Here is a 57,047-nt window from a genome sequence, read left to right as displayed (position 1 = left end):
CGCTGACCAGACGCAGATCGCAACAGACCTGACGCAACTTCAGCAGTGCCTCAAGAATAATGATCTGACTGCGCGCCACGCCTTTGCGCGTAATCTCGTCGCGGACCTTTTTGTCCATGGCCAGACGCATGGTTTCATAGACATCGCGCTGCGCTTCGTTGAGTTCGACCCAATGGATGATTTCGGTTTTCGGCGGCAGTTCGGTGGCGACCTGTTCTTTGGTGCGGCGCAGCAGAAACGGCTTTATCCGACCGTTGAGGTGCTGAAGTCTGACTTCACTGCCGCGCTTTTCGATCGGCACGCGGTAATCGGCATTGAAGCTTTTCACATCGCCGAGCCAGCCCGGCAGCAAAAAGTGAAACAGCGACCACAGCTCGCCCAAGTGGTTTTCCAGTGGGGTGCCGCTCAAGCACAAGCGCTGGCGCGCATTCAGCTCGCGCGCGGCCTGGGCCGCTTTGCTGTTGGGGTTCTTGATGTACTGCGCTTCGTCCAGCACCAGCACGTGCAGCGGCTGTTTCGCCAGGCGTTCGACGTCCTTGGGCAGCAGCGCATAGGTGGTAAGAATCAGGTCGAAGTCGGCGAGGTTGTCGAAGTGCTTTTTGCGCGTGGCCCCGTACAACGCCACCACCCTCAATTGCGGCGTGAAGTGCGCGGCTTCATCGAGCCAGTTGGGGATCAGGCTGGTCGGCATCACCACCATGCTCGGGCGATCCAGGCGTCCGGCGTTCTTCTCGCTGAGAATATGCGCCAGGGTCTGTAGGGTTTTACCCAGACCCATGTCGTCCGCGAGAATCCCGCCTACCTCCAGTTGCCGTAGCGACTGCATCCAGCTCAAGCCTTCGAGCTGATAGGGACGCAACGTCGCGTTCAGGCCTTGCGGCGCTTCGGCGCTGAAATCGCGGATGTCGCGCAGGCGTTGGGCGAGTGTGCGGATCTGTTCGCCGCCCTCCCACAACAGTGGAATGCCGTCCAGCGCATTGAGGCGCGTCGCATCGGCCTTGCTCAGGCGCAGGGTGGTTTCGCCGGGCTCGTGCAGGTAAAACTCGCCCAGGGTGGTCAGTACCGGTTTCAGGCGGCCGAGCGGCAGCGCGACCTGCAGCGGACCGTGTTCGCTGGTCCGTTGTGGAATATTGACCAGAATCAGCTCGTCATCGCGGCGGCGCGCCAGGCGTTCCGGGTTGAGGATCTCGGCGTGTGAGCGCATCAGGTTGAGCAAAATTGGCAGCAGGCTCAGGCGTTCGCCATTGACGATGATGCCCAGTTCCAGATCAAACCAGTCGCGTTCCGGGACCTGTTCAACCGTGGCGTACCAGTCGTCGACGGCAGTCAGGTCGAAGCCGAACTCCTCGTCGATCTGTAATTCCCAGCCCAGGCTGCGCAGCTTTGGCAGGTCGTTAAGGGTGAAGGTCAGCCAGGCGCTGTCGTTGACCATTTCGTACAGCTCGCCCGCGCTCTCCGGCAAGGCTTTGCTCTGCCGCGTGGCGATACGGAAGCCGAGTATGCGCAGCTGTTCCCGGTAGGACTGTTCGACGTCGGGGTGGCGCTTGACGCGCAGGGTCTGGGTCTCTTGGCGAATCAGGATATCGCTGTTCTTCTGCCCGCTGACGTACTCGTCCAGATAGCTGAACGAGAGTGCCGCGCGGTGCTGGATATAGCGCTGCATCTTGCCGTTACGCGGCTCGAACGCGCTGAACTCGGCGCTCGCCAGCCACAGGCGTGGCAGCGGTTGCACGTTGTCCACCAGCACCTGCGGCGGCGCTTTCGGGCTGCGGTTTTCCAGGACAGCCTGGAGCTTTTCCAGCAGCTCGGCATCTTTCGCGGCGGCGGGGTAATCGAGGGTTTCCTGGACTTTCAGCAGCACCGCTGCACAGTGCTTGCAGTTGCTGCGGACCGGGCAGGTGCAAGTGGCGTCGACCAGCAGCAGCGTACCTTTGGCCGACTCGCGCAAGTGAATCGTCTGGCGATAAACGCTGCCACCGGAGCCTTCGCAACTGGCCGTGATGGTCGCATCGCCGACCTGTGCGATGCGTACCCGGTTTTCCAGGGCGTAGCGACGGCCACGCTCCAGGCTCTGTTCCTTGAATCGGCTGACCCAGGAGGACGCCAACGGTTTGCTGAGGGGCGGGGGCATAAGGACTTCGATCAGTCCGGAATCGCTTCAGGTGCTTCCCGTGGCGCCGGCGCGGTCAGGGAAGTGATCTTGATCAGCAAAGCCAGGTGGCCGTTGTCGAGGTAGTTGAGTTGGCCGTTTTTGGTGTGGCTGTCCTGGCGCAGCCGTTCACTGGCGGTGACCAGGCCGTTGGCGTCGATCTGGTTGACCCAGAAGTCGGCCGTTACGTCGGTGAAGCGACCCAGTTTCATCTCCAGCGTGCCTTCGATCGGAAACTGCCCAAACTGCTCCTGGCCGTCACTGACTGCGACTTTCACCGGCGTTTCGCCGAGGCTTTGCTGCCAGGCTTTGTGCATCAGCACGGTGTACTCGCCGCTGGCGGTGAGTTTGCTCACGACATCGTTCAGCGCAGGCGTGCGCAGGCTGTCGTTGCCCAGGCGTTGGGCGCCGGCGGCCCAGTCTTCCGGCGCGGCGCGGCTGACGATGGCCGGCACGGCATTCTGGCGCACCAGAATCATTTCGACCTGATACGTGTCATCGGCAAACGCCATCGGTGCCAGCACTGTTATCGACAGCGAGGTGAGCAGCAAAGTCAGAGAGCGGAACAGGCGCATTGGGCGTCCTTCAAGCGGATTTCGGGATGAGACGCTCAAACAGCGCCTCTACAGTATTAAAACGTTCTTCCGGGCGCTCCATCGGCACCTGGAATTTAAACATCGTCGCGCCTTCGAATTTGTAGCGTTTGGGCTGGGTCTGGATCAGCTTGATCAGCGTCATCGGGTCGACTGGCGTCTGCGCTTCGAACTCGATACGCCCGCCCTGCGGCCCGCCATCGACTTTTTTGATGCCGAGCTTTTCCGCCTGCAGTTTCAACGCGGTGATCCGCACCAGGTTCTTGGTCGGCTCCGGCAGCAGGCCGAAACGGTCGATCATCTCGACCTGCAGATCTTTCAGACCTTCTTCGTCGGTCGCCGAGGCGATGCGTTTATACAGAATCAGGCGCGCATGCACATCCGGCAGATAGTCTTCCGGAATCAACGCCGGCACCCGCAGGTTGACTTCCGGACCACCGCCAAGCGGCTGATCGAGGTTCGGCTGCTCGCCTTTGCGAATCGACTTCACCGCGCGTTCGAGCATTTCCATGTACAGCGTGAAGCCCACCGCCTGGATCTGCCCGCTCTGACCGTCGCCGAGCAGTTCGCCAGCGCCGCGGATTTCCAGGTCGTTGGTCGCCAGCACGAAGCCGGCGCCGAGGTCCTGGGTGTTGGCGATCGCTTCCAGACGCTTTTCCGCGTCCGAAGTGATTTGCTGGCGCGGCGGTGTCAGCAGGTAGGCGTAAGCCTGGTGGTGACTGCGGCCGACGCGGCCACGCAACTGGTGCAGCTGTGCCAGACCGAACTTGTCGGCTCGTTCGATGATGATGGTGTTGGCGCTCGGCACGTCGATGCCGGTCTCGATGATGGTCGAGGCGATCAGCACGTTGAAACGCTTGTGATAGAAGTCGCTCATCACCTGTTCGAGTTCGCGCTCGCGCATCTGTCCGTGGCCAATACCAATGCGCGCTTCCGGCACCAGTTCGGCGAGATCGGCGGCGCATTTTTCGATGGTCTTCACATCGTTGTGCAAGTAGTAGACCTGGCCGCCACGCAGCAGCTCGCGCAGCAGGGCCTCTTTGACCGTGCTCTTGTTCTGCTCCATGACGAAGGTGCGCACCGACAGGCGTCGCGCTGGCGGCGTGGCGATGATCGACAGATCGCGCATGCCCGATACCGCCATGTTCAGCGTGCGCGGAATCGGTGTGGCGGTCAGGGTGAGAATGTCGACTTCGCTGCGCAGCGCCTTGAGCTGTTCTTTCTGACGCACGCCAAAGCGGTGTTCTTCGTCGATGATCACCAGGCCGAGGTTTTTGATTTTCACGTCGTCGGACAGCAGCTTGTGCGTGCCGATGACAATGTCAATCTTGCCTTCCGCCAGATCGGCAATCGCCGCGTTGACTTCCTTGGCGGACTTGAAGCGGCTCATCACCTCTACGGTCACCGGCCAGTCGGCGAAGCGGTCGCGGAAACTGTTGTAGTGCTGCTGGGCGAGCAGGGTGGTCGGTACCAGAATCGCCACCTGACGACCGCCGTGCACCGCGATGAACGCGGCGCGCATGGCCACTTCGGTCTTGCCGAAGCCGACGTCGCCGCAGACCAGGCGATCCATCGGTTTCGGCGCGAGCATGTCTTCGCGCACGGCTTCGATGGTCGCTTGCTGGTCCGGGGTTTCTTCGAACGGGAAACCGGCGCTGAACGTGGCGTAATCAGCTTTCGGGTCGGCGAACGCGTAACCTTCGCGGGCGGCGCGACGGGCATAGATGTCGAGCAGTTCGGCGGCGACGTCGCGCACCTGTTCGGCGGCTTTGCGCTTGGCTTTCTGCCAGGTTTCCGAGCCGAGACGATGCAGCGGCGCCAGCGAGTCGTCGCTGCCGGTGTAACGGGCGATCAGGTGCAGGTTGGCGACCGGCACGTAGAGCTTGGCGTTCTCGGCGTATTCGAGGGTGAGGAATTCAGCGGCCTGATTGTCGATTTCCAGAATCGTCAGGCCCAGATAGCGACCGACACCGTGGTCAATGTGCACCACCGGGGCGCCTTCGCGCAGCTCGGTGAGGTTCTTGATCACTGCATCGTTGCTGACGTCGCTGCGCTTCTCGCGGCGACGGCGTTGCATCACCCGTTGGCCGAACAGCGGACTTTCCGCGACCAGTGCCAGTGCCGGGTCGTCGAGCACCAGACCTTCGTCGAGCGGGGCGATGGTGATCGCCAGACGATCCTTGCCAGCGACGAAGTCCGGCCAGCTGTCGACGGTTTTCGGCCGCAGCTTCAGGCGTTCGAGCAGTTCCAGCAGAACTTCGCGACGGCCGGCCGATTCGGCGGTGAATAGCACGCGTCCGGGGAATTGTTCGAGGAAGCCGGCCAGCGCCGCCAGCGGTTGCGTGGCCTTGGCTTCGATCGCCAGATCGGGCAGCGCGTGCGCCGGGAAGCGTTCACGGCCGACGCCGCTCTCGACGTCCTGCTGGCTGGCGACGACTCGTGGCCAGTTCTTCAGGCGCGCGAAGCAGTCTTCCACCGGCAGGAACAGTTCGGCCGGGGGCAATAAAGGACGCGAAGGATCGACGCGGCGTTCTTCATAACGGTTGCGCACGTCGTTCCAGAAATTTTCCGCCGCCTGCTCGATACCCGGCAGCGAGAACACTTGAGTGTCTTGGGGCAGGTAGTCGAACAGCGTCGAAGTCTCGTCGAAGAACAACGGCAGGTAGTACTCGATACCGGCCGGTGTGATACCACTGCTCAGGTCCTGAAAGATCGGGCAACGGCGGAAGTCCACGTCGAAGCGCTCACGGAAGCGCGCCTTGAAGCGGGTGACTGCGTCTTTCTGCAACGGAAACTCGCGGGCCGGCAGCAGCTTGACCGACTCGACCTTGTCGATGGAGCGTTGGGTTTCCGGATCGAAGGTGCGCAGGGTTTCGATTTCGTCATCGAACAGGTCGATGCGATAGGGCAGTTTGCTGCCCATTGGGAACAGGTCGATCAGCGCGCCACGTACGGTAAATTCGCCGTGTTCATAAACTGTGTCGACATAGCGATAGCCGCTGGCCTCGAGCCGCGCGCGCATCTGCTCGACATCGAGCTTCTGGCCGATATCCAGCACCAGGCTGCTGCCGAGCAGGAATTTGGTCGGCGCCAGTCGGTGCAGGGCCGTGGTGATCGGCACCACCAGCACGCCATGCGCCAATTCCGGCAGCCTGTATAAGCTGGCGATGCGCTGGGAAATGATGTCCTGGTGCGGCGAGAACAGATCGTACGGCAGGGTTTCCCAATCAGGGAAATGCAGCACGGGCAAATCCGGGGCGAAGAAACTCAGCTCCTGTTCCAGCCGTTCGGCGCTTTGGCTGTCGGCGGTCAGCAGCAGGGTGAAGCGCTTGGCAGCGCTGGCAGCCTCGGCAATCGCCAGGCTGAGGGCAGCACCGGGCAAATTGCCCCAATGCTGTTTACCTGCCTCGGCAGGGAGTAGCGGTAGACGCAGAACAGGCACGGAAGGTTGAGCTCCAGGCGTTGCGACAAAGTCGGTAATTGTAGCGGTCTGCGGTGCCACCTGTCAGTTGCAGACTACGTCTATCTTCGCGGTTTGGACGAAATGTAGTGGTAACCATAAAAACGAGCACTTTTTCAGTGGTTATGTAGTGCCGAAACCGGGTGGTGTTTCGGAGGGTTACAGACATCGTCTAACAGTCGTCGAAAAATTGACTGCGCTGCAAGCCGCGGTTTTACTGGGCTGGAGAGCGGCGTAATTTTTTTGGAGAGGATTTTGTTAACGGATTGGCGACAAGCGCGCATTGCTGAAAGAGGTTGTCGGCGGCATAATGTAGCCCCTTTTTTCTGCCCCTACATGTGGAAGGTTACCGTGACTCAGAAGCCCGACCAGTGTCTTGGTGAATGGATCGACCGTGAAGCACTCGCAGAAGCGATGATCCCGCTTATCGGTCAGCTCTACCGCAATAACAACGTGGTGAGCTCGATCTATGGCCGCAGCCTGATCAACCAGTCTGTCATCGCGATTCTCAAAGCTCACCGCTTTGCGCGCCACCGTTCCTCCGACGACAGCGAACTCTCCGTCCACGAAACATTCCCACTGCTCAAGGCCATGAGCGAGCTCAAGCTCGGCGCGGCTTCGGTAGACCTGGGCAAGTTGGCGTTCAAATTCCGTAACGAAGGCAATGGCCGCAGCGCCGAGCAGTTCGTGCGTGAAGAAATGGCTGACGTGGTGGGGCAGCAAAACGCTTCGCCCCGCAAAGGCACCGACGTTGTGCTGTACGGCTTCGGTCGTATCGGCCGCCTGCTGGCGCGCATCCTGATCGAAAAAACCGGTGGTGGCGACGGCCTGCGTCTGCGCGCCATCGTCGTGCGCAAAGGCGCCGAGAACGACCTGACCAAACGCGCCAGCCTGCTGCGTCGCGATTCGGTGCACGGTTCGTTCAACGGTACCATTACCATCGACGAAGAAAACAACACCATCACCGCCAACGGTAACCTGATCCAGGTGATCTACGCGAAGAACCCGACCGAGGTGGATTACACCCAGTACGGCATCAAAGACGCGCTGCTGGTGGACAACACCGGTGTATGGCGTGACGCCGATGGCCTGGGTCAGCACCTGGCCTGCCCGGGTATCGACCGCGTTGTTCTGACCGCACCTGGCAAGGGCAAGCTGAAGAACATCGTTCACGGCATCAACCACGGTGAAATCACCGCTGACGACAAGATCGTGTCGGCTGCTTCCTGCACCACCAACGCCATCGTGCCGGTGCTCAAAGCGGTCAACGACAAGTTCGGCATCATCAACGGTCACGTCGAAACCGTTCACTCGTACACCAACGACCAGAACCTGATCGACAACTTCCACAAGGGCGATCGCCGTGGCCGTAGCGCCGCGCTGAACATGGTGATCACCGAGACCGGTGCCGCCACCGCTGCTGCCAAGGCCCTGCCTGAGCTGGCCGGCAAGCTGACCGGCAACGCGATTCGCGTGCCGACGCCGAACGTGTCGATGGCCATTCTCAATCTCAACCTTGAGAAAGCCGCCACCCGTGAGGAGATGAACGAGTACCTGCGCTACATGGCGCTGCACTCCGAACTGCACAAGCAGATCGATTTCGTCAATTCGCAGGAAGTGGTTTCGACTGACTTCGTTGGTTCGCGCCACGCCGGTGTGGTCGATGCTGAAGCGACCATCGTTCAGGACAACCGCGTTGTGCTGTACGTCTGGTACGACAACGAGTTCGGCTATAGCTGCCAGGTGGTTCGCGTGATGGAAGACATGGCTGATGTAAATCCGCCAGCGTTCCCGCGCTAAGCCTCAGGCTTGAATGAAAACGCCCCGACTTTTGTCGGGGCGTTTTTGTTTGTGTGCCTTTTGATCTTCGGTGTCCTTGCCGGCCTCTTCGCGAGCAGGCTCGCTCCCACACTGGATTACTGTCGTTCACAAATCTCCTGTGGGAGCGAGCCTGCTCGCGAAAGCATTCTGTCAGGCGCCGCTGGCAACCGACGCTTGCGCCGCGCGCAGTTCATGCCGGTTGCCACGGAACAGCACCAACGTCGCAATCAATCCCAGCACCGCCGCGCCACTGAGCCAGATTCCCGGCGCCGCCTTATTGTCCAGCACATGGATCAGATACGTGCACGCCGCCGGGGTAAATCCGCCAAACGTCGCCGTCGCCAAGCTGTACGCCAGCGAGAAACCGGTCGTGCGCACTTCCACCGGCATGATTTCAGTCAGCGCCACAACCATCGCGCCGTTGTACGAGCCGTACAGAAACGACAGCCACAACTCGACAATCAGCAAGTGGCTGAAGCTCGGATTGGCGACCAGCCACGACAGGGCAGGGTAGGCGGTAAGAATCGCCAGAATCGTCGCCGCCAGCAGTAAGGGTTTTCGCCCGATCTTATCGGACGCCGCCCCCATCACTGGCAACCAGAAGAAATTCGACAGGCCGATACACACCGTCACCAGCAACGCATCGAGATCCGACAGGTGCAACTCGGCCTTGCCGAATGTCGGGGTGTACGCGGTGATCAGGTAGAACGACACCGTGGTCATCACCACCAGCGCCATGCCAGCGATGACGATGGCAAAGTTCTGGCCGATCGAACGGACGACCTCGCCGAGGGTGGGGCGGTGGGTACGCGCCTGGAATTCCGGGGTTTCCTCCAGCGAGCGGCGGATGAAGAAAATTACTGGCACGATCAGGCAGCCAATCAGAAACGGCACGCGCCAGCCCCATTCGCCCATTTGCTCCGGGCTCAGCCAATGGTTGAGGCCGACCCCAAGCAGGCCGGCGAAGACCACCGCAGCCTGTTGGCTGGCAGACTGCCAACTGACGAAAAAGCCTTTGCGCCCCGGTGTGGAGATTTCTGCCAGATAGACCGAGACGCCGCCCAGCTCCACGCCGGCCGAGAAGCCTTGCAGCAGCCGTCCGAACAACACCAGCAGCGGTGCCGCGACCCCGAGCGTCGCATAGCCCGGCACGCAGGCAATCAGCACGGTGCCGGCCGCCATCATCGCGAGCGTAATGATCAGGCCTTTGCGCCGGCCATGGCGGTCAATGTAGGCGCCGAGGAAAATCGCCCCGAGCGGGCGCATCAGGAAACCGGCACCAAAGGTGGCCAGCGACAGCATCAGCGAAGCGAAGGCGCTGTCGGACGGGAAGAACGTCTTGGCGATGGCGGTGGCGTAGAAGCCATACACCATGAAATCGAACATTTCGAGGAAGTTGCCGCTGACAACGCGGAAAATCGCTTTGCCTTTGCCCGGGGTGGAGGACATGGTCGGTTACTCACTGTTTCAATTTTGTAGAAAGGCATTGCAGCCGTGCGGGAGCGAGCGGGCGCTGTAGTCCATAATGGCCGCCGCGGTTTTGCAGGGAGATGAAGAATTGTTAACTGGACGCTGGGTGGGGCTTGTGGTGCTGGCGATGCTGTGCGCCGGCTGTGGCAACGGTGATTCCATGGAGAGCATTGGCGGCCCGACGATGGGCAGTAGCTGGTCGGTCAAGTACGTGCGCCACGCCGGCCTCGCCGATCCTGCACAAGTACGCGGCGAAGTGGCGCGCATCCTCGCTGAAGTCGATCTACAGATGTCGACCTATCGGAGCGATTCGGCTATCGAGCGCTTCAACGCCTTGCCCGCCAATGACTGTCTGGCCATGCCCGCCTCGGTATTGCAATTGGTCCGTGTCGGCGAACAACTGTCGGCGCAAAGCGCGGGTGCTTACGACCTGACCGTCGAACCGCTGATCAACCTCTGGGGATTCGGTCCGCAAGGGCGCGCGGAAAAGATCCCCGACCCGGCGGCGGTAAGTGAGGTCATGCAGCGCGTCGGCTATCAGCACTTGCACATCGACGGCAACCGCTTGTGCAAGGACGCCGCTGTCGAAGTCGACCTGAACAGCATCGCAGCCGGTTACGCCGTGGACAGCATTGTCGCGAGGCTGGAGGCCATGGGCATCCACGCTTACCTCGTCGAAGCCACGGGCGAATTGAAGGCCAAGGGGAAAAAACTTGATGGCTCGCCCTGGCGCATCGCATTGGAAGAGCCCCGTGACGACCAGCAAGTGGCCGAGCGCATTATTAATGTCGACGGCTTTGGCGTGTCCACGTCCGGCGATTACCGTAACTATTTCCTGCAGGATGGCCGGCGCTATTCCCACACCGTCGATGCGCGCACCGGTGCCCCGGTCCTACACGACCTTGCGTCTGTCACGGTGATTCATCCTTCAGCGTTGATGGCCGATGGACTATCAACGCTGCTGCTGATTCTCGGTCCGGAAAGGGCGCGGGACTATGCCCAAAAACATGCCATTGCTGCATTCTTTGTCTTGCGTGCCGATACAGGTTTTATCATCCGCACCAGTGAGGCGTTCGATCAGCTCGCGGGTGCAAAAAATTGATTGAAGACAAGACGAAAGCTGGCGTTGTAGTGCAGGCAAAAGTAGCCTACGACGCGACCAAGGGTTAATGTGCGCGGCGTTGACGCTTCTATAGACTGTGTCCGGGTTCTCTACTGGCCCCCAATTGTTCCTTCGCGCCGTTGTTCGGCGTGATTTAGCCGCCGGTGCTGCTGGCACCGCGGCCTGTTCTGAGGAGTACGCATGGCTGTCTACAACTACGACGTGGTGGTGCTGGGTTCCGGCCCGGCGGGAGAAGGCGCGGCAATGAACGCCGCCAAAGCAGGGCGCAAGGTCGCGATGGTCGACAGCCGTCGTCAGGTCGGCGGCAACTGCACCCACCTCGGCACCATTCCGTCCAAGGCACTGCGTCACTCGGTGCGGCAGATCATGCAGTTCAACACCAACCCGATGTTCCGGGCGATCGGCGAGCCGCGCTGGTTCTCCTTCCCGGACGTGTTGAAAAGCGCCGAAAAAGTCATTTCCAAACAAGTCGCATCGCGCACCGGCTACTACGCCCGTAATCGCGTCGACGTATTCTTCGGCACCGGCAGCTTCGCCGACGAGCAAACCATCGAAGTGGTCTGCGGCAACGGTGTGGTCGAGAAACTGGTCGCCAAGCACATCATCATTGCCACCGGTTCGCGCCCGTATCGTCCGGCGGACATCGATTTCCATCACCCGCGTATCTACGATAGCGACACCATCCTCAGCCTCGGCCACACTCCGCGCAAACTGATCGTTTACGGCGCCGGTGTGATCGGCTGTGAATACGCCTCGATCTTCAGTGGCCTGGGTGTGCTGGTCGAGCTGGTCGACAACCGTGGCCAGTTGCTGAGCTTCCTCGACTCGGAAATCTCCCAGGCGTTGAGCTATCACTTCAGCAACAACAACATCACCGTGCGCCACAACGAAGACTACGACCGCGTCGAAGGCGTGGACAACGGCGTGATCCTGCACCTCAAGTCGGGCAAGAAGATCAAGGCCGACGCCTTGCTCTGGTGCAACGGCCGTACCGGCAACACCGATACGCTGGGTCTGGAAAACATTGGCGTCAAGGTCAACAGCCGTGGCCAGATCGAAGTCGACCAGAACTACCGCACCTGCGTGGAAAATATCTACGGTGCCGGTGACGTGATCGGCTGGCCGAGCCTGGCCAGTGCCGCTCACGACCAGGGCCGTTCGGCCGCTGGCAGCATCGTCGATAATGGCAGCTGGCGTTTCGTCAATGACGTGCCGACCGGCATCTACACGATTCCGGAGATCAGCTCGATCGGCAAGAACGAGCAGGAACTGACTCAGGCCAAAGTGCCTTACGAAGTCGGCAAGGCGTTCTTCAAGAGCATGGCGCGGGCGCAGATTGCCGGCGAGCCGCAAGGCATGCTGAAGATCCTGTTCCACCGTGAAACCCTGGAAGTGCTCGGTGTGCACTGCTTCGGTTATCAGGCGTCGGAGATCGTCCACATCGGTCAGGCGATCATGAACCAGCCGGGCGAACTGAATACGCTGAAGTATTTCGTCAACACCACGTTCAACTACCCGACCATGGCCGAAGCCTATCGGGTAGCTGCGTACGACGGCCTCAACCGGCTTTTTTGACGGGCTCCGGCCGGTGGCCTGAGCCGGCCGGGGAGACCGATTTCAGCAATTCTCAAGGGTGGCAGTGGCCAAACCGGGAAAGTCTGTAATCAGGCTGTCAACGCCGAAGTCGGCGAGTCTGCGCATCAGCGCGGGCTCGTTGACGGTCCACACCGACACATGCAGACCTTGGCGCTGCGCCTTTTGCAGGCGTTCCGGCGTACACAGCGTCCAGTTCAGCGCGAGAATCTCACAGCCATAGCTGGCCGCGACTTTCAGCGGATCGAGCCAGGCGTATTCGGCCACCAGGCCACGGGATACGTCCGGAACCAGGTCCACTGCCGCTTTCAACACTTCCCGCGAACTCGAGGTGATCGTGACCTTGTCGAGCAAGCCATGGCGCTGAGCCATTTCCCGAATCGCCAGCACGGTGGTTGCGGCGCGCGTGCGTGAAGCGCTTTTGACTTCCAGCTGCCAGTGCTCGAAATCACATTGTTCGAACAACTCTTCCAGCGTGGGAATCGGGCAGGGCTTGATCCAGCCCGGGCCGCCCTTGCGCGCGTCGTAGGTCACCAGCTCGGCGGCGGTGTGCTCGACAACTTTGCCGCGACGGTCGGTGGTGCGTTTGAGCGTAGGGTCATGGATGACCATCAGCTCGCCGTCCTTGGACAGGTGCAGATCCAGTTCGCAACGGCGCACGCCGTGCTTGAGACATTCCTGAAAACTGCTCAGGGTATTTTCCGGTGCTTCGCCCTTGGCGCCGCGGTGGCCGTAAATGAGGGTCACGGTGCTTCCTTAAGTTAGATGCCAGATTCGTTCTGTTCGCGAGCCAGACGTCGTTCCTGCGCCTGCTTCTGCAAGATGTAGCGGGCGAGCAACTGGCGCTGGGCGTCGGTCAGGTGCTCGAACTCCGTGCCGACGTCATAGCCATCGCCCTTGCGGTCGCAGTGGGTGACGCGGGCGCGCAGCAGCAGGCCCAGTGCCTGTGGCATCAACACCAGCTTGACCGACAGGTGTGCGCCGGTGGCAATCGCTGTCGGGTACTGGAAGTCGATCCCGCCTTCGGAGATGATCACCGGTTGTGGCTCGCCGATCTGGCCGAGCACGGTCAGGGCGACCACCTGGCTGAGCAGGTCGATGCGTTTGTTCTGGGATTTGAGGAACGCGGCGATTGCCCGGTCGCGCTCGCTGATCTGGCGCAACAGGTGCTGCGACTCGAATTCGCTCAGGTGCAGTTCACTGAGCAGGTTGAAGAGAGGGGAAGCATCCTGCAACACTTCCTCGCCTGCGGCTTCGGGAGCGGACAGGGGCCGAATTTCCAGTGCGATCGTGTCCTCGATACGGTAGTATTCGCGGCGATCTTCTTCATCTAATGTCGACATGGCGAACCCATGGTAGCGGCGGTGGTCTGAGTGTAAAGCTGGTTATCGACCCCCGCCACAAGGACGTTCCTTTTCCCTCCGAACAAGCCCCGACATGTTCAGACCTCTCTTCGTATTTATCGGCACGCGTTATACCCGTGCAAAGCGTCGCAATCATTTTGTGTCATTCATTTCCCTGACTTCGATGATCGGGCTCGCCCTTGGCGTGGTCGTGATGATTGTCGTGCTGTCGGTGATGAACGGCTTCGATCATGAGATGCGCACCCGCGTGCTGGGCATGGTGCCCCACGCGACCCTTGAGACTGGCGAACCGATCAATGATTGGCAGAGCCTCGCCGCCAAGGTCAAACAAAACCGGCAAGTGACGGCGGTGGCGCCGTTCACCCAGATGCAGGGCCTGCTGACCAACAACGGTCAGGTCTCCAAGGTGTTGCTCAATGCCATCGACCCTGCGCTGGAGCGCAATGTGTCGATCATCGACAACTTCATGAAGCAGGGCAAACTCGACGACCTGACGCCGGGCAGCTTCGGCATCGTCATCGGCGACAAGGCTGCGACCAAGCTGGGCGTCGGCATCGGTGACAAGGTCACTTTCGTCGCGCCGGAGGTCAGCGTGACCCCGGCCGGGATGTTCCCGCGCATGAAGCGCTTTACCGTGGTCGGCATTTTCCATGTCGGCGCCGGTGAACTCGACGGCTATCTCGGTGTGACCAACCTGCAGGACCTGGCGAAGATGCACCGCTGGAAACCGGATCAGGTGCAGGGCCTGCGCCTGAAGTTCGACGACCTGTTCCAGGCGCCACGTGAGGCGTGGAACATCGCCCAGCAGCTCGGCGAAGACCGCTACTACGCCCGCGACTGGACGCGCACCCACGGCAATCTCTATCAGGCGATCCGCATGGAAAAAGCCATGATCGGCCTGCTGTTGCTGCTGATCGTTGCGGTGGCGGCGTTCAATATCATTTCCACCCTGGTAATGGTGGTGAACGACAAGAAGGGCGACATCGCCATTCTGCGCACACTGGGCGCGACGCCGGGCACGATCATGCGTACGTTCATGGTGCAAGGTACGGTGATCGGTGTGGTCGGCACAGCCATTGGCGCGGTGGTCGGCATTTTCGCCGCGCTTAACGTCAGCGCGGCCATCTCGGCGCTGGAAGGGCTGATCGGCCACAAATTCCTTAATGCTGACGTGTATTTCATTGATTATCTTCCCTCGCAGGTGCAGAGCCAGGATGTCGTCATGGTTTGCGCCGCCGCGTTGGTCCTGAGTTTCCTCGCCACCCTGTATCCCGCCTGGCGTGCCGCGCGCACCCAGCCGGCGGAGGCGTTACGTTATGAGTGAGTCGGGCATGAGTGAACAAGCAATTCTGAGCTGCCGCAACCTGGGCAAATCCTACGAGGAAGGCCCGGAGTCGGTAGAAGTGCTGGCCGGTCTGCAACTGGAGTTGCACCCGGGCGAGCGTGTGGCGATCGTCGGCAAGTCGGGTTCGGGCAAAAGTACCTTGCTCAACCTGCTTGGCGGCCTCGATACGCCGAGCAAGGGCAGCGTCTGGCTCGACGGTGAAGAGCTGTCGGCGCTGAGCGAGAAGAAGCGTGGCCTGCTGCGCAATCGTGCCTTGGGCTTCGTCTATCAGTTTCACCACTTGCTGCCGGAATTCACCGCGCTGGAAAACGTCTGCATGCCGCTGCTGATCGGCAAAACGGCAATTCCCGAAGCACGTCAGCGTGCCACCGCATTGCTGGAGCGTGTCGGTCTCGGCCATCGCCTCGAACACAAACCTTCGGAGCTGTCCGGCGGCGAACGCCAGCGTGTGGCCATTGCCCGCGCGCTGGTGAACAATCCGGGCCTGGTGATGCTCGACGAGCCGACCGGCAACCTCGACCTGCACACCGCTGAAGGCATCCAGGATTTGATGCTGGAGTTGAGCACCTCAATGCGCACGGCGTTCCTGGTGGTCACGCACGACATGAACCTGGCTCGCCAGATGGACCGCGTCCTGCAATTGCAGGAAGGTTGCCTGACCCCCATCTGACTGGCTGAAACCCGGCGCCCGTAATGGCGCCGGGTCTTTTATTTTTATACGGTGCCCCAGCGAATGTTCAGACCGTTATCGATCTTTATCGGCACGCGCTATACCCGCGCCAAGCGCCGCAATCGCTTTGTTTCGTTCATTTCGATGACCTCGATGATCGGCCTCGCCCTCGGCGTGCTGGCAATGATCGTGGTGTTGTCGGTGATGAACGGCTTTCAGCGCGAAATGAGCTCGCGCATCCTCGGCATGGTGCCGCACGCGACCATCGTCGGCGTCAAGCCGATCGATGACTGGCAGCCGGTGGCCGCCGCCGCGATGAAAAACCCGGAAGTCACCGCCGCTGTGCCGTTCACCGAAATGGAAGGCATGCTTTCCTATAAGGGCGCGATGCAGCCGATCCAGATCAGCGGTGTCGATCCGGCTCAGGAAGGCAAGGTGTCGATCGTTGCCCAGCACATCGTCCAGGGCCGTCTCGATGCCCTCAAACCGGGTGAGTTTGGCGTGGTGATCGGTGAAATCACCGCGCGGCGTTTCCGCCTCAACGTTGGCGACAAGATCACCCTGATCGTCCCGGAAGTCAGCACCGCGCCGGGCGGTATCACCCCGCGCATGCAGCGGCTGAATGTGGTGGGGGTGTTCAAGGTCGGCGCCGAGCTGGACGGTTCGATGGGGCTGATCCACGTGGCCGATGCCGCGGCCATGCAGCATTGGCAACCGAATCAGGTGCAGAGCGTGCGGCTGGCGGTCAAGGATCTGTACGCGGCACCCAAGGTGTCGTCCGAGATTGCCAGCGGCCTCGGTGCCGACTTCAAGGCTGACGACTGGACCCACACCCAGGGCAGCCTGTTCAGTGCGATGAAGATGGAAAAGACCATGATCGGCCTGCTGTTGCTGATGATCGTCGCGGTGGCGGCGTTCAACATCATCGCGACGCTGATCATGGTGGTGAACGACAAAGGCGCGGACATCGCGATCCTGCGCACCATCGGCGCCACGCCACGGCAGATCATGGCGATCTTCATGGTGCAAGGCACGGTGATCGGCATTGTCGGCACGATCATTGGCGGTGTGTTGGGCGTGGTTGCCGCGCTCAATGTCAGTGAATTGGTCGGCTGGGTCGAGCGCGTGACCGGGCAGCATATCTTCAGTTCGGATGTGTATTTCGTCAGCAATCTGCCGTCGGAACTGCAGGGTGGCGATGTGCTGTTGATTTGCTCGGCTGGCTTTATTCTCAGCTTTCTGGCAACGGTGTACCCGGCGTGGCGGGCGGCGAAGATTGAGCCGGCGCATGCGTTGAGATATTCGTAAACTTCAAAACCGCTATCGCGAGCAGGCTCACTCCTACAATTGGAATGCGTTCCCCCCTGTAGGAGCGAGCCTGCTCGCGAAGGGGCCGGACCTGCTGGCCTCAGGTTCGGGGTAGTTGGATCACAAACCGCGTCACCCCCGCCTCCGATTCGCAATGAATCGTCCCGCCATGCGCCCGCACGATCGACTGAGTAATCGCCAGCCCCAGCCCCGCATGCTCACTGCTGCCTTCCTGTCGCGCCGGATCGGCCCGATAGAATCGATCAAACAAGCGTGGCAACAACTGCGCTGAAATCCCCTCACCACTGTTCTCGACGCAAACGCGCACGGCGTTCGTCTCATCGACAATGCTCAAGCGAACGTAACCCTCGGCCGGGGTAAACCGCAACGCGTTATCCAGCAGGTTCGACAGGGCCCGGCGCAACATGCCGCGATCACCTTCGATACGCGCCTTTCCTTCACGGCTCAAACGCACGCCGGCGTCTTCCGCCAATGGCGCAAAAAACTCGAGCAACATGTCGGCTTCATCTTCCAGCTCCAGCGCTTCGCGCTTGGGCATCAGCAAGCCGTGGTCAGCCTTGGCCAGATACAACATGTCATTGACCAACTGCGCCATCCATTGCAGTTCTTCAAGATTGCTGTGCAGCGCTTCGCGGTAGTCCTCAAGCGTCCTGGGGCGGGTGAGGGTGACTTGAGTGTGGGTCAGCAGGTTTGACAGAGGCGTGCGCAGCTCATGGGCGATGTCGGCGGAAAACGCCGAGAGCCGCTGAAACGACTCGTCGAGTCGGGCGAGCATGGCATTGAAGCTGTGGGCCATTTGCGCAAGCTCCGGCGGCATGTGTGCTTGCGGCAATCGCGCATTCAGCGATTGTGCGGAAATACCCCCGGCCACCGCACTCATGCGCCTTAGCGGGCGTAAACCGCTGCGCGCGGCCCAGGCCCCAAGCAGCGCGGTGGCCAGTGCCGAGAGGCCGACCGTCAGCCAGATCAGATGCTGCATGCGCTGCAAAAAATGCTGGTGATGAGTGATGTCGAGCAGCAGTGTCAATTGCGGTGAGTCAGGTTGGCCCGGATAGAGCGGGGCATTGAGCAGGCGATAATCGGTGCCATCTTGGCTGATGGTCGACAGGCCCGCGGCTTGCGGCAACTGCTCGGGGATCTGCGGCGAACTGGCGTACCAGTGCTGGCCGTCGCTGCCGGTAATGCGCAGGGACAGATCGGCCTGACGGCTCAGTTCATCGGCCAGGCGCGTTTCCCGTTGATCGGCTTGCACGCCCTGCAAGGCACGGCGCAGACCGAGCAAGCGGGCATCGAGTTGTTGCTGGTCGAGTTCGATGAAGTGCGCCTCGCTGGCGCGATCGAACAGCACTCCGGCGAACAGCGAAACCACGGCTGTGCAGGCGGCAAACAGCAAGGCCAGACGGGTACTCAAGGACAACCGGCGCATCAGACGCCGCGCTCTTCCAGCACGTAACCCATGCCGCGCACCGTGTGGATCAGTTTCTGTGGGTATTCGTCGTCAATCTTCAGGCGCAAACGCCGAATGGCGACCTCGATGACGTTGGTGTCACTGTCGAAATTCATGTCCCAGACTTGTGAGGCGATCAACGATTTTGGCAGCACTTCGCCCTGACGGCGCAACAGCATTTCCAGCAAGGCGAACTCCTTGGCCGTCAGGTCGATGCGCTGCCCGCTGCGTTCGACGCGACGGCGAATCAGGTCCAGGCGCAGGTCGGCCAGTTGCAGGCTGGTTTCCTGTGCGCTGGCGCTGCCGCGGCGTAACAGGCTGCGCACCCGGGCCAGCAGTTCGGAGAAGGCGAAGGGCTTGACCAGATAATCGTCGGCGCCGAGTTCGAGGCCGTGAACCCTGTCTTCCACCGCGTCTTTGGCCGTCAGAAAAAGCACTGGCGTCTCCAGCCCGGCGCTGCGCACCGCTTGCAGGATTTGCCAGCCGTTACGCCCGGGCAGCATCACGTCGAGGATCAGCAGCGCGTAATCGCCGCTCAGCGCCAGTTGCTGGCCGCTGATGCCGTCGGCAACCAATTCGGTGTTGAAGCCGGCTTCGGTCAGCCCCTGGCGCAGGTATTGGCCGGTTTTCGCTTGGTCTTCGACGATCAACAGTTTCATGGGCGACTCGGGTGGGTTCGGGTGTCAAAACGCAGACTTTATATCGTGAGAACGCTTGCCCGGCATGAACCTGACAAAGTTGTAATCTGCTTGTCAGGTCGATGCCAGCGCGGGGCGCTTAGAGTTTCCCATAGGCTGAACCTTTTCTCGTTGGAGTACGACTATGTTTTTGCGCAAAACCCTGACGCTGGCTGCCGGCTGGCTGGCAATCAGTTCGCCGGTGTGGGCCGCGCCCGCCCACACCTACGACTTCGGCCAACCGGCGTCTGCCAGCCAGGCTTCGCGCAGCATCGAGATCGTCATGGGGGACATGACGTTCGAGCCCAAGACCCTTGAGCTCAAGGCCGGTGAGACGGTTCGCTTTGTGCTGGTGAATAAAGGCCAGTTGCTGCACGAATTCAACCTCGGTGATGCGGCGATGCATGCCAGTCACCAGCAGGAAATGCTGAAAATGCAGCAGAGCGGCATGCTCACGCCGACAGGCATGAAAGAAATGTCCCACGGCATGGCGGGCATGGATCATGCGGCGATGGGCCACGGCATGAAGCATGACGACCTCAATAGCGTGCTGGTCGAACCGGGCAAGCGCGCCGAGTTGACCTGGACATTCAGCAAGGCAACGAACCTGGAGTTCGCCTGCAATATCCCCGGGCATTATCAGGCAGGCATGGTCGGCAAACTGACTGTCAGTCAGTAAGCACTCAAAGGCGGACGCAAAGGCTGGTAGAATCCGCTGATTCTTCAGTCAGGTTTCCGCCATGCATCCCGCAGCCGAACACTCGCCGCTGGGCAAATCCAGCGAATACATCGCCACGTACACACCGTCCCTGCTGTTCCCGATTCCGCGCACGGCGAAATGGGCCGAGCTGGGACTGACCGCCGAAACCCTGCCGTATAAAGGCGTGGATTTCTGGAACTGCTTCGAGCTGTCGTGGCTGTTGCCGTCGGGCAAGCCGGTGGTGGCGATTGGCGAATTCAGCATCCCGGCGGATTCGCCGAATATCATCGAGTCGAAGTCGTTCAAGCTCTACCTGAACTCGCTAAACCAGACGCCGTTCGCCGACGTTGCCACGCTGGAAGCGACGCTGGTCAAAGACCTTTCCGCTGCCGCCGGCAAACCGGTGGGCGTGCGGGTTCGCAGTCTGAAGGACGTGGAAGCCGAAGGCGTCGTGGCGTTGCCGGGCGTGTGCATCGACGATCTGGATATCAGCGTCAGCAACTACGAGCATCCGCGTCCTGAGCTGTTGCGTTGCGATGATTCACGGATCGTTGAAGAGAGCGTGCACAGCCATCTGCTCAAATCCAACTGCCCGGTGACCAGTCAGCCGGACTGGGGCAGCGTGGTGGTGCAATATCGTGGTGCGGCGCTGGATCACGCCAGCCTGCTGGCATACATCGTCAGCTTCCGCCAGCACTCGGATTTCCATGAGCAGTGCGTGGAGCGGATTTTCCTTGATCTGCAGCGGTTGTTGAAGCCCGAGAAACTGACGGTGTTTGCACGTTACGTTCGCCGTGGTGGGCTGGATATCAACCCGTATCGCAGTACAGAAGATATGCAGTTGCCGAACCATCGTCTGGTGCGTCAATAAATGTAGGAGTGAGCCTGCTCGCGATTGCGGTGTAACAGTCCGCATCAATGGTGAATGTAAAGCAGCTATCGCGAGCAGGCTCACTCCTACAGGGGGATTGCGTTTCAAATTGTGGAAATGAAAAAGCCCTGCCATCGCTGGCAGGGCTTTTTTATGCCGCGGGGCTTCAGATGCCCATGCTGCCCAGAGTGTTCATGATATTGCGCAGGGTGCCGGCAATTGTCGGATGGTCCACTTCAAAACGCTCCACAGCAAGGTTCACCCCATCCACCAGGTTGTTGTCCTGTAGCTGATTCTCCAATTGAATTTCTGCTTCGATCTGCGCCATCAACTGGTGTAGGTTTTCACGTTCAGACTCAGACAGCGGCGGGTTCTGCTCCAATTGATCACGCAAGGTGTTGAGCTGATCCTGCAGTTCTCGTCGGGCGGGCATGGTGGTTTCCTTTTATCAATAGGCACTGGCATTGACCGCAGCCGCGCGCCAAAGGTCGGTGGCTGACCTTTAGATTAATCCACTCTCGCTTAACCTGCATGATCCTGATCAGGGCTTTTCGCCTTTGAGGCGGCGCAGGCTGATGTCGGCCAGGCAGGTGTCGAGTTCACCCAGATGGTCGATCACCGAATGCACGCCCAGCGCGAATAACTGCACGGTGGCCTTGCCACGCAACTGCTCACGTTCTTTGTGATCCAGCGCCTGCCATTCCTCCGGTGTCAGGCCGCACAGCGAGCCGCAGGAGGCGAGGCCGATGGTCCACAGTCCGGCGTTGAGGCCTGCTTGCAACAGCCGGGGTTCGCCGCTGACCAGTACGCAACCGTCCAGGCTGTCGACCTTCAAATCCATCAAGGCCTGCCAGCACGCGTTCGGGGCGGGCCACGGATTGATTGTTGCCGAATGTTGCGCGGGTTTGATCCAAGCCGGCAGGGCGGCTGACAAAGGTTGCGCGAGGGCAGGGGACAAATCGTCCAGCCAGGCACAGGGAATCTGCTGGCGCTGCAAACTGCGTAAGCTCTCCAGAGCGCCCGGGGTGGGAACGGCGTGCTCAGGCAGCGCGATGCTCTGGCGTCGCGCGCCACCACCGAAATCCACCAGGCAGCCGCTGAGCCCGAACAGTACGGCGGTCAGGCTGGGCGCGGCGACGGGCAAGGTTTCGGCGTGAGTCATGGCAACGTCCCTGAAATAAACCCTAAGGCTAGGGGCGGTCGATGACAGTTGGATGACAATCAGGCGCAGGACAGAGCGCGAATATTCCTACAGTCTGCTGCATCGCTGCACTGCCCAAATTGCCTTTTACGCTTATACTAGCGGCCTTAACGCCTGGGCTCCGAAGCCTTCGCCAGTATCAAATCCAAGGAGTTTTTCTATGCGCTGGAGCCATCCGCTCGCTCAGCTAAGTGTATGTGCCGGCCTGTTGCTGGCGCCGTTTGCCAGTCAGGCGGCAACAGAAGAAGACCCTTGGGAAAGCGTTAACCGGCCGATTTTCCAGTTCAACGATTTTCTTGATACCTACGCGCTGAAGCCGTTGGCGCAGGGCTATCAATACGTCACACCGCAATTTGTCGAAGACGGCATTCACAACATGTTCCGCAACGTCGGTGACGTCACCAACCTGGCGAACAACCTCCTGCAGGCCAAACCGGCTGCCGCTGGCGTCGATACCGCACGACTGATTTTCAACACCACGTTCGGCCTGCTCGGCTTCTTCGACGTTGGCACCCACATGGGCCTCAATCGCAGCGACGAAGATTTCGGCCAGACCCTCGGCTACTGGGGCGTGGGCAGTGGCCCATACGTAATGCTGCCGCTGATGGGCCCGAGTACCCTGCGTGACGCGCCGTCCAAGTACGTCGACGGCTTCACCGGCCCGTACCGTTACATCGACCACGTGCCGACGCGTAACTCGATTTTCGGCCTGAACATCGTCGACACCCGCGCCGGCCTGCTGTCGAGCGAGAAGCTGATCAGCGGCGACAAGTACACCTTTATCCGCAACGCCTACTTGCAGAACCGCGAGTTCAAGGTGAAGGACGGCCAGGTCGAAGACGATTTTTGATTTCGGCCGCTGCACAGGAAGGCGACCCTCGGGTCGCCTTTTTTGTGGGTTCCAGCGCATCGCCCAGAGCCTGTGGGACCTTCCATCGGGTTACGCTGCGCGCCGTTCTTATAACTCTCGGTGCTTTGACAAACAAAGTCGCGAAGCGACCATCGGCGTACGCTTGAAACGCCCCGCGGATGGGAGTACCGTCTGCGCCTTAGAAGGGCACCTCTGGTGTAACCGCGTTTGGAGCCGATGCTCCAAACCGCTGTGCCAGAGAGGCTAGAAAGCGAATCCAGTAGTCTGCGCAGGGGCCAATGCTCCGCCAACTACGCCAACCTAATTCTGGCGCCGTTTGCCCACATGCCAAAAACCAGTGCCACGCTGCTGATAATCGATGATGACGAAGTAGTGCGCGCGAGTCTCGCGGCCTATTTGGAAGACAGTGGTTTCAGCGTCCTGCAGGCCGGCAACGGTCAACAGGGCCTTCAGGTATTCGAGCAAGACCAGCCCGACCTGGTCATCTGCGATCTGCGCATGCCGCAGATGGGCGGACTCGAACTCATCCGCCAGGTCACCGAGCTGTCGCCGCAAACGCCGGTGATCGTGGTGTCAGGTGCCGGCGTGATGAACGACGCGGTCGAGGCCCTGCGCTTGGGTGCGGCGGATTACCTGATCAAGCCTCTCGAAGATCTGGCCGTGCTCGAGCACTCCGTGCGCCGGGCCCTGGATCGTGCACGGCTACTGCTGGAAAACCAGCGCTACCGCGAGAAGCTGGAAAAGGCCAATCGCGAACTCGAAGCCAGCCTGAACCTGCTCCAGGAAGACCAGAACGCCGGGCGCCAGGTGCAGATGAACATGCTGCCGGAAAGCCCGTGGCGCATTGACGAATTCAGCTTCGCCCACCAGATCATCCCCTCGCTGTATCTGTCGGGGGATTTTGTCGACTATTTCCGCGTCGACGAGCGCCGGGTTGCGTTTTACCTGGCGGATGTCTCGGGCCATGGCGCGTCTTCAGCCTTCGTGACAGTGCTGCTGAAGTTCATGACCACACGGTTGCTGTTCGAATCCAGGCGCAGCGGTACACTGCCTGAATTCAAGCCGTCGGAAGTGCTCGGTCATATCAACCGGGGGCTGATCAGCTGTAAGCTGGGTAAACACGTCACAATGGTCGGTGGAGTCATCGACGAGGAGACCGGTTTGTTGACCTATAGCATCGGCGGGCATCTGCCGTTGCCAGTGTTGTACACGCCAGACAGTGTTCGTTACCTCGAAGGGCGTGGTCTGCCGGTGGGCCTCTTCAATGAAGCCACCTACGAAGATCACGTGCTTGAGCTGCCGCCGTCGTTCAGCCTGACGCTGATGTCGGATGGCATTCTGGATCTTTTGCCAGAAGCTACGCTCAAAGAAAAAGAAGCTGCTTTGCCCGAGCGGGTGAAGTTGGCGGGCGGCAGCCTGGATGGTCTGCGGCAAGTGTTTGGATTGGCCACGCTAGGGGAGATGCCGGATGATATCGCCCTGTTGGTGTTGAGCAGGAATCTTTAATGAGTACCGGTAGAATCCAGTTCGCCGAGCAGGACGGCACCTTCGTCCTGAAGTTCGTCGGTGAAGTTCGCCTGACCCTGTGTTCGGCGTTGGATGCGACTATCGAGAAAATCTTCACGGCGTTGAATTTCAACGCGATCGTGATCGATTTGACCGAAACCCGCAGCATTGACAGCACGACGTTGGGCCTGCTGGCCAAACTGTCGATCCTGTCGCGCCAGAAGGTCGGCCTGCTGCCGACCGTCGTCACCACCCACGAAGACATCACCCGTCTGCTGCAATCGATGGGTTTCGAGCAGGTGTTCAACATCGTCAACCACCCGGTGCCTTGCCCGGAGTGCCTCGATGACCTGCCGGACCAGGACCAGTCAGAAGAAGTGGTGCGGATCAAGGTGCTCGAAGCGCACAAGATCCTCATGGGCCTGAACGACTCCAATCGTGAAGCGTTTCATGATCTGGTGAATGCGCTGGAGCGGCATTGATCCGCTGAATTGATGGTGCATGGGCTGGCCTCATCGCGAGCAGGCTCACTCCTACAGGTTCTTTATCGACACACAATCTCGATCACTCCACAGTTCCCCTGTAGGAGTGAGCCTGCTCGCGATAGCGCCCATAAGAACACCACATATTCAGCAGACATAAAAAAGGGCGAACCCTCACAGGTTCGCCCTTTTTGCATCTCACACAATCAAATCACAGCTTGGCCTGCAACAGCGCCTCAAGCTTCTCCTGATCACGCGCGAACTGACGGATGCCCTCAGCCAGTTTTTCGGTGGCCATCGCGTCTTCGTTGGACAACCAGCGGAATTGCGCTTCGTTGAGGCTCAGACGGGCTTCGCCGGCATTGCCCGGCGCCAGTTTGCGCTCCAGCTTGCCGGTGTCGGCAGCCAGCTTGTCGATCAGGTCCGGGCTGATGGTCAGGCGGTCGCAGCCGGCCAGTTGCTCGATCTGGTTGAGGTTGCGGAAGCTGGCGCCCATGACCACGGTCTTGTAGTCATTGGCCTTGTAGTAGTTGTAGATGCGCGTTACCGACTGTACGCCAGGATCGTCGGCACCGGTGTAGTCGTTGCCGTTGGCCTTCTTGTACCAGTCGTAGATACGCCCCACGAACGGCGAAATCAGGAACACCCCGGCATCGGCGCACGCGGCGGCCTGTGCGAAGGAGAACAGCAGGGTCAGGTTGGTCTGGATGCCTTCCTTCTCGAGGATCTCGGCAGCGCGGATGCCTTCCCAGGTCGAGGCGATCTTGATCAGTACGCGATCGCGGCCGATGCCGGCCTTGTCGTAGAGCTCGATCAGGCGATGCGCACGCTTGAGGATGGCATCCTGGTCGAACGACAGGCGCGCATCCACTTCGGTGGAGATACGGCCCGGAATCACCTTGAGAATTTCCTGACCGACCGCGACGCCAAAACGATCGCTGGCCAGGCCGACATCGCCGCGGCAATCGCTGACGCAAGCGTTCAGCAGCTCGGCATAGCCCGGGATCGCTGCGGCCTTGAGCAGCAGGGAAGGGTTGGTAGTGGCGTCGACCGGCTTGACCCGGGCGATCGCTTCGAAGTCGCCGGTGTCGGCAACGACGGTAGTGAACTGTTTGAGTTGTTCCAGCTTGGAAGTCATGGGCGTGCTCTATCCTATGGGTCTGATGACATTACCCGAGCGCTGACAGCCACTCAAGGGTGTGTACGTGTATCGATGGCCCCTGCGGCAACAACCTGAAAACGATTGTTTGAAAGGCGGGGCGCGGTGTCGATGAATACGATGCCAAAACCGCCCACAGGTTCAAAGCAACCGACCTGTGAACAGGCCGGTCGCCCACGGCGCTACTCGGCGTTTAACAGCGGCTCGACCGACAGCCGTGCCGGTTTCGCCTGACCGTCGGAGGTCAGCAAGCCAAAATTCTGCTCGCGTTCGTTACTGCCCGTGGCGCTGTTTCTCCACTCGTAGATAGAGGTCAACGGAATATTCAGCCGTTTAACATCGGTGATAAATGCGTTGATCCTGGTCGCTTGCCCTTCGGGGCCACCGTTGGACGCGAGCGCGGAAACCCCCCACTCACTGATGACGCCCGGCAGATTGAAATTCTGCTGGATGAATGTCTGTGCGTTGCTGATCTGGGTGGCGGTCATGCCATACGGGTGGTAGGAGACGGCGTTCAGGCATTTAGGGTGTTCGCTGACGATGCGTTTCAGCGCAACGGTCGAGGCCGAGGCGGCGCTCGGTGCCCGGGCAAAGCCGAAACCGACTCGCGGCGCCAGCTGAGGCTGACCCTCCAGCGCTTTACACATGCCCGCCATGAACGGCACGAACGTAGTGTCGAAGTTGCCCGTTGGCCAGTAGGTTGGCAGGTCTGGTTCGTTCCAGATTTCAATCGCCACCAATTGTGCGCTGTAGGACTTTTCCAGTCCGCTCACGGCGTTGGCAAACTTACCGCCGGCTGCGTCGAGTTCAGTGGGCGAAGTGGCGGGCAGTGCCTTGATTGCGCGCACGGTCAGCAGCACGGGTAACCCGGCTGAGGCGGCGGCGGCGAAAGCATCGCTGACCTGCTTTTGGTAGGTCTGGGCGGTCAGGCTGTCGCTCCATACGCCGAAGCGCACGAAGCTGAAGCCGGCTGCCTTGATTTGGGCGGCATCGGCGGCGGTGAAGCTCTGGATCTTGACCTGAACACCGATGGTTTTTGCTGGAAGGTTAGGGAACAGCTCACTGGCGTGAACCTGGCTGGTTGCACCGAGCGCCATCAGGGCGAGGGCGCCGAGTTTATTCAGATGTGCTGATTTCATGTCTGCTCTCCCGGAGAGAATGACAACTACGAATAATGATCCCGTTACTCAATTTTCGATAAGGGTGATGGCACTTAGTGCGTGAATGTTATTTTTTGTCAGGAAAATCGCAACTGAAAATCACAGTTATTTTTAGTCCGCTAATTGTGGTTGGGGCGGCTTAAAACGCTGTGGTACTTAATGTCCTGTACTAACAGGGCGAAGCTATTTCTGAGTGCAGGAAAGTCGCGAGGGTTCATTAACTTTTGCGGCATGTTGGCTGTTTGATATTACACAGGAAAGCAAGACTTGTTCAAAAAGATCCTCGTTGTCTGCGTGGGCAATATATGCCGAAGTCCGACGGCTGAACTACTGCTGCGCAACGCGCTGGGCCCGTCGGCCATCACGGTGTCCTCCGCCGGCCTCTCCGCACGCGTGGGCGAGGGCGTTGAGCCTTCGGCGCGGCAGGTGCTCGAAGACCACGGGCATTGCGCCGAAGCGTTCAAGGCGCGGCAACTGACTTCGGACATCGTCAATGACTCGGATCTGATTCTGGTCATGGAAAAAAAGCATGTCGATCAAGTGCTGAAGATTGCCTCTCACGCCAGGGGCAAAGTGTTTTTGCTCGGTAAATGGCAGAGCGAGCGCGAAATACACGACCCGTATCGTCAAGGCAAGGCCGCTTTTATTCATGCCCACGCATTGATTGAAGATGCTGTTAGTTCATGGGCAAAGCGCCTCGGGCATTGATGAATATTCTTCAGAACAATGAATGGTAAGAACAGACTTATGCAGTTACCGTCCGTAATCGGCAACCGTGACAACGATCAAGACAGTATTGATCTGATGGGCATCTTTGGCAGTCTGATTGACCAGAAATGGCTGATCGGCGCGCTCACCGGTGCCTTCATGGTCACCGGCGTCGCCTATGCGGTTCTGGCCACCCCGGTCTACCTGGCGAATGCACTGGTGCAGGTCGAACCGAAAAAGAACGACATGCTCGGTTTTTCCGACCTCAACAGCATGCTCGGTGGGCAATCGCCGTCGGTGACCGAAATCGGCATCATCAAGTCTCGCACGGTGATCGGTAAAACCGTTGACGACCTGCGCCTGGACATCGACGTCACGCCCAACACGTTCCCGTTGATCGGCGGCTTTCTTTCGCGTCGCTATCGCGGCGACAGTGAGACCAGCGTCGCGCCGCCGCGTTTGGGCCTGAACAGCTACGCCTGGGGCGGTGAGCGCCTGGAGTTCAGCCGGCTCGAACTGCCGAAAGACCTGCTCGGCAAGAAACTCACGCTGATCGCCGGCGAGCAGCAGCGCTTCCAACTGTTCGATGAAAACGACAACCTGCTCGTTGAAGGCGTGGCGGGTGAAGCGTTTGCCAACGACGGTGTAGAAGGGCAGATCGCTCAGTTGGCGGCCAATCCCGGCACACGTTTTCAGGTGGTGCGCAATCCGCGGATCGTGACCATTCAGGGTTATCAGGACGCGCTGGACATTTCCGAGCAAGGCAAGGAATCGGGGATCATTCGTCTGGCGCTGGCCAGCTCTGACGCCGCCGAAGCAGTGAAAATCCTTAACAAGATTGCCGCTCTGTACGTCGAGCAGAACGTGCGTCGCACCTCGGCGGAAGCGGCGCAGAGCCTGGCGTTTCTGCAAAGCCAGCTGCCCCAGGTCAAACGCGATCTGGCCAAGGCCAGCGATGCCTTGAACGCCTACCAGACCCACGGCAAGACCGTGAACATCTCGCTGGAAACGCAATCGGTGCTCGGTCAGTCCGTGGCGCTTGAAACGCGGATTTCCGAGCTGAAAATGCAGCAGGCGGAACTCGATCGCAAGTTCACCAAACAGCACCCGGCCTACCGCGCGTTGATGACGCAGATTGGCGAGTTGACCCAGCAGCAGAAATCCCTTGAAGGCAAGGTTCAGGACCTGCCGGCCACTCAACAGGAATTGCTCAACCTGACCCGCGACGTCGAAGTGGCCTCGCAGATCTACACGCAATTGCTGAACAAATCCCAGGAACTGGACATCGTGCGCGCCGGCGCCGTCGGTAACGTTCGTCTGGTCGATACCGCCGACGTCGACCTGACCAGCCCGATCAAACCGAAAAAACCGCTGATCGTGCTGATCGCCACATTCCTCGGTGCTTTTGTCGGCGTTGCCCTGGTGTTGCTGCGCAAATCCCTCAGCCGTGGCCTGGAAGGCCCCGAGGCCATCGAGCAGTTGGGCTTGCCGGTGTACGCGTCGATTCCGTACAGCGCCTTGCAGGAAGAAGAGGACAGCAAAAAGGGCCGCGCGCGCGATGGTGTGGACAAGCCGGCGTATCTGCTGGCCCTGCGCAACCCGACGGATCTGTCGATCGAATCGATTCGCAGCCTGCGCACCTGCCTGCACTTCGCCGGGCTGGATTCGACCAACAACCGCATCATGATTTCCGGGCCGAGCCCACAGGTCGGCAAGACCTTCGTCTCGTCCAACCTCGCCGCGGTCATGGCCCTCAGTGGTCAGCGCGTGGTGCTGATCGATGCCGACATGCGCAAAGGTCATTTGCACAAGACCCTCGACACGCCGATTGCCAACGGTCTGTCCGACCTGCTGGTCAAGCGCTGCACCCTTGAGCAGGCGATCAATAAGGTCGAAGTCGACAACCTGCACTTCATCAGCCGTGGGCAGGTCCCGCCCAATCCGTCCGAGCTGTTGATGCACGCCAACTTCCGCGAGCTGCTGGCGCAACTCAGCGACCTCTACGACCTGGTGATCATCGACACGCCGCCGCTGCTGGCGGTGACCGACGCCGCGATCGTCGGCCGCGAAGCCGGCATCAGCCTGATCGTCACCCGTTTCGGCGTGAACCCGGCCAAAGAGATCGAGCTGACCATTCGCCGCTTCGCGCAAAACGGCATCGAGTTGAAAGGCGCGGTGTTCAACGGCGTCGAGAAGCGTGCGGCCAGCTATTACGGCGGCAACGGCTATTACAACTACGAATACGCGTCCGACAAGGCCTGACTGTCAGCGATTGTTTTTTTTCCTGTTTGAAGTGGGTGAGTTGTGAAAAAAATATTGCACGTGGCAGAGACGATCAAAGGTGGTGTCGCGACGGTCATCCGCACCATTTCGGCCTCGCCGGAAGGTGACGCGGCGAAGTATGAAATGGTTTATCTGGTCCCCGAGGACCAGGCCAGGGAGCTGCACGGCATCGCGCCGCAACAGATCCGCACTTTTCCACGCAGTGGCCGCAATGTGCCGTCGCTGTTGCGTTTTGCCTGGCGCCTGACCCAGGTGATGCTCAAGGAAAAGCCCGATGTGGTGCATTTGCACAGCACCTTTTCCGGGGTGATCGGCCGTTGCGTGTGCGTGCTGTTACGACCCTGGCGCAAACCGAAAATCGTCTACTGCCCGCACGCGTTTTCATTCCTGATGGAAAGCTCGCCGATCAAGCAGAAAGCGTATGCGTGGATCGAGCGGGTGCTGCAAAAAGTCACCGACGTGATCATCTGCGTCAGCCAGTACGAGCTGGATAAAGCCGCACGGTTCGGCATCGAGCGCAAGCGCATGAAGCTGATCTACAACGGCATTCATCACAAGGATGACGCGCCGAAAGCCACCGGCAGCGAGCCGATTCATCTGTTGTTCGTCGGCCGCCTCGACTACCAGAAAGGTTTCGACGTGCTGCTCAAGGCCTACGCCAAGGTCAACCGCAACGACCTGAAATTGACGGTGGTCGGCAGTGCGGTCAACGAGGACTCGGTCGAATGTCCGCCCATGGACTCGGTTGAATACTTGCCGTGGGTCACGCCGGGCGAAGTGCAGGCGCTGTATCAAAAAGCCGACGCGCTGATCGTGCCCAGTCGCTGGGAAGGCTTTGCCATGGTCCCGCTCGAAGGCATGGCCATGGGCTTGCCGGTGATTGCCAGCAACTGCACCTCGCTGCCTGAACTGGTCACCAACGAAGTGTCCGGCTATGTCTTTCCGTCCGGTGACCACCAGGCGCTGGCCGATGTGCTGACGATCATCCAGAAGCCACGCCTGCTCGATCTCGGCAACGAAGGTCGCAGCATCGTGCGCGAGCGCTTCAGTGCCGCGCTGATGATCCGCCAGACCTACGACTTGTATCGCGCTCCCACTTATTAAGTAGAACTCAAGCTTATGAACGTAACGATTTTGCATGGCTACAGTGCGTCCAACTCTGGTGACGGCTTGCTCGTCGATCTGGCGATTGCCCTGGTGCAGCGCAATTTTGGTGAGGACACTTCGATCAATGTCGTGGCCTCCGATCCGGACTCCTTCAGCTACTTGCCGCACCCGCGCTTCGACGCGCCAGTGATGGCGGCCAAGGGACTGGGCCGGGTCAAGCAAGCGGTGTTCCTCAATCAGTCCTATGCCGGGCTCGCCGAACTGCTGAAAAAAACCGACCTGATCGTGGGTGTCGGCGGCGGCTACATGCGCTCCAAAAGCGCTTTCGAACACATCAAGTTGAAGCTCGGTCACGCCAAGCAACTGGAGACGGCGATTCTCAGCAAAGTGCCGTCGGTGTATTTGCCGCAAAGCATCGGTCCGTTCCACGGCGAGAGCAGCAAGATCGTTGAGCATTACGCCGGTGCCGACGCGGTGTTTGTGCGCGACAACCGTTCTTCGGCGATCTTCGATGCCTGTGAAAATGTCTACCGCGCGCCGGACCTGGCGGTGCAGTCGCTGGCGAGCAAGATTCTCGCGCAACCGAAATTCACCCGCTGCGCCGCCTCGCCGGCCACGGTCTGCGTGGTGCTGCGCAAGCCGCCGGAGTGGAGCAAGGAAAAGAAGCTCGCCTATGTCGCCAATCTCAAGCTGTTACTGCAGCGCCTGAAGAACAAAAGCAAAGTGGTCTGCGCCGTGCAGAGTGCTGTGCGCGGCAACGATGACGGGGCGTTCTATCGCGAGTTGGGTATTACCGAAGACCTGCTGTCACTGAAGGCGACCATCGCCAAATACCAACCGGATCTGGTGATTTCCGTGCGCTTGCACGGTGCGATCGAATCGCTGCTCTCCGGCGTGCCGGCGTATCACATCAGCTACGAGCGCAAGGGCTTTGGCGCGTATCAGGACATGGGCGTGGAAGACTGGGTGATCAATGGCGGCGACATCGATGTCGACACCATCATCAACACGGTTTACAAGCCCAACGCATTGTCTGATTTCGGCCAGCGCCTGACCGACACCTGCCGCGAAATCGAGGCGAAGACCGTGGCCATGGACGAGATCATCAAGGGTGTCATTCGATGATATTTCGGCTGTTGCTTCGCGGCGGAGCCTTGGGCGCGAAGTTCTTGCTGGTGCTGGCGATCACTCATTACCTCGGTTATGAGGCGCTGGGTTTTTACGGCGTGGTGGTCGCGGCGTCGCTGATCGCTTCGAAGTTTTACAGTGTGGGTTTCAGTTCCGAGATCAATCGGCTGATCAGCGTGGGCGGCAGTTCCCGTCGCGTGGTCGACAAAGTCCTGCTGCTGTACCTGGCGGTGGGGCTGCTGCTGTCGGTGGCGACGGTGCTGGTGTATTCGCTGTTCCAGCAGGTGGAAGCGGCGGCGTTGCTGATCCTTTGCGTGACCCTGGTGTTGCTCACCGAGCACCTGTCGTTCGAGATCAATTCCTTTGTGTTTTCCGCGCAGAAAGCCACTGCGGGCGCCTTGCTGTTCTTCATCAAGACTGGCCTCTGGGCGCTGTTGGCGGTGGGCGGGATGATGCTCGGCTGGGTCGCGGGCATCGCCAGTGTGTTGTGGCTGTGGGTGGTCGCCAACGTGTTGGTGATCGCGGTCGGTTACCTGATTGTGGTGAAGGTACACAAGGGCCGCGAAGCGGTGGCGCTGGACACCGCGACCGTGTGGAAAGCCGGGTTGCCGTTCTATCTCGGCACCGGGCTGATTGCCCTGAGTCAGTACGCCGAGCGCTTTCTGATCATCGATCTGGAACCCTACGCCAGCCTCGGCAAATACGTCTATGCGTGGTCGGCAGCGAACACTTTGCAGGCGTTGTCGTATGCGGTGGTGGCGGTGGTCGGCATTCCGGTGTTGGCCAAGCGTTTCCAGGCTGATCAGCAGGCGTTCACGGTCAAGCAACTCTTTATCAACAAGTGGGTGATGCGCTCGTTGGTCGTCTCGGCTGCGGTGGCGGTGGCGATTTATCTGTTCTTCAACGTGGTGCTCGATTATGTCGCCACCAGCGTCCCGCGTCCGGACAACGCAATCCTCGGCGTGCTGATCTTTTCCTTCGCCTTGCGCGCAATTGGCGACATCGTCTGGGGCGGCTTGATCGCTTCGAAAAACAGCCGGGTGTCGCTGGCCAGCGCGGCCCTCTGCCTGATGATTTCGGTGCCGGTCAGCTACCTGCTGATCAAGCATTACTCGATCTATGGCGCGGCGTGGGGCAATGTCTTTGCGATCGTCGTGCAACTGGCCGTGATTGCCCTGTTGACTCGCGTCACCGGCGCGAAGAAGGCCGCGCTGTCATGGGCCTGAAGCTGCCGTGCATCGAGTTTCGTGGGCGCAGACTCGATTCGTCCATTTCGTTCCTGATCCTGTTCACCGGGCTGTTTCTCTCGGTGGCAATGCCGCTGCTGGTGCCCCGCGATCCGGGCCCGGACGCAATGACCTTGTGGTCGTCCTACGCGCGCGCCGACAACTGCAATTTCTGGAACCCGTTCTCGCCGGATCGTTCGTCCTACGAGTGTTCGGCGTTCCTGCTGCGGCCCACCGGGATCAACCTGACCAATGCCTGGGCCTACGGCATGTTCTGCAACTTTTTCCTCACGGCGATTCCGGTGATTGTCTTTCGGCGCATGCCGCTGACGATCTTCGGCACCCTGTGCCTGTGGGGCGTTGTGCGTTCGTTTTTCCTTGAAAACCTGACCAAGGAGATCATCGTTTCGGTGGCGGTGCTGAGCATTTTGCTCAGCTCGCTGACACGTAAATATCGCGGCGGTTTTTTCCTCTCAGCGGTCATCTATGGCGTGTTGATCCGCCCCTACTGGATTCTGTTTTCGCTGTCGTGGGTCGGCGTCTGCGTGATGAAAAAGTACGTGTCGCGTTTTACCTTCTTCCTGATGCTGTTTCTGTTTTACCTGGCGGTGGCGATGGCGATTCAGGTAGCGCTGGGCTTTCCGGTGTCGTCGATTCGCGCCAGCAACAACGAGCTGCGCACGGCGGGCGAGGAGGGCTCCAAGTCGCTGATCGTCTCGTGGCTCAGCGGTAGCGACTTCGTCTCGCAGGCGCTGGACTCGATGATCATTTTCTTTCGCCTGTCGTTCCCGGTGGAGCTGATTCTGTTGTCCGGGCCGGGGCAGGTGATCTTCGTTGCGCTGATGATCATGACCGCGCTGCTGCTGTTCAAAGTCATCACTTCGACCGATTACAAGGGCGCGCCGATCCAGACCAAACCCAAGGAGCTGATTGCGATTCCGTTGGCGTTTCTGCTGGTGCAGGGCTTGTTCGAGCCAGACTTCGGCTCCTTCGCCCGGCACTTTTCGATGGTGGTGCCGGTGTTGTTCGTTGGTCTGGGATTGATGCTGCGGGCGAACAAACCGGTGCAGGTCGAATCACGAATTCTCACTTAAGGCAGGTGCTCTATGTCGAGCAAGAACAAATCCCTGGAAATCGAAACCCTGCGCGGCCTGGCGTGCCTGCTGCTGGTGCTCTATCACGTCATCGGTCCGCTGGGCGGCGGCTTGAAGATCGACATCGGCTCGCCGTTTCGGGTGATCGCCGATTCGATGGTGTATGTGCGCATGCCGCTGTTCACGTTCATTTCCGGGTACATCTATTCGATCTACAAGATTCGCGGCAATGACTTTTCTGCGTTTTTCAGCGGCAAGGTGCGGCGCTTGATCGTGCCGCTGTTTTGCGTCGGCGTGCCGTTTTCGGTATTGCAAGCGGTGGGGCCGGGGGTGAACAAAGACGTCGGCGTGATCGATGCGCTGTTGTCGTTCTGGGTGCCGATCAACCACTTCTGGTTTTTGCAGGCGGTGTTCATCATTTTCATGTTCGTCGGCCTGCTGGAGTGGCGCGGCCTGCTGCGTTCGGCGACGCGGCTGTATGGGCTGTTTGCATTTGCAGCTGTGTTGTTTTTGCTGCCGCCGTTGCCGCTGGATGCGTTCGGCATCAATGGCGCGATTTACCTGCTGCCATTTTTTGTCGCGGGGATGATCGGCCAGGAAAACGTCGAGCGCTTGAAAAGCACGTTCAAAGTCAGCGGGCCACTGCTGTTTGTGGTGATCTCGCTGACGCTGCTGTACGTGGCGGCGATGGATCGCGAGTTGATTGTCGACCGTCGCAGTGTGGTCGGGCTGATTGTGGGTTGTGTGTCGTGCATCGCCTTGTTGTCCAGTGACATGCGCTCGAAGGTGCTCACCTGGCTGGGCGGTTATTCTTATGCGATTTTTCTATTTCACGTGCTGTTCGCCGCGACGTCGCGGTTTGTGCTCGGGCGCCTGGGCGTGAAGGATGAAAGCCTGTTGGTGCTGGGCGGCTGGAGTTGTGGCTTGCTCGGGCCAGTGGTGTTGGCGATGGCGTTCAGTCGGTTTAATTTCACCTCCGTGTTGTTCCTCGGAGAGCGCGCGGCGAAGCAGAAACCGCCAACAATCGTGACACCTGTTGTGCAGACGCAAAACAGCTGAACACTGTTCCATGCTGTACACAGACCCCCTGTAGGAGTGAGCCTGCTCGCGATAGCGGTGGATCAGTCAATAAATTTTTATCTGACAGACCGCTATCGCGAGCAGGCTCACTCCTACAGTTGATTTGTGTACGACAGACGTCCCGACAGAGGGCATCACAGACAAAGGAAATATCGAATGTTGCCAGTAGACGCCCCTCAACCAGTCGCTGCCTCGGTCATAGAGGTGGGCGATGCCCGCGAGCGGTTTGCGCAGTGGCGCGAGGGTAAGGCCGGCAAGGTCTTGTCGGTCTCGGTGATCGGCGACAGCTACACCGCCGGGCAGGATTTCTACCTGAACAAACTGGTGCAGCGAGTGGCTGGCGAAGTGGGTTTCGCCGGCCCCGGTTACGTCGGCTTCAACCACGGCGCGGCGCTGGGCGGCACGCACTTCAAATACACCCGCAGCAGCGACAAATACTTCGGTGGTGGCTGGAAAGTTTCCGACCTCGGCCAGGCCAGTCCTGACAGTCGCACGGTGACGGGCAAGCCCGGCGCATGGCTGCAGATTGACGCCAGTCCGACCCCCGCGATCGACACCACCGTTACCCAGGCGAAATTGCTCTATCTGGGCAACGGCCAAAGCAACGAAGTCCGTTATCGCTGGACGCCCGCGCAAGATTGGCGGCCGCTGAAGCTCGAAGGTTCGGGCGTTCAGGAAGTCGCGCTGCCCGACGCACCGTCGGCGGCAGACTGGTCGTTCAAAATGGAAGTGGTGCAGGGCGCACCGACGTTGTTCGGCCTGTGGATGAGTAACGATCAGCAGGGTGTACGGGTGTCGAAACTGGCAGCGTCCGGGGCGGCGTCAGCTGACTTCTATCATCAGGACCCAGCGTGGCAAGCGCAGTGGAAATCCGTCGTGTCGAAGATCCCGGCCGACGTCTATCTGATCATGCTTGGCGGCAATGACCAGGGCTTCGGCGTCAAGCCTGCGCAGTACCTACAAAACGTTCAGGGCCTGGTGAGCATGCTGCGCGAGATTCAGCCTGCGGCGAGCATAAACCTGATCATGCGCCAGGACACCACGCGCTCCAGCGCCTATCCAATGTCGGCGTATGCGCAGGTACTCGAACCCTGGGCGCGCGAGCAGCATCTGGGTTACGCCAACCTGCAATGTGCGTTTGGCCCCGACGTTAAACGCTACGCTGCGGCAATGATCGGCCCGGACAAGATTCATCCGCTGCCGGCCACGGGCGGCAAGGTGATTGCCGATTATTTTTATGGCTGGATCATGGGGCACGATCCTGAGTGCGGTGCTGCCCTACGCTGATGTGGGGGCACGGTGATCATTCCCACGCTCTGCGTGGGAATGCCGCCCGGGACGCTCCGCGTCCCATCGAAGCGTGACGCAGAGCGTCACAGGATGCATTCCCACGCGGAGCGTGGGAACGATCATTTCGCAGGGGCGAAGTTATCGATTTGATCGAGCAGTTCGTCGAGCTTCTGCGGCATTAACCGCGTATCGCAACGGGTTTCCACGTTGATGATAATCGCCGGGTCGTTGCAGCACAGGCGCACGCGAAAGCGCCAGTCGCTGAAAATCACTTTCAGACCATCGCGGTCATCCATTTCCAGCGCCTGCTCGCCATACAGTTGCTTCAAGTGAGCGAGCAGGGGATAGGGATCGCGCATCGGCCGGCGGATATCGCCGGACGCGGGAAACACGCCGATGCGCTCGACCAGCAGAATCGTGCCCAGCCAGGATTCATTGGCGCTGGGCAACGGTTGATGGCGGGACAACCAGCTCATCACCCCGAGGTTGTCCACCTCACGTTCAATCTCTGTCGAATGTTGTGCAATGTTCATGGTTGTCCGCCTGTTGTGAGTGAAAGCCGTCTCAGCGGCCCTTGAGGTACACGTTCTCGTAGCAGAAATTGGTCGCTTGCAGATAACCCTCGGCGTCGCCGCAGTCGAAGCGCAGGCCCTTGAATTTGTAGGCCAGCACGCAACCGTTCTGCGCCTGTTTCATCAGCGCGTCGGTGATCTGGATCTCGCCGCCCTTGCCCGGCTGGGTGTCGGCGATCAGGTCGAAAATGTCTGGCGTCAGGATGTAGCGACCGATGATCGCCAGGTTCGACGGGGCGTCTTGCGGCGCCGGTTTTTCCACCATGTTGTTGACCCGGTAAATACCCTCGGAAATCAGCTCGCCGGCGATCACCCCGTACTTGTGGGTCTGGTCCGCCGGGACTTCCTGGATGGCAACGATCGAGCAGCGGAATTTCTTGTACAGCTGGATCATCTGGGTCAGCACGCCATCGCCTTCCAGGTTCAGGCACAGGTCATCGGCCAGCACCACGGCGAAGGGTTCGTCACCGATCAACGGGCGACCGCTGAGAATGGCGTGGCCCAGGCCCTTCATTTCCACTTGGCGGGTATACGAAAAGGTGCAGGTATCGATCAGCTCACGGGTGCCGGCGAGAAATTTCTCTTTTTCGGTGCCGCGGATCTGGTGTTCGAGTTCGTAGCTGATGTCGAAATGGTCTTCCAGCGCACGCTTGCCGCGACCGGTGACGATGGCCATGTGTTGCAGGCCGGCGTCCCGCGCTTCCTCAACGGCGTACTCGATCAATGGCTTGTTGACGATCGGCAGCATCTCTTTCGGCATGGCTTTGGTGGCCGGCAGAAAACGCGTGCCATAACCGGCAGCGGGGAACAAACATTTACGAATCATAAAAACATCCTGGACAGTCATGGAACACAGGCGACGGTTGCAAGCCGAAAGAACCGGCTGCAAGTTATCAATGATGATTGAAGGGCTACTTTAATACAGTAGCCAGGTTGTTAATGGCAATGCGCAGTCGCGGTTAAATACTGCAATGTTATGCGATGTCGGTCAGAGCATTATTAGTTATTTTTAGTCGGCATCTGCTAATAGTGGTAAGTGCGCAGGGAATGCTAATAAGTATCCGCCAACAGAGTTTGACCCGGAAAAATATTTATTACCAGTGGTTGAACTAATTTTGTTAAAGGTTGTTGTCGCCTTGTTTATGTGGACTGCCACACACATTCACTGCATGAGGCTTGACACGCTACCGGGTACTTATCAATGACGGACCGCGCTATGAAAATTCTGGTCACCGGGGGCGCCGGCTATATCGGCTCGCACACCACACTTGCACTGCTCGAAGCAGGTTATGAAGTTGTTGTTCTGGATAATCTTTGCAACAGCAGCGATGCGGCATTGCACGCCATCGAAGCCATCTGCGGCAAGAGCGCATGGATGATCCGCGGCGATGTCTGCGACCGTGCGCTGCTTGACCGGATTTTTCGCGAGCACCGGATTGACGCGGTGCTGCATTTCGCCGGGCTCAAGGCGGTCGGCGAGAGCGTGCGCAAGCCGCTCGACTACTACGAAACCAACGTCGGCGGCAGCATCACGCTGTGCCAGGCGATGGCGGCGGCGGGGGTGTTTCGCCTGGTCTTCAGTTCATCGGCGACGGTGTACGGTGAGCCTGCGCAAATGCCGATCCGCGAGGATTTTCCCACGGGTAATCCGACCAATCCCTACGGTCAGTCCAAGCTGATCGTCGAGAACGTGCTGCGCGACCTGAGCCTGGCCGAGCCGCGCTGGAGCATTGCGCTGCTGCGCTACTTCAACCCGATCGGCGCCCACGCCAGCGGGCACATGGGTGAAGACCCCAACGGCATTCCCAATAACCTCGTGCCGTATATCAGCCAGGTTGCGGTCGGGAGCCTGCGCGAACTGTCGATCTTCGGCAACGACTACCCGACGGTCGATGGCACCGGCGTGCGCGATTACATCCACGTCGTCGATTTGGCCGACGGGCATTTGAAAGCCCTGCAATCGATCAGCGAGCGCAGCGGTATCTACACCTGGAATCTCGGCACGGGCGATGGCTATAGCGTGTTGCAAGTGCTGCATGCCTTCGAACAGGCCTGCGGCCGGCCGGTGCCGTATCGCATGATGCCGCGCCGTGCCGGTGACATTGCCGAGAGCTTTGCCGACGCCTCGAAAGCGGCGAAAGAACTTGGCTGGAAAGCCACGCGCAGTTTGCAGGACATGGTCACTGATACCTGGCGCTGGCAGTCGAACCATCCCAACGGTTACGCGCAATGATGGCCAATTAGCTCAATGTTATTTTCAGTCAGGTTGTTAGATAACGTCGGGAAATTACACTGGCAATGCCTTTTACAAGTCCGTAGATATAAACCTGCCGTTCGACTTTTATCAGTTGCGTAAGACTGTGAAAGAACAACGGATCTTGTTCGCGCTTGTGGCGGACTTGAACGCTACCAACTCTAACTCAGGCCGGTTTTTTAACAGGTCGAATGTTAGAAAGGAGTTGTTATGAAAAAAGTGATGGCAGTTGCCCTGTTGACGATGTTGAGCAACTGGGCTGCCGCCGCTGAAGCGCCGCTGACAGCGGTAACCAATGTAGGTGGCAGTGTGGCGGCTTCTCAAGCGCCCGCTGCCAGTACTGCAATGGTTGCCAGTGCTGTAGCGGCGTCCAACAGCGGTGGCAGTGCCAATGGCGGTACCACCGGTACGACGGGTACCACCGGTACAACCGGCACGCATAACTAACAGGAACATTTGTTAGTGCAGTACAGGGTCGCCCGACGCAAGTCGGGTGACTTTGTTTTTGGATTCGCCCTTGAATAGCGTAGTGCCATTATGACTCGTAGTGTTTATCTTTTAATGTTGGCAAGTCTCGCTTTGCAAGGTTGCATGTTTTCCCCCGGTCAATACCTGAGCACCGGCAGCATCACCCGCCAGGGCGCCAGTGAAAGCAGCCGGGTCGAGCTGATTCCGATCACGCCCAAGCTGATTTCCATGAACCGCGCCACGCAAAAGCGTGAGACGTTGCCGCCGGAATTGCTGGCGACCCCGGCCGAATACCGCATCGGCAACAACGATGTGTTGTACATCACGGTCTGGGACCACCCCGAGCTGACCGCCCCGTCCGGCGCGCAGCAACAGATCGATGCCAACGGCCGCCTGGTGCGCTCCGATGGGACGCTCTACTACCCGTTCATCAAGGAAGTCCAGGCCGCTGGCCGGACCATCCAGCAACTGCGTTCGGACATCGAGCAACGGCTGTCGGCGTTCATCGCCGAGCCGCAGGTGGATGTCGCGGTGTTGCGTTTTGCCAGCCAGAAAGTCGTGGTCACCGGTGCGGTCACCAAGGCCGGACCGCAGGCGATCTCGACCAACCCGCTGAGCGTGGTCGAGGCGCTTGGTTCCGCCGGAATCGACACCAACAATGCCGACTTGTCCGGGTTGTTGCTGACGCGTAACGGCCGTGTCTATCCGCTGAATCTGGACTCGCTCAACCAGCAGGATTCCGAGTTGCAGAACGTCTTCCTCAAAGGCGGCGATCAGCTGTATCTGCCGTACAACGACAACAAACGCATCTACGTCATGGGCGAGGTCAACCAGCCACGTGCCCTGAGTTTCAAGACGGCGACGATGAACCTTTCCGATGTGCTCGGTTCGGTCGGCGGTTTGAGCCAGACCACCTCCAACGGCAACGCCGTGTACGTCATTCGCGGGGTGGAAAACCTTGATGTCGAACCGGCGAAGATCTACCAGCTCGAAGCCGAATCGCCGACCGCCATGGCACTCGCCTCGCACTTCCAGGTTCGCCCGCAAGACGTTGTGTATGTCGGCCCGGCCAACGTGACGCGCTGGAACCGCTTCATCAGCCAGTTGGTGCCGTCGGCGTCGATTGTCGGTACCGGGGCTTCCGCTGCGAAGAACTGGAGCGAATACAGTAACAACAGCAAATAAGGCCGCCCGACTGTGAAGACTTTGAAAGCGGGCGTCTGCCTGATGGCGGCCTTATTGCTGTGCGGCTGTAATCCGTTGATGAGCGCGTCCTTGAACAACCTCAAGGCAGCGGCCGTCGGTCCGGACGAAGTAGAGGTGAGCCCCGCCGAAGTGGCCGGGGTCAACTATCCGCAATTGAAACTGACCACGCCGTCCGGCTCCGGGGTACTGGCGCTGGTACGCGAACGTGAGGACCTGCAGTTCTGGGTCGCGTCCGGCAAACAGGTGTTGCTACTGCGTAACGGCCTCGCCGTACGCAGTATCGGCCTGGGCCTGGAAGGTGATCTGGACGGCACGCGGCTGGCCGATGACGCGCCGTTCAAACAAGGTCTGCACCACGTCGCCGATGGTTTTGCCACACGGCGCTGGATCGACCTGTACAAGGGCCAGGAAGTCGGCGTCATCGTCAACAGCCGCTTCTCCCGCCGCGCCAGCGAAACCCTGGAGATCCTCGACAAGGCCTATACCGTGCTGCGTATCGACGAGCAGATTGACGCCCCGGCCATCGGCCTGCGCGCGACCAATCGTTACTGGGTCGATCCGCGTGACGGTTTCATCGTGCAGAGCGAGCAGCAATTGACCTCGCAACTGCGCGTGAAAATCGTACAGCTGACGCCTGATCGCAGGCACCTGCCGTGAAGCGCCTCGGTTATTTATCGTTGTGCCTGATGCTGCTGAGCGGCACGGGTCACGCAGCCGTCACCGTTTCCGGCGATGTCGCCAACCCCGGGGCGATCGAGTTGCCACCCGGCGGGCGCTTGCTCGATGTGATCAGCGAGGCTGTGCCCAATGCCGAAGGGTATTGGCTGGCAGGCGTGTTGCTGCGCAAGTCGCTGGTCGAACAGCAGACGCGGCTCAAGGTCGGCGTGTTGTTTGATCTCGATGTGTTGCAGCGCATGGCCACGCTGTTCGACCGGCCGAGCAGGGCGGCGCTGGCGCAGCGGATGGCCGAGCAAGTGCGGCAAATGCCGGTCACCGGGCGGCAGATCGCCGACCTTGACCCGGTGGCGCTGGAAGTCGGTTTCGCCCGCAACATTCGTCTCGACGACGGCGATCGCCTGATCTACCCCAAACGCGTTGACGAAGTTCAAGTGCTGGGCGCGGTCGCCGAGCCGTGCCACTTGCCCTACCAGCCGTTGCTGGAGGCCCGTGAATACCTGCAAGGCTGCACGATTCTGGCCGACGCCGAAGCCGACTACCTGTGGTTGATTCAGCCCAACGGTGTTTCACGGCGCGTAGGCATTGCCCACTGGAATCGCGAGAGTGGGCAGTTTCCGGTGGCCGGCAGCAAGATTCTTGTACCGCTTAAAAATGATGATCTAGATCCGCCTCTTCCTGAACTGAATCAGCAGTTGGCCGAATTCATTGCCACGCAGCTGGCCGAGGTGGTTCGTTGAAGTTACGTTTTGCAGCTGTGTTGTTATTGCCTTGCGGTCTGGCTCATGCCGAGCCGCGCATTACCCAGAATGACTTCGGCGGCGCCGGTCTGCTGCAGACGCCGACCGCACGCATGGCCCCGGCCGGCGAGTTGAGCGTCAATGCCAACCGCACCGACCCCTACAGTCGCTACAGCGTGTCGTTGCAGCCGCTGGACTGGCTCGAAGGCTCGTTTCGCTACACCGCGATCACCAACCGGCCCTACGGCTCGGAGGCCCTGAGCGGCAGCCAAAGCTATAAGGACAAGGCGGTCGATGCGAAAGTCCGGCTGTGGGAAGAAAGCCACTGGGCACCGGAAGTGGCGCTGGGCTTCCGAGATATCGGTGGTACCGGTTTGTTCTCCAGTGAATTTTTTGTCGCCAACAAGCGCTACGACAATTTCGATTTCAGCGCGGGCATCGCCTGGGGCTACATCGGCAACCGTGGCGACTTCGATAACCCGTTGGGCTTTGCCAGCGAGCGCTTCAAGACCCGCCCGGAAACCGAAGGCACCGGTGACGTCAATGCCGGTTCGTATTTTCGTGGCCGGCCGTCGTTCTTCGGCGGCGTGAGTTACCAGACGCCCTGGGATCGCCTGAGCCTGAAACTTGAATTCGACGGCAACGATTACAAAAACGAACCGAAGGACAACGAGATCAAGCAGGACTCGCCGATCAACCTCGGCGCGGTGTTCAAGGTGACCGATTCGATCGATCTCAGTGCGGCGTGGGAACGTGGCAACACCGCGATGTTCGGTGTGACTTTCCACACCAACTTCGTCAGCCGCAAGGCGCCCGCCAAAACCTACGACCCCACGCCGGAACCGCTGCCGGCAAAAGCGCCGACCAAGACAATGGAGCAGGTCGACTGGGCTGACGTGTCCAAACGCTTGCAGCAGAATGCCGGTTACAAGGTCGAGCGCATCAGCCAGCGTGATTCCGAGCTGATCGTCTATGGCGAGCAGCAGCGTTATTTCCATTCGTCCAAGGCCGTCGGGCGGGCGAGCCGGATTCTTGATAACAGCGTCAACGACGACATCGACTGGTTCACTGTGGTCAACAAGCGCTACGACCTGCCGCTGGAAGAAACCAGCGTGCCGCGCCAGACCTTTCGCGAGGTGATCAACAACGAAGAGCCGCTGCTGTCGCTGCACCGCACCACCGAGATCAACCCGGCGATGCCGCACAACGAAAAAACCCTCTACACCGAAGCGCCGCAGCATTTCAGTTATGGCGTGGGCTTGGGCTTCAAACAGAACGTCGGCGGCCCTGACGGCTTGCTCTATCAATTCAGTGCCGATGCCGATGCCGAGTATCGCTTCAATCGCAACACCTGGTGGAGTGGCTTGCTCAGCGCGAACCTGGCGAACAACTTCGGCAAATTCAGCTATGACGCGCCGAGCGGTTTGCCCCGTGTGCGCACGGATTTGCGTCAGTACCTGACCACCTCCAATACCACCATGCCGTTATTTCAGGTCAGCCACGCCGAGCAGTTGGATAAAGACCTGTACGGCATGGTCTACGGCGGTTACCTGGAGTCGATGTTTGCCGGTGTCGGCGGTGAAGTGTTGTTCCGTCCGACCGGCGAACGCTGGTCGCTGGGGGCGGACATCAACTGGGTGCGTCAGCGCGATTTCGATCAGGGCTTCGCCTTGCGCGACTACTCGGTGGTGACCGGGCACATCACTGGCTACACCGACCTGCCGTTCGACACGCTGGCCGCGGTCAGTGTCGGTCGTTACCTGGCTGGCGACTGGGGCACGACCGTGGACATTTCGCGGGAGTTCTTCAACGGCGTGCGTGTGGGGGCATGGGCGACGATCACCACGGCCAGCAGCGCCGAATATGGCGAAGGTAGCTTCGACAAAGGTCTCTACCTGTCGATCCCGTTCGACGAGATGATGAGCATGTCGACCATGCGCCGCGCCAACCTGGTCTGGGCCCCGCTGACCCGTGACGGCGGCGCGAGGCTCAATCGCAGCTATCAACTGCACTCGATGACCGATAGCCGGGAAGGGGACATGTTCTATCGCAACTTCGAGAAAATCACTGAGTAAGCGCTGGCCTCCCAAGCCCGACACAAAACCATTGCAGGAGTGAGCTTGCTCGCGATAGCGTCCGGTCAGTTGACATCTTGATGCCTGACACACCGCTTTCGCTGGCAAGCCAGCTCCCACAGGGTCTGCGTCACGCCGCAACTCTGGATCCAGCCCCAAAACCTGTGGGAGTGGGCTTGCTCCCGAAGGCGCCGGCACATCCAACATCTCCATTGCCTGACCCACCGCTTTCGTGAGCAAGCTCACTCCCACATTGGCTATCTGTCTCAGCGAAAATTACTGCTCAACCCCAAAACCCTGTGGGAGCGGGCTTGCTCGCGAAGGCATTGGCACATTCAACATCGCCATTGCCTGGCCCACCGCTTTCGTGAGCAAGCTCACTCCCACATCGCCTGACCTACCGCTTCCGTGAGCAGGGTTCGTACCTGTACTCGGGACCGGTTTACCCAAATCCCGCCCACAAAAAAGGGGACTTTCGTCCCCTTGCGACCCGAAGCACTGTGCCTCAGTAAATATCCTTCGACAGCAATGTAAATGGCGTCTTCACCAGAATCTTCAGATCCAGCCACAACGACCAGCTGTTGATGTACTGCAGGTCAATCTCGACGCGCTTCTGCATTTTGTCCAGGGTGTCAGTCTCACCACGGCAACCGCTGATTTGCGCAAGCCCGGTGATGCCCGGTTTAATCCGGTGGCGCGCCATGTACGCGAGGATTTTCCCCGAGTAATAGTTGTTGTGTGCAACCGCATGAGGGCGCGGGCCGACCAAAGCCATGTGCCCTTGCAGCACGTTGAACAGTTGCGGCAACTCGTCCAGCGACGTGCGGCGGATGAAGCGGCCGACAGCGGTGATACGCGAGTCATTACGGCTGGCTTGTTTCACTTCGCGGTCATCGTGAACACGCATCGAGCGAAACTTCCAGACCTTGATCACCTTGCCGTTCCAGCCATGCCGATCCTGCTTGAAGAACACCGGGCCGGGCGAGTTGATCTTCACCGCCAGGGCGATCAGCAGCAGTATCGGACTCAGCGCGATGATCGCCAGGAACGCCACGGTCTTTTCCACGAGGCTTTTGCTCAACGCCGCGGTCGGACGGCTGGTCAGCGGACTCTCATTGAGATAGATCGCCGGCAGGCCATCCACTACTTTCACCGAGTGATTCAGCAGGGTCAGACTATTCAAGTCCGGAACCCACACCACATCGACGTTGGCGCCTAGCAGATCGACGTACATCGCTTCGATTTTCGCCGCTTCGCACAGCGGCAGGGTGATGTACAAGCGACGGATGTCATGCGCTTCGATCAGTTCCAGCAACTCGTCCTGCGCACCTACGACACGCGGTGCATCCGATGCGAGAAGCGGTGTGTCACCGTTGCTGACCAAACCGATCAGCGGCAGGTTTTCCAATTGGCTGAGTTTTCTCGCCAAGCCCAGTGCCAGTTCGCCGGTACCGACGATCAGGGTCCTGTGCTCGCTTTTCCGCGAACGCTGGTAGTACTTGGAAAACGCATGCAGCGGAGCGTACAGAAACGCCTGACCGAGGAAGCCGTAGACCGCCCAGCTCAGGATCACCTGGCGGGAAAACAACTCATCGGCCTGGCAAACAAAGGCGATGCACGCGAGTGCCGCCATGGTCATCGACCATCCCATGAACAGCCGACCCAGCCCGGTCAGGTAATTGTCACGTTTGCGATAAACGCCGCTAAACGTGTAAGCCGGCACCGATGCCAGAACGGCCAGCGTTGCGCACATACGGTAGTAGAACGCGACCGTCCCGGTGTGCTGCTCGGCGAGTATGAACAACAGCGTTACCACAAAGCCCTGTGCCAGCGCCCATTGGCCCCAAAAGGTCAGTCCCTTGAGGCCCGTGCTTCGATTGATACTGAGAGAAAGATCCATACGATATCCCCAAAAGACGTCCATTCAGGTTTCAACAGTTGAAAACCGACTTGTTATGCAGACTTATTGTTTTTGTTCTAGCGAGTGTCCTGAGGTAACAACGTCGATATGTCGAACTGTCGTCAGTCAATAGACTAAGTTATTGACGGGAAGGGTGTCTGACGAGTTCTAACAAGATGGCACAGTGCCAACTTTTTAATAATTAAATGGCTGAGCTGTTAGAAAAGGTCGTGCAACGGGGGGTGAATAAAGACGGTTGTATTTGTTACTGTTGGAGGGGTGGAGGCAGGTCGCTGGATAGTCAGGGGAGGTGAAGCCAACAGAGTGCTCTTCTTGTTGTTGTAGTCGCACTTTATATCTGTTTGCTTTATTCGGAGTGTCGAAGGTGATTACGCGACGATATCCTGGATGAGGCAATATCCGCGGTTTCTCACAGCACGAAACAGCCGCTCGCCGTTACTGGCGCTTTTAAACTTGTCCTGCAATCGACTCAAGCACATCTCAAGCCCGCGGTATTGCTCTGGTTCGCGGCCGATACTCAGAATCAGGTCGTCGCGACTGACAACTCGATCTTCGTGAGTCAGCATCTTTCTGACCAGAGCTGTCTCTAGACCAGTCAGGCTGATCTCGACACTGTCTTTGACCAATGCACCTTGAGCATTGTCCAGATGCCAGGTTTCGCTGCCGGATACATCGCTTTCAATGGCGGTTGGCATTGCGTTGTTATGTCCAGTCAATGCCGGGATGTTGTGAAAGGGATTGCCTGTTTGCGCGGCCCGCCATTCGGATTCAAGCGTGGCCAGTATGCGCTGGGTGTCATGTTCGATGCTGCGTGCAACATTTTTTCGACTGAGGCTTGGGTAACTGAACTCCATGACCGTTGGGGCGGAAGAGGGCGAAGCAACACCTTCAACAAACATTTGTGCCTGCGATGTGCCAAACGAGTTGAAACGTTCACTGGACAAGATGCTCTCCAGTTCACGCTGCGACGTTGAGCTGTGCGCCACGACAACAAAATATTTTCTTGGGAGGGTTGTACTCGTTTCCATGTCTCTCTCCTAAATACATACCAAAATTGGCTAAAAGATAAATCGGCAGGCGAGCAATGACTTCCTCGGAAGTAATCGATAGGCAGGGTTGGGCCGAATGATGGCCCTCGATAAATTCCACTCGAACTGCTGCTATGTTATGGAGTTTTATTGTTATGGGTCGTGTTGTCGCGCTCATTCAAAAGCATGATTTCTGACAGGCGTGGAGCAGAACTGGAGCTATAGAGTTGCATCAGACGATCCTTCGTTCGTATGCAAAAGGGATTGGCTGCCCGTGAGTCAGGCAGTCGATATCAGGCCCCGCATCAGGCGATAGCCGTAGCCGCGGATGCTCTGAATCGCGTTTGTACCATACATCTCCTTGATTTTTCCACGCAAGCGACTGATTGATTTTTCCAGCGCTCGAGGATCGTAGAAATTGGTGTTGAGGCCCATGATGCCGGCTATTTCATCGTGGCTCAGTATGTGATTACCCGTCTGCGCAAAGGCTTCGAGGATCTTCATTTCGGCAAACGAGATGTCGAGTTTCTTGCTGGTGCTCATCAGGCAGATACGCGTCGGGTCGAGCGTCAAGTTGATGTCACGTTGCCATTCTTCGCTGTTGAAGAACTCTGCCAGCAAGTCGGCACTGTCGTCTGAAAGGGTATTGAGCTTGATACAGGCATCCGCGCCGGCCAGATAATATTTGACCTTGTTGAAGGCGCCACGGCCCGTTATGACGGCGCAGATCAACGGTTTTAAGTTGTCGCTACGCAGGCTTTCGACCAGGGCAAGATTGTGTTCAAGGGCCTGCGGGCTATCGATGACAAGGAAGATGGCGCGATACGAACCCAGGTATTCACTCTGGTTGAAGTTGCCTGTGTATTCGCTGGCTTCAAGCGGTATATCGATTCGCACGTGCGGGGCGACCAGCGCTCTAAAATGTTCAGCCACGCCACGGGTACGACCCAAAGTGAGAACACCAGGTTCGTCATTTGTCGGGCGCGGGCTTCTAGTCGCTAAGTTCCCTGAGAGCATCATGCTTTGACTCGAATTAGTGCTGACATCGGGATGTTAAAGCACCGGTTCTCATCTGTGACTGACAATTGGTAACATTTACGCGGAAATTAGACGTGGCTCGCGAGTTTTCTAACAATAATTAAGCTTTTCAAGCTTTTAGTTGATTTCCGCGAAGCTGTGAACTACTGCTTAGATGATGGCGATATGCAATGGTGCCACTATTCTGAGTCTATTGCGATGGCTTTGTCTATGTCCTTTTGCCATTGAATGGCCATCTGGGAAGAATGTGAGCCAAGTCACACTTTATATCTTTGCTGAAATATTTTTACTACATAGATATAAATTTTTTCTGAGTAGTTCGTCGGCAGACGATTATTAACATGGCTTGAGTGTGGCATTTCATAAGACCTATCCTTCCGGGCCAAAAGAACTACTTGCATGACTTTAGATACTCAACCCCTGAGTGTTATTGCCCGGTCGCTCGCCCTGAGCGCTCTGACGGAGGATTAATGGATTTCTGGACCCTTTTCCAGGTGTTGATATTAGGTGCGGTAGAAGGCCTGACCGAGTTCTTGCCCATCTCAAGCACCGGTCACCAGATTATTGTCGCTGACTTGCTTGAGTTCGGCGGCGAACGCGCGATGGCGTTCAACATCATTATTCAGTTGGGGGCCATTCTTGCGGTTGTCTGGGAATTTCGTCCGAAGATCTTCGAGATCGTCAAAGGCTTGCCGACCGAGCGCAGCGCACAACAGTTCACGATTAACTTGCTGATCGCCTTTTTTCCGGCAGTTATCCTGGGCGTGTTGTTCGCTGACACGATCCACGAATACCTGTTCAACCCGATCACCGTTGCCGTGGCATTGGTCGTGGGCGGCATCGTCATGCTGTGGGCCGAGCAGCGCAGCCATGTCGTAAGCGTCGAGCACGTCGACGACATGCGTTGGTCCGACGCGCTGAAGATCGGTTTCGTACAATGCCTGGCGATGATTCCCGGCACATCGCGCTCCGGCTCAACCATCATTGGCGGCCTGCTTTTCGGTCTGTCGCGCAAAGCCGCTACCGAGTTCTCGTTCTTCCTCGCCATGCCAACCATGGTCGGCGCCGCCGTGTACTCCGGCTACAAATACCGCGACCTGTTCCAGCCCAACGACCTGCCGGTTTTCGCTCTGGGCTTCGTCACCGCGTTTATCTTCGCAATGATTGCCGTGCGCGGCCTGCTCAAGTTCATTGCCAACCACAGCTACGCCGCGTTCGCGTGGTATCGCATCGGGTTTGGCTTGCTGATATTGGCAACGTGGCTGTTTGGCTGGGTGAACTGGACCGCGGCTGCGGCGGCTTGAGGTGCAAGCCAGGCGGCCCAAGCCGCCTGACTGAATGACAGGAGGGCATCAACGCCCTTCGAGCAACGCCGCCGCCTGATCCAGCAGCGCCAGCGGATCCTTGGCCTTGTGGATATCCACCGACAACAACTGGCGGAATTTACGCGCCCCCGGGAACCCGGTGCCCAGGCCCAGCACATGCCGGGTGATGTGATGCATCGCACCACCCGCCAGCAAATGCTCGGCTATATAAGGACGTAGCTGCGCCAACGCCTCGGCGCGGCTGATCACCGGCGCCGGACTGCCGAACAACTGCTGATCGACCTCCGCCAGCAAATACGGATTGTGATAAGCCTCACGCCCCAACATTACACCGTCGAACGTCTGCAAATGCTCATGGCAGGCTTCCAGCGTCTTGATCCCACCATTCAACACAATCTCCAGTTGCGGAAAATCAGCCTTCAATTGCGCCGCCACGTCATAGCGCAATGGCGGAATGTCGCGGTTCTCCTTCGGCGACAAGCCCTCCAGAATCGCAATCCGCGCATGCACGGTAAAACTCGTACACCCGGCATCCCGCACCGTACCGACGAAATCGCACAGCTCGGCATAACTGTCGCGCCCGTTGATCCCGATCCGATGCTTCACCGTCACCGGAATCGAAACCGCATCGCGCATCGCCTTCACACAATCGGCCACCAACTGGGGATGTCCCATCAGACACGCGCCGATCATGTTGTTCTGCACGCGATCGCTTGGGCAGCCGACGTTCAGGTTGACCTCGTCGTAGCCGTGCTCCTGCGCCATGCGGGCGCAGGCAGCGAGATCCAGCGGGACGCTACCGCCCAACTGCAAAGCGAGCGGGTGCTCGGCGTCGTTGTGGCGAAGGAAGCGTTCGTGATCGCCGTTAAGGAGCGCGCCGGTGGTGACCATTTCGGTGTAGAGCAGAGCATTTTTCGACAACAGGCGCAGGAAGTACCGGCAATGGCGGTCCGTCCAATCCATCATCGGCGCCACACTGAAGCGGCGAGACGGCTCGGAACGGATAGGGCTACTGTTTACGGGCGCTTCAGCTTTTTCGAAATTCATTGGTACTGATCTTTTATACAGCGGTTTTTACCCATTTTTCCTTGTTTTCTGAGGTCGGTTGCTACAATGTAGCAAGCGAATTCAGCAATGTAGCAACTGGAAATGGGCACGATCACATCACGCAAGCGCAAGGACAATTCGACTGCCTACACGGCGCAGATACGGATCAATCGAGACGGGCGCACAGTTTATCAGGAAAGCCAAACCTTCGACCGCAAGCAGGTTGCCCAGGCCTGGATCAAACGGCGGGAGACGGAGCTGGCCGAGCCTGGTGCGATTGAGCGCGCTAACCGTAAGGGTGTGACGATCAGGAAGATGATCGAGCAGTACCTGGACGAGTACGAAAAGATCCGGCCGTTGGGTAAGACAAAGAACGCCACACTCAATGCGATCAAAGATACCTGGTTGGGCGACCTTGATGACTCGGCACTGACCAGCCAGAAGCTGGTGGAGTTTGCGCAGTGGCGTATGGGTAAGGAAGGCGGCGGCGTCCAGGCGCAGACGGTTGGCAATGATCTCTCGCACCTAGGCGCAGTGCTATCCGTGGCGAGACCAGCATGGGGCTACGAAGTGGATCCGCTGGCCATGCCTGACGCACGCAAGGTCTTGCGCAAACTAGGTATGGTGAGCAAGAGCAAAGAGCGTAACCGCCGGCCGACGCTCGAGGAGTTGGACAAGCTCATGGCGCATTTCTTCGAAATGCAGGAGCGCCGCAAGGCTCAGATCGACATGCCGAAGGTGATCGCTTTCGCGCTCTTTTCGACACGTCGGCAGGAAGAAATTACAAGGATTCGCTGGGATGATCTCGACGATTCGCGACAGGCTGTACTGGTGCGCGATATGAAGAATCCCGGTCAGAAGATCGGCAATGACGTGTGGTGTCATCTACCGGATGAGGCTTGGGCAATTCTGCAGAGCATGCCCAAGGTCGAACGAGAGATCTTTCCCTACAACGCAAAGTCGGTCTCCGCCTCTTTCACCAGGGCGTGCCCTATGCTCGGCATTGAGGATCTGCATTTCCATGATTTGCGGCATGAAGGGGTGAGCCGGCTGTTTGAAATGGACTGGGATATTCCGAGGGTGTCAAGCGTGTCTGGCCATCGAGATTGGAACTCACTTCGTCGCTACACGCATATGAGAGGTCGCGGGGACATATATAAAAGCTGGGCATATCTTGAGCGAGTCCTGTCGGGCAAGAGGAAGGCAAGAGTTCCCATCTCCTCCCTCACGGTCGATAGTCATGATCAAGTATAAAAAGATTGACATGTTTTCGTTTTGAGGTGATATCGTAATGATGTCATTGAGCTGCGCATCTCGTCTCAAAGTTTGCTGGCGCTGGAGGAAATCTTGCTAAACTGCGAGGTTGGCGGCGCTGTTTATGAGTAACGCCCGTTTTTAGGGGCTTGAGATGGGTCTGAAAGGTAAGCATGAGATGTTGAGTACCAAGGACGCTGCGAAAATTTTCAGCAGCAAAGGTATAAATGATGTTGCTCATGGCGACTTTGATTTTGTATTAAAGGTTGCAAACGCATTTGGTGATGCTTTGGGGGACGTTTTCAGTGTTGAAGACGTATTTCAAGAGTGCTATCGGCGGCTAAAAAGTAGCTATAAGTTTGAGTACTACATAAAGAATATAATCGCCGAGAAAATTTTACTTGGGCGGTACTCCATGAATACGGCAACTCTCTTAAATGAGTTTCGTGTTGGAGAAAGTAAGGCTGATAGTGTGATTCTAAATGGCATTAGCACCTGTTATGAGATTAAGTCTGAGTACGACAGCCTTAATCGGCTAGAGCTTCAGTTATCTTCTTACTTGAAAATATTTGACAAGGTTAACGTTGTCACTACAGAAGCCCACCTTGGCAAGGTTGAGAAGATCGCTCCTGAATCTGTAGGGATATTGCGTTTAGGTAAAAATGATGTATTGACTCCGATTAGACCTGCATTACTTTCTTCAGAGCCCATGGATGTAGATATTCTCATGGCCTCATTGCGGCGTAATGAGTATCTTTCGTTGGTCTATGAGTTGTGTGGGCAGATTCCCGCCTCAACAAATACAGGGATTTATGATGAATGCCGCACGCTCTTGCGTACCGTGGATTCCTCTAAGTTGAGACCGGCATTTTGCCGCATCGTCAAAAAGTCGCGCAAAATCGACAAGGGTTATGTCGAATGTTTGCCAAAAAGTTTATTGGTTGCGGGTATCGAGTATCGCGTTCCGGTCGCCAATAAGGCTCAGTTGCTGCAGAACTTGAAAATACATTTCAGTAAGGAAGCTCTATGTACTACCCCATACTCAAGGCGAAGCGTCACGAACTGAACACTTTATTCGATCTCGCTCCGATTTTGCCTGCAGCGAAATACAGGCCCGTAATTGAGCCAGTGAATGCGAAGTATAAACCACTTATCGCAACCATTGAGCAATTGCACAGTAACTCTGTATCACCTCTTGTAGTGATCAATCCATCGCAGGGGCATTTTGCAAAGAATACCTCTGCTGGCCTTTTTGGTCAGCTGCAGGCGGATCCTAAGTCTGCAAACAAATTTGTTCCCTGTATTAAAGTAAAGGATGCTGCGGATAGTGCAGCACTAAGTTTGCTCGCGTCCTATCCTAATGCCGCCATATACCTAGAGAACGATATCAGTGTCGGCTCTTTAAGTATTTTGAATAGTGCATCTTGTGTGTTGCTTAATCAGCAAAAGGTTGATGACAGTATCGTTGATCAACTGAATAACGTAGTAGTGTATTCGGACAGTTTTGCGAAGAAGAAGCGCAACGCCGACTATACGTCGAAATCCTTTTACTCTGGATTGCATGTTTCTTATAAGAAAAAAAGCAATGTATCTGGATTTGGCGATTTTACTATAATGGGTGAAGAGTATTTAGATTCAGGCGGCCCGGCGTATGTCGTGGCTATACACGTGTCATATATTGATAATGCTGCTCCGAATTCAATGCACGTACATCATTACTGTTCGACGGTTGATGATAAGCTTCCTACGAACGCCGGCAGTAAGTACAAAGAAGCGTTGGTAAAAATGTTTACATTCATCGCTGCCAATCCAACGGTGTATGACAATACATTAGGATTGGGCGAGTTTCGTGCGTCTCATTCTGTGATGCATTTTCCGGGACTGGGGTTGGTCAAGGAAATGTCTATGAAGCATCACATCGAAAGCCTTTGTAATTATATTTAAAAATGTAGGAGGCGTTTATATAACGCCTCCTTGTTATCTAACTGCGGTTCATTAGTTTGTTCTGTTCCGTAGTGGCCAGTTCACGCTGTCGATCGATATAAATTGCCAAGTCGTTTAAGTGGATTCCGAGCGCTGCCTTCTGGGATTTAGTGCCCAGGCGCATTAGCGGGATATCAATATCGCCACTCAGTCTCTTGAGCTTAAACTTCTCCACGGTAAGATGCAGGTAGTCTCGACAGACTACCTCAATCGGGATTACAGCCTGTCCGCTGTATTGAGCCATCAGAAGAAAAAGTGTGTTCATGGTTTTGTCTGCTTTGTCCGTTTTCAGTTTGACTGTAGGCAGGTGTATCAGCAGCGTCGAGTATCTAGTGCATCCAACGCTTCTTGAATTGTGTTTCCATATGCTTTATCACAAGGTTCGTCACTATCCCAATAACGCCAAATGTGACAACCTCCCTCGTACTCCCACGTCAGACATATGCGCTCAGTCTGGATTTTATGAATGAGATCGATTGTTCCTTTACCTTGTGTTGAAGGTTCTTCTTTTATGCTCTTATAGCAGCCATCAATTTTCCCAGTACGATAGCCCGACCAATAAATCAGGCCTGAGAGCAAGAAGAGCGCAATCAACGCGCCTATCTGTATTGCTGTCATATTTTTTACTCCTCATATATCCCGCAGCGGTAAAGTTGGTTGCCCCCCCCTGTTGAGGGGGGGGCTTAAGTTCAGTCAAGCCGCTACCTTCGTTGCTTGGGCGTCGAGATACTCGGCCAGGTTATGCAAGTACACCACCGGCTTTGCACGTGTAGAACAGTGCAGGCGCGTTACTACCAAGGCTATGCGCCCGGCCTTAATCTCAGCTAGCAAGTAACGGTCGGTACGGATGTGTGCGAAGTACTGCTCGCGTACTGCCGACAACGTTGGGCACGGGGTGGTGAACTGTTTACGTAGTTGATCAAGGGTATGGCTCACGCTGCGTTCTCCCCGAACCCCTCCGAAGGGGGCAGCAACTTGAGACGAATTAACTCGGCGAGGCCTTCCTTACTTTTGCCCATTGCAGCCGCGCAGATGTTGCCCTTGGCATCAGCCACCACCGCGCCGAATGGGAACTCAGGCGAGTTGGTCGGCGTAACGTAGGCGACTTGCCCTTCAAGGATCACGTTGTTAACGCAGCGAAATACTTCGGCCAGCTCGGTGCTTAGTACAGGCATGCTTTCCAGCAATTGAATGGCTTCCGTCGAAGCGCCAATGAGCGTTGAGCGACTGACTACCCCCGGGCAGTTCAAGTAGATCGGGATTAGTTTCAGGGCGCCGAGGGCTTGCGTGTAGGCATTGAGGTTGTTTGTTTTCATGCAGCGGCGTCCTTTTTGGTGATGATGATTCCCAGTTTCTTGGCCAGCCATTCAATCCCTTCTTCCTTCACCATCACCACGGAGTAATGACGGCACTTGTTGAGGGATGGAATCAGGGTGCTGCGCGGATCCGAATACAGATAGCCGCGATCACGGTGCTGGCTGGCTAGATCGCCACTGCTGTTGAGAATGCCCAGCTCGCGCACCCTGGCGCGGAAGGCGCGGGGCTTGAGTCCGAGCAATGCGGCTGTTTCGTCCAGGGTGCGGTTCGTCATTGTGCGATCCTCAGACGACTGCTGCGCGTGTGTGTAGCGTGTCCACAATCTCGTTGAGATTGATTTGAAGGGCTTCAATGGTCCCGTCATTCGGTAGGAACCAGTCGCCCTCGGTACCCCAGATGCCGCCTTCGCTACGATGCGGCGCCACGGCATCTGCTGCGGTGCGCTGGATATGGATCACAATTCCGCCGCGCTGGCGGATGAATGACGCTTCATTCTCGAATCGCAGGTCGCTGACTACGAAGCCGCGAGCGGTGTCGTAGGTACGGGCCATTAGGTCGAGATTTTGCGAAGCCAGTAGCAGCCATAACTCGGGGTGCACTTTGTCACGGCCCCACTCGGTGCCGAGTGTCTGCATCAGGTAGCGTGGAGAGCGACCCAGCCACGGTAGAACTCGTTCCTTTTGCTCTCCTTCGAAATCGCACGGACTCAAGTTGAGGATATTCATCAAGCCGTCACGGAGCGGGTCGGCGAATGCGTAGGACTGGAACCCATGATGGTTGACCAGATGCTGCGCGGCTGTGTCTTTGCCAGAACGAGCAACGCCAGCGAGGCCTATTAATAGAGGCTTCATGCTGCATCACCCCCGAATGGTTCGGGTTTGTGAGCGACGACATTTGCTTTCGAAGGTGCCAAGCGAGTGCCCGGCGGCGTGACAATTACCAGTAGGCCGGTGTGCTTTTGAATCGCTTCAACGGCTGCTGGGCTAGTGCAAGCTGCTGGGTGTATGTACACCGGGCAGCGAGTGTTGCTGTGCTGTGTGGTTCGCATGATCGTACTCTTTGGTGAGAGATTTACGATGCAAACGATACAAATACGTATTGATTGAGTCAATACGTATTTGAATTGATTTTTGCTTGTACCAAAAAAAACCCGCATCGCTCAGACTGTGTGAAAACGCAATCTGCCCCGGTTAAATACAAATGCCCCGACTTGTCGGGGCATTTGTATTTCTGAAAA

General features: G+C 58.2%; 53 protein-coding genes (1 of these 53 running past the window's edge). 29 read left to right on the top strand and 24 right to left on the bottom strand.

Going from position 1 to position 57,047, the window contains the following annotated elements; translation table 11 throughout:
* The 3 genes in view from HU765_RS17110 to mfd are tightly spaced (at most 11 nt apart) and all read right to left on the bottom strand, a layout consistent with a single transcriptional unit that may run on beyond the window.
* Nucleotides 1-2,131 carry the 5' portion of a DEAD/DEAH box helicase gene (locus tag HU765_RS17110; RefSeq protein ID WP_186621855.1) on the bottom strand. It extends 560 nt beyond the left edge of the window, so the window shows 2,131 of its 2,691 coding nt (coding positions 1-2,131); the start codon lies at nt 2,129-2,131; its stop codon lies beyond the left edge, outside the window.
* An 11-nt stretch (nt 2,132-2,142) separates the two neighbouring features.
* Nucleotides 2,143-2,724, bottom strand: coding sequence for a CsiV family protein (locus HU765_RS17105; protein ID WP_186550388.1), 582 nt, complete (start codon nt 2,722-2,724; stop codon nt 2,143-2,145).
* A gap of 10 nt (nt 2,725-2,734) precedes the next feature.
* Nucleotides 2,735-6,184, bottom strand: coding sequence for a transcription-repair coupling factor (gene mfd, locus HU765_RS17100; RefSeq protein ID WP_186621853.1), 3,450 nt, complete (start codon nt 6,182-6,184; stop codon nt 2,735-2,737).
* 354 nt (nt 6,185-6,538) lie between these two features.
* Here mfd and HU765_RS17095 point away from each other — a divergent pair, with 354 nt between their 5' ends.
* A complete protein-coding gene (locus HU765_RS17095; RefSeq protein ID WP_186550392.1) occupies nt 6,539-8,002 on the top strand; it encodes a glyceraldehyde-3-phosphate dehydrogenase in 1,464 nt (487 codons plus the stop codon).
* A 171-nt stretch (nt 8,003-8,173) separates the two neighbouring features.
* Here the strand turns inward: HU765_RS17095 and HU765_RS17090 are convergent, their stop codons facing one another.
* Entirely contained in the window at nt 8,174-9,472 is a 1,299-nt protein-coding gene (locus HU765_RS17090; protein WP_186621852.1) for an MFS transporter, read from the bottom strand.
* A 76-nt stretch (nt 9,473-9,548) separates the two neighbouring features.
* On the opposite strand from HU765_RS17090, the gene HU765_RS17085 reads away from it, so the two are divergent.
* Complete coding sequence (locus tag HU765_RS17085; protein ID WP_186621851.1) at nt 9,549-10,595, top strand: FAD:protein FMN transferase; 1,047 nt, start codon at nt 9,549-9,551, stop codon at nt 10,593-10,595.
* A 201-nt stretch (nt 10,596-10,796) separates the two neighbouring features.
* The gene (gene sthA, locus HU765_RS17080; protein ID WP_186550398.1) at nt 10,797-12,191 is read left to right on the top strand and encodes a Si-specific NAD(P)(+) transhydrogenase; all 1,395 of its coding nucleotides are present in this window, start codon (nt 10,797-10,799) and stop codon (nt 12,189-12,191) included.
* Nucleotides 12,192-12,233: 42 nt separating this feature from the next.
* On the opposite strand, the gene HU765_RS17075 is transcribed toward sthA, so the two are convergent.
* Nucleotides 12,234-12,956, bottom strand: a complete 723-nt coding sequence (locus tag HU765_RS17075) for a glycerophosphodiester phosphodiesterase (protein ID WP_186550400.1) — start codon at nt 12,954-12,956, stop codon at nt 12,234-12,236.
* A gap of 14 nt (nt 12,957-12,970) precedes the next feature.
* A complete protein-coding gene (locus HU765_RS17070; RefSeq protein ID WP_186621850.1) occupies nt 12,971-13,552 on the bottom strand; it encodes a PilZ domain-containing protein in 582 nt (193 codons plus the stop codon).
* A 94-nt stretch (nt 13,553-13,646) separates the two neighbouring features.
* Here HU765_RS17070 and HU765_RS17065 point away from each other — a divergent pair, with 94 nt between their 5' ends.
* From HU765_RS17065 to HU765_RS17055, 3 genes are all read left to right on the top strand, one after another.
* Nucleotides 13,647-14,897, top strand: a complete 1,251-nt coding sequence (locus HU765_RS17065) for a lipoprotein-releasing ABC transporter permease subunit (RefSeq protein ID WP_186550404.1) — start codon at nt 13,647-13,649, stop codon at nt 14,895-14,897.
* Between the two features lie 7 nt (nt 14,898-14,904).
* Entirely contained in the window at nt 14,905-15,588 is a 684-nt protein-coding gene (gene lolD, locus HU765_RS17060; protein WP_186550406.1) for a lipoprotein-releasing ABC transporter ATP-binding protein LolD, read from the top strand.
* A 63-nt stretch (nt 15,589-15,651) separates the two neighbouring features.
* A complete protein-coding gene (locus HU765_RS17055; protein ID WP_186621849.1) occupies nt 15,652-16,896 on the top strand; it encodes a lipoprotein-releasing ABC transporter permease subunit in 1,245 nt (414 codons plus the stop codon).
* 100 nt (nt 16,897-16,996) lie between these two features.
* Here the strand turns inward: HU765_RS17055 and HU765_RS17050 are convergent, their stop codons facing one another.
* Nucleotides 16,997-18,343, bottom strand: coding sequence for a heavy metal sensor histidine kinase (locus HU765_RS17050; RefSeq protein WP_186621848.1), 1,347 nt, complete (start codon nt 18,341-18,343; stop codon nt 16,997-16,999).
* Nucleotides 18,343-19,023, bottom strand: a complete 681-nt coding sequence (locus HU765_RS17045) for a heavy metal response regulator transcription factor (RefSeq protein ID WP_186550412.1) — start codon at nt 19,021-19,023, stop codon at nt 18,343-18,345. Before HU765_RS17045 ends, HU765_RS17050 begins: the two co-directional genes overlap by 1 nt.
* Nucleotides 19,024-19,186: 163 nt before the next feature.
* On the opposite strand from HU765_RS17045, the gene HU765_RS17040 reads away from it, so the two are divergent.
* Both HU765_RS17040 and queF read left to right on the top strand, forming a co-directional pair.
* Nucleotides 19,187-19,720 (top strand): cupredoxin family protein, encoded by a 534-nt coding sequence (locus HU765_RS17040; RefSeq protein WP_186621847.1) that lies wholly within the window; start codon nt 19,187-19,189, stop codon nt 19,718-19,720.
* 61 nt (nt 19,721-19,781) lie between these two features.
* Complete coding sequence (queF, locus tag HU765_RS17035; protein WP_186550416.1) at nt 19,782-20,612, top strand: NADPH-dependent 7-cyano-7-deazaguanine reductase QueF; 831 nt, start codon at nt 19,782-19,784, stop codon at nt 20,610-20,612.
* Between the two features lie 166 nt (nt 20,613-20,778).
* On the opposite strand, the gene HU765_RS17030 is transcribed toward queF, so the two are convergent.
* Both HU765_RS17030 and HU765_RS17025 read right to left on the bottom strand, forming a co-directional pair.
* Entirely contained in the window at nt 20,779-21,045 is a 267-nt protein-coding gene (locus HU765_RS17030) for a DUF4404 family protein (RefSeq protein WP_186621845.1), read from the bottom strand.
* Between the two features lie 108 nt (nt 21,046-21,153).
* The gene (locus HU765_RS17025; RefSeq protein WP_186621843.1) at nt 21,154-21,774 is read right to left on the bottom strand and encodes an HAD family phosphatase; all 621 of its coding nucleotides are present in this window, start codon (nt 21,772-21,774) and stop codon (nt 21,154-21,156) included.
* Nucleotides 21,775-21,973: 199 nt separating this feature from the next.
* On the opposite strand from HU765_RS17025, the gene HU765_RS17020 reads away from it, so the two are divergent.
* The 3 genes from HU765_RS17020 to rssC all read left to right on the top strand — a co-directional run bounded on the left by HU765_RS17020 (nt 21,974) and on the right by rssC (nt 24,672).
* Nucleotides 21,974-22,663 carry a VacJ family lipoprotein gene (locus HU765_RS17020; protein WP_186550422.1) on the top strand — a complete coding sequence of 230 codons (690 nt, stop codon included), beginning with the start codon at nt 21,974-21,976 and terminating at the stop codon, nt 22,661-22,663.
* Between the two features lie 345 nt (nt 22,664-23,008).
* Entirely contained in the window at nt 23,009-24,190 is a 1,182-nt protein-coding gene (rssB, locus tag HU765_RS17015; protein WP_186550424.1) for a two-component system response regulator RssB, read from the top strand.
* A complete protein-coding gene (gene rssC / locus HU765_RS17010) occupies nt 24,190-24,672 on the top strand; it encodes an anti-sigma factor antagonist RssC (RefSeq protein ID WP_003226553.1) in 483 nt (160 codons plus the stop codon). Before rssB ends, rssC begins: the two co-directional genes overlap by 1 nt.
* A 211-nt stretch (nt 24,673-24,883) precedes the next feature.
* Here rssC and tal read toward each other — a convergent pair whose 3' ends face one another.
* Together tal and HU765_RS17000 are read right to left on the bottom strand one after the other, a co-directional pair.
* Nucleotides 24,884-25,810: a transaldolase gene (tal, locus tag HU765_RS17005; RefSeq protein WP_186550426.1), complete on the bottom strand. Its 927-nt coding sequence runs from the start codon at nt 25,808-25,810 to the stop codon at nt 24,884-24,886.
* Nucleotides 25,811-26,013: 203 nt separating this feature from the next.
* Nucleotides 26,014-26,970 carry a glycosyl hydrolase family 5 gene (locus tag HU765_RS17000; RefSeq protein ID WP_186621842.1) on the bottom strand — a complete coding sequence of 319 codons (957 nt, stop codon included), beginning with the start codon at nt 26,968-26,970 and terminating at the stop codon, nt 26,014-26,016.
* 288 nt (nt 26,971-27,258) lie between these two features.
* On the opposite strand from HU765_RS17000, the gene HU765_RS16995 reads away from it, so the two are divergent.
* From HU765_RS16995 to HU765_RS16960, 8 genes are all read left to right on the top strand, one after another.
* Entirely contained in the window at nt 27,259-27,699 is a 441-nt protein-coding gene (locus HU765_RS16995) for a low molecular weight protein-tyrosine-phosphatase (RefSeq protein ID WP_186621841.1), read from the top strand.
* Nucleotides 27,700-27,738: 39 nt separating this feature from the next.
* The gene (locus HU765_RS16990) at nt 27,739-29,961 is read left to right on the top strand and encodes a polysaccharide biosynthesis tyrosine autokinase (protein WP_186621840.1); all 2,223 of its coding nucleotides are present in this window, start codon (nt 27,739-27,741) and stop codon (nt 29,959-29,961) included.
* 42 nt (nt 29,962-30,003) lie between these two features.
* A complete protein-coding gene (locus tag HU765_RS16985; RefSeq protein ID WP_186550434.1) occupies nt 30,004-31,086 on the top strand; it encodes a glycosyltransferase in 1,083 nt (360 codons plus the stop codon).
* Nucleotides 31,087-31,101: 15 nt separating this feature from the next.
* The gene (locus HU765_RS16980; protein ID WP_186621839.1) at nt 31,102-32,214 is read left to right on the top strand and encodes a polysaccharide pyruvyl transferase family protein; all 1,113 of its coding nucleotides are present in this window, start codon (nt 31,102-31,104) and stop codon (nt 32,212-32,214) included.
* Nucleotides 32,211-33,443: a phosphoribosylaminoimidazole carboxylase gene (locus HU765_RS16975; protein WP_186550438.1), complete on the top strand. Its 1,233-nt coding sequence runs from the start codon at nt 32,211-32,213 to the stop codon at nt 33,441-33,443. Before HU765_RS16980 ends, HU765_RS16975 begins: the two co-directional genes overlap by 4 nt.
* Nucleotides 33,434-34,537 (top strand): hypothetical protein, encoded by a 1,104-nt coding sequence (locus tag HU765_RS16970; protein WP_186621838.1) that lies wholly within the window; start codon nt 33,434-33,436, stop codon nt 34,535-34,537. The genes HU765_RS16975 and HU765_RS16970 overlap by 10 nt, the downstream gene beginning before the upstream one ends.
* A 12-nt stretch (nt 34,538-34,549) precedes the next feature.
* Complete coding sequence (locus HU765_RS16965; protein WP_186621837.1) at nt 34,550-35,596, top strand: acyltransferase; 1,047 nt, start codon at nt 34,550-34,552, stop codon at nt 35,594-35,596.
* A gap of 177 nt (nt 35,597-35,773) precedes the next feature.
* Entirely contained in the window at nt 35,774-36,904 is a 1,131-nt protein-coding gene (locus HU765_RS16960; RefSeq protein WP_186621836.1) for a GDSL-type esterase/lipase family protein, read from the top strand.
* A 122-nt stretch (nt 36,905-37,026) separates the two neighbouring features.
* Here the strand turns inward: HU765_RS16960 and HU765_RS16955 are convergent, their stop codons facing one another.
* Together HU765_RS16955 and galU are read right to left on the bottom strand one after the other, a co-directional pair.
* The gene (locus HU765_RS16955) at nt 37,027-37,440 is read right to left on the bottom strand and encodes a mannose-1-phosphate guanylyltransferase (protein ID WP_186550447.1); all 414 of its coding nucleotides are present in this window, start codon (nt 37,438-37,440) and stop codon (nt 37,027-37,029) included.
* Nucleotides 37,441-37,471: 31 nt separating this feature from the next.
* Nucleotides 37,472-38,305: a UTP--glucose-1-phosphate uridylyltransferase GalU gene (gene galU, locus HU765_RS16950; protein WP_186621835.1), complete on the bottom strand. Its 834-nt coding sequence runs from the start codon at nt 38,303-38,305 to the stop codon at nt 37,472-37,474.
* Between the two features lie 390 nt (nt 38,306-38,695).
* On the opposite strand from galU, the gene galE reads away from it, so the two are divergent.
* From galE to HU765_RS16920, 6 genes are all read left to right on the top strand, one after another.
* A complete protein-coding gene (galE, locus tag HU765_RS16945; protein ID WP_186621832.1) occupies nt 38,696-39,712 on the top strand; it encodes a UDP-glucose 4-epimerase GalE in 1,017 nt (338 codons plus the stop codon).
* 231 nt (nt 39,713-39,943) lie between these two features.
* The gene (locus tag HU765_RS16940) at nt 39,944-40,180 is read left to right on the top strand and encodes a hypothetical protein (protein WP_016775457.1); all 237 of its coding nucleotides are present in this window, start codon (nt 39,944-39,946) and stop codon (nt 40,178-40,180) included.
* A 144-nt stretch (nt 40,181-40,324) separates the two neighbouring features.
* Nucleotides 40,325-41,386 (top strand): polysaccharide biosynthesis/export family protein, encoded by a 1,062-nt coding sequence (locus HU765_RS16935; protein WP_225922786.1) that lies wholly within the window; start codon nt 40,325-40,327, stop codon nt 41,384-41,386.
* Between the two features lie 12 nt (nt 41,387-41,398).
* Entirely contained in the window at nt 41,399-42,064 is a 666-nt protein-coding gene (locus tag HU765_RS16930) for a YjbF family lipoprotein (protein ID WP_186621830.1), read from the top strand.
* A gap of 29 nt (nt 42,065-42,093) precedes the next feature.
* Nucleotides 42,094-42,822, top strand: a complete 729-nt coding sequence (locus HU765_RS16925) for a capsule biosynthesis GfcC family protein (RefSeq protein ID WP_186621888.1) — start codon at nt 42,094-42,096, stop codon at nt 42,820-42,822.
* Nucleotides 42,819-44,897 carry a YjbH domain-containing protein gene (locus HU765_RS16920; protein WP_186621828.1) on the top strand — a complete coding sequence of 693 codons (2,079 nt, stop codon included), beginning with the start codon at nt 42,819-42,821 and terminating at the stop codon, nt 44,895-44,897. Before HU765_RS16925 ends, HU765_RS16920 begins: the two co-directional genes overlap by 4 nt.
* A gap of 505 nt (nt 44,898-45,402) precedes the next feature.
* Here HU765_RS16920 and HU765_RS16915 read toward each other — a convergent pair.
* From HU765_RS16915 to HU765_RS16905, 3 genes are all read right to left on the bottom strand, one after another.
* Nucleotides 45,403-46,797, bottom strand: coding sequence for an undecaprenyl-phosphate glucose phosphotransferase (locus tag HU765_RS16915; RefSeq protein WP_186550458.1), 1,395 nt, complete (start codon nt 46,795-46,797; stop codon nt 45,403-45,405).
* Nucleotides 46,798-47,186: 389 nt separating this feature from the next.
* On the bottom strand, nt 47,187-47,846 hold the full coding sequence (locus tag HU765_RS16910) for a helix-turn-helix domain-containing protein (protein WP_186550460.1): 660 nt from the start codon (nt 47,844-47,846) through the stop codon (nt 47,187-47,189).
* Between the two features lie 279 nt (nt 47,847-48,125).
* Nucleotides 48,126-48,866: a winged helix-turn-helix domain-containing protein gene (locus HU765_RS16905; protein WP_186621826.1), complete on the bottom strand. Its 741-nt coding sequence runs from the start codon at nt 48,864-48,866 to the stop codon at nt 48,126-48,128.
* A gap of 488 nt (nt 48,867-49,354) precedes the next feature.
* Between HU765_RS16905 and HU765_RS16900 the strand changes: the two genes are divergently transcribed.
* Complete coding sequence (locus tag HU765_RS16900) at nt 49,355-50,188, top strand: undecaprenyl-diphosphate phosphatase (RefSeq protein ID WP_186621825.1); 834 nt, start codon at nt 49,355-49,357, stop codon at nt 50,186-50,188.
* 48 nt (nt 50,189-50,236) lie between these two features.
* On the opposite strand, the gene dusA is transcribed toward HU765_RS16900, so the two are convergent.
* Nucleotides 50,237-51,256 carry a tRNA dihydrouridine(20/20a) synthase DusA gene (gene dusA / locus HU765_RS16895; RefSeq protein ID WP_186621824.1) on the bottom strand — a complete coding sequence of 340 codons (1,020 nt, stop codon included), beginning with the start codon at nt 51,254-51,256 and terminating at the stop codon, nt 50,237-50,239.
* 102 nt (nt 51,257-51,358) lie between these two features.
* Between dusA and HU765_RS16890 the strand changes: the two genes are divergently transcribed.
* The 3 genes from HU765_RS16890 to HU765_RS16880 all read left to right on the top strand — a co-directional run bounded on the left by HU765_RS16890 (nt 51,359) and on the right by HU765_RS16880 (nt 54,454).
* A complete protein-coding gene (locus tag HU765_RS16890; RefSeq protein ID WP_238344717.1) occupies nt 51,359-52,510 on the top strand; it encodes a site-specific integrase in 1,152 nt (383 codons plus the stop codon).
* Between the two features lie 154 nt (nt 52,511-52,664).
* Complete coding sequence (locus HU765_RS16885) at nt 52,665-53,576, top strand: sce7726 family protein (RefSeq protein WP_186621823.1); 912 nt, start codon at nt 52,665-52,667, stop codon at nt 53,574-53,576.
* A complete protein-coding gene (locus tag HU765_RS16880; protein ID WP_186621822.1) occupies nt 53,537-54,454 on the top strand; it encodes a sce7725 family protein in 918 nt (305 codons plus the stop codon). The genes HU765_RS16885 and HU765_RS16880 overlap by 40 nt, the downstream gene beginning before the upstream one ends.
* A 37-nt stretch (nt 54,455-54,491) precedes the next feature.
* On the opposite strand, the gene HU765_RS16875 is transcribed toward HU765_RS16880, so the two are convergent.
* The 6 genes from HU765_RS16875 to HU765_RS16850 form a co-directional block, all read right to left on the bottom strand.
* Entirely contained in the window at nt 54,492-54,758 is a 267-nt protein-coding gene (locus HU765_RS16875) for a pyocin activator PrtN family protein (RefSeq protein WP_186621821.1), read from the bottom strand.
* A gap of 47 nt (nt 54,759-54,805) precedes the next feature.
* Complete coding sequence (locus HU765_RS16870; protein ID WP_186621820.1) at nt 54,806-55,111, bottom strand: hypothetical protein; 306 nt, start codon at nt 55,109-55,111, stop codon at nt 54,806-54,808.
* Nucleotides 55,112-55,186: 75 nt separating this feature from the next.
* Nucleotides 55,187-55,429: a pyocin activator PrtN family protein gene (locus HU765_RS16865; RefSeq protein WP_105705135.1), complete on the bottom strand. Its 243-nt coding sequence runs from the start codon at nt 55,427-55,429 to the stop codon at nt 55,187-55,189.
* Nucleotides 55,426-55,809 (bottom strand): hypothetical protein, encoded by a 384-nt coding sequence (locus tag HU765_RS16860; RefSeq protein ID WP_186621819.1) that lies wholly within the window; start codon nt 55,807-55,809, stop codon nt 55,426-55,428. Before HU765_RS16860 ends, HU765_RS16865 begins: the two co-directional genes overlap by 4 nt.
* Nucleotides 55,806-56,084, bottom strand: a complete 279-nt coding sequence (locus HU765_RS16855) for a hypothetical protein (RefSeq protein ID WP_186621817.1) — start codon at nt 56,082-56,084, stop codon at nt 55,806-55,808. The genes HU765_RS16860 and HU765_RS16855 overlap by 4 nt, the downstream gene beginning before the upstream one ends.
* 10 nt (nt 56,085-56,094) lie before the next feature.
* On the bottom strand, nt 56,095-56,661 hold the full coding sequence (locus HU765_RS16850; RefSeq protein ID WP_186621815.1) for a deoxynucleotide monophosphate kinase: 567 nt from the start codon (nt 56,659-56,661) through the stop codon (nt 56,095-56,097).
* Between the last annotated feature and the right edge of the window lie 386 nt (nt 56,662-57,047).

The organism is Pseudomonas sp. SWRI81 (genome assembly GCF_014268545.1).
GTDB classification, from domain to species: domain Bacteria; phylum Pseudomonadota; class Gammaproteobacteria; order Pseudomonadales; family Pseudomonadaceae; genus Aquipseudomonas; species Aquipseudomonas hamedanensis.
The sequence above is the reverse complement of the archived record's forward strand: the minus strand, read 5'-3'. Positions and strand labels throughout refer to the sequence as shown.

Excerpts from the sequence above, each read along its gene's own strand:
- sthA (WP_186550398.1), top strand. The coding sequence starts at position 10,797 with ATGGCTGTCTACAACTACGACGTGGTGGTGCTGGGTTCCGGCCCGGCG.
- HU765_RS17030 (WP_186621845.1), bottom strand. The coding sequence starts at position 21,045 with ATGCCCGCCCGACGAGAACTGCAGGATCAGCTCAACACCTTGCGTGAT.
- HU765_RS16965 (WP_186621837.1), top strand. The coding sequence starts at position 34,550 with ATGTCGAGCAAGAACAAATCCCTGGAAATCGAAACCCTGCGCGGCCTG.
- HU765_RS17045 (WP_186550412.1), bottom strand. The coding sequence starts at position 19,023 with ATGAAACTGTTGATCGTCGAAGACCAAGCGAAAACCGGCCAATACCTG.
- HU765_RS16970 (WP_186621838.1), top strand. The coding sequence starts at position 33,434 with ATGGGCCTGAAGCTGCCGTGCATCGAGTTTCGTGGGCGCAGACTCGAT.
- HU765_RS16905 (WP_186621826.1), bottom strand. The coding sequence starts at position 48,866 with ATGATGCTCTCAGGGAACTTAGCGACTAGAAGCCCGCGCCCGACAAAT.
- HU765_RS17025 (WP_186621843.1), bottom strand. The coding sequence starts at position 21,774 with ATGACTCACGCCGAAACCTTGCCCGTCGCCGCGCCCAGCCTGACCGCC.
- galE (WP_186621832.1), top strand. The coding sequence starts at position 38,696 with ATGAAAATTCTGGTCACCGGGGGCGCCGGCTATATCGGCTCGCACACC.
- HU765_RS17055 (WP_186621849.1), top strand. The coding sequence starts at position 15,652 with ATGTTCAGACCGTTATCGATCTTTATCGGCACGCGCTATACCCGCGCC.
- galU (WP_186621835.1), bottom strand. The coding sequence starts at position 38,305 with ATGATTCGTAAATGTTTGTTCCCCGCTGCCGGTTATGGCACGCGTTTT.
- HU765_RS17085 (WP_186621851.1), top strand. The coding sequence starts at position 9,549 with ATGGCCGCCGCGGTTTTGCAGGGAGATGAAGAATTGTTAACTGGACGC.
- HU765_RS16870 (WP_186621820.1), bottom strand. The coding sequence starts at position 55,111 with ATGACAGCAATACAGATAGGCGCGTTGATTGCGCTCTTCTTGCTCTCA.
- HU765_RS17040 (WP_186621847.1), top strand. The coding sequence starts at position 19,187 with ATGTTTTTGCGCAAAACCCTGACGCTGGCTGCCGGCTGGCTGGCAATC.
- HU765_RS16890 (WP_238344717.1), top strand. The coding sequence starts at position 51,359 with ATGGGCACGATCACATCACGCAAGCGCAAGGACAATTCGACTGCCTAC.
- HU765_RS16885 (WP_186621823.1), top strand. The coding sequence starts at position 52,665 with ATGGGTCTGAAAGGTAAGCATGAGATGTTGAGTACCAAGGACGCTGCG.
- tal (WP_186550426.1), bottom strand. The coding sequence starts at position 25,810 with ATGACTTCCAAGCTGGAACAACTCAAACAGTTCACTACCGTCGTTGCC.
- HU765_RS16910 (WP_186550460.1), bottom strand. The coding sequence starts at position 47,846 with ATGGAAACGAGTACAACCCTCCCAAGAAAATATTTTGTTGTCGTGGCG.
- HU765_RS16960 (WP_186621836.1), top strand. The coding sequence starts at position 35,774 with ATGTTGCCAGTAGACGCCCCTCAACCAGTCGCTGCCTCGGTCATAGAG.
- rssB (WP_186550424.1), top strand. The coding sequence starts at position 23,009 with ATGCCAAAAACCAGTGCCACGCTGCTGATAATCGATGATGACGAAGTA.
- HU765_RS16990 (WP_186621840.1), top strand. The coding sequence starts at position 27,739 with ATGCAGTTACCGTCCGTAATCGGCAACCGTGACAACGATCAAGACAGT.
- rssC (WP_003226553.1), top strand. The coding sequence starts at position 24,190 with ATGAGTACCGGTAGAATCCAGTTCGCCGAGCAGGACGGCACCTTCGTC.
- HU765_RS17065 (WP_186550404.1), top strand. The coding sequence starts at position 13,647 with ATGTTCAGACCTCTCTTCGTATTTATCGGCACGCGTTATACCCGTGCA.
- HU765_RS16880 (WP_186621822.1), top strand. The coding sequence starts at position 53,537 with ATGTACTACCCCATACTCAAGGCGAAGCGTCACGAACTGAACACTTTA.
- HU765_RS16875 (WP_186621821.1), bottom strand. The coding sequence starts at position 54,758 with ATGAACACACTTTTTCTTCTGATGGCTCAATACAGCGGACAGGCTGTA.
- HU765_RS16955 (WP_186550447.1), bottom strand. The coding sequence starts at position 37,440 with ATGAACATTGCACAACATTCGACAGAGATTGAACGTGAGGTGGACAAC.
- queF (WP_186550416.1), top strand. The coding sequence starts at position 19,782 with ATGCATCCCGCAGCCGAACACTCGCCGCTGGGCAAATCCAGCGAATAC.
- HU765_RS17000 (WP_186621842.1), bottom strand. The coding sequence starts at position 26,970 with ATGAAATCAGCACATCTGAATAAACTCGGCGCCCTCGCCCTGATGGCG.
- HU765_RS16860 (WP_186621819.1), bottom strand. The coding sequence starts at position 55,809 with ATGAAAACAAACAACCTCAATGCCTACACGCAAGCCCTCGGCGCCCTG.
- HU765_RS17050 (WP_186621848.1), bottom strand. The coding sequence starts at position 18,343 with ATGCGCCGGTTGTCCTTGAGTACCCGTCTGGCCTTGCTGTTTGCCGCC.
- HU765_RS17095 (WP_186550392.1), top strand. The coding sequence starts at position 6,539 with ATGTGGAAGGTTACCGTGACTCAGAAGCCCGACCAGTGTCTTGGTGAA.
- HU765_RS16975 (WP_186550438.1), top strand. The coding sequence starts at position 32,211 with ATGATATTTCGGCTGTTGCTTCGCGGCGGAGCCTTGGGCGCGAAGTTC.
- HU765_RS16850 (WP_186621815.1), bottom strand. The coding sequence starts at position 56,661 with ATGAAGCCTCTATTAATAGGCCTCGCTGGCGTTGCTCGTTCTGGCAAA.
- HU765_RS16940 (WP_016775457.1), top strand. The coding sequence starts at position 39,944 with ATGAAAAAAGTGATGGCAGTTGCCCTGTTGACGATGTTGAGCAACTGG.
- HU765_RS16925 (WP_186621888.1), top strand. The coding sequence starts at position 42,094 with ATGCTGCTGAGCGGCACGGGTCACGCAGCCGTCACCGTTTCCGGCGAT.
- HU765_RS17090 (WP_186621852.1), bottom strand. The coding sequence starts at position 9,472 with ATGTCCTCCACCCCGGGCAAAGGCAAAGCGATTTTCCGCGTTGTCAGC.
- HU765_RS16900 (WP_186621825.1), top strand. The coding sequence starts at position 49,355 with ATGGATTTCTGGACCCTTTTCCAGGTGTTGATATTAGGTGCGGTAGAA.
- HU765_RS17070 (WP_186621850.1), bottom strand. The coding sequence starts at position 13,552 with ATGTCGACATTAGATGAAGAAGATCGCCGCGAATACTACCGTATCGAG.
- HU765_RS17020 (WP_186550422.1), top strand. The coding sequence starts at position 21,974 with ATGCGCTGGAGCCATCCGCTCGCTCAGCTAAGTGTATGTGCCGGCCTG.
- HU765_RS16855 (WP_186621817.1), bottom strand. The coding sequence starts at position 56,084 with ATGACGAACCGCACCCTGGACGAAACAGCCGCATTGCTCGGACTCAAG.
- lolD (WP_186550406.1), top strand. The coding sequence starts at position 14,905 with ATGAGTGAACAAGCAATTCTGAGCTGCCGCAACCTGGGCAAATCCTAC.
- HU765_RS16980 (WP_186621839.1), top strand. The coding sequence starts at position 31,102 with ATGAACGTAACGATTTTGCATGGCTACAGTGCGTCCAACTCTGGTGAC.
- HU765_RS16915 (WP_186550458.1), bottom strand. The coding sequence starts at position 46,797 with ATGGATCTTTCTCTCAGTATCAATCGAAGCACGGGCCTCAAGGGACTG.
- dusA (WP_186621824.1), bottom strand. The coding sequence starts at position 51,256 with ATGAATTTCGAAAAAGCTGAAGCGCCCGTAAACAGTAGCCCTATCCGT.
- HU765_RS16935 (WP_225922786.1), top strand. The coding sequence starts at position 40,325 with ATGTTTTCCCCCGGTCAATACCTGAGCACCGGCAGCATCACCCGCCAG.
- HU765_RS17105 (WP_186550388.1), bottom strand. The coding sequence starts at position 2,724 with ATGCGCCTGTTCCGCTCTCTGACTTTGCTGCTCACCTCGCTGTCGATA.